The sequence below is a fragment of the Escherichia sp. WS2035 genome (assembly GCF_046487065.1).
Taxonomy (GTDB): domain Bacteria; phylum Pseudomonadota; class Gammaproteobacteria; order Enterobacterales; family Enterobacteriaceae; genus Escherichia; species Escherichia coli.
This window is the reverse complement of the sequence record NZ_JBJQKD010000005.1, coordinates 230,686-278,718: the sequence shown is the minus strand read 5'-3', so window position 1 is coordinate 278,718 and position 48,033 is coordinate 230,686. Positions and strand designations below refer to the sequence as shown.

47 protein-coding genes, 3 tRNA genes, 2 pseudogenes and 1 other annotated feature are annotated in these 48,033 nt (G+C 52.3%); of the genes and pseudogenes, 36 read left to right on the top strand and 16 right to left on the bottom strand.

Annotated features, from left to right (window positions below; genetic code table 11):
• From ACJHX4_RS11675 to bglJ, 3 genes and pseudogenes are all read left to right on the top strand, one after another.
• Positions 1-102, top strand: a pseudogene (locus tag ACJHX4_RS11675) (IS30 family transposase); the annotation flags it as partial.
• Positions 103-105: 3 nt separating this feature from the next.
• A pseudogene (locus ACJHX4_RS11670) lies at positions 106-615 on the top strand (helix-turn-helix domain-containing protein); the annotation flags it as partial.
• On the top strand, positions 573-1,250 hold the full coding sequence (gene bglJ, locus ACJHX4_RS11665) for a DNA-binding transcriptional activator BglJ (protein ID WP_001311355.1): 678 nt from the start codon (positions 573-575) through the stop codon (positions 1,248-1,250). The pseudogene ACJHX4_RS11670 and the gene bglJ, both read left to right, overlap by 43 nt.
• A gap of 37 nt (positions 1,251-1,287) precedes the next feature.
• Here the strand turns inward: bglJ and fhuF are convergent, their stop codons facing one another.
• Positions 1,288-2,076 (bottom strand): siderophore-iron reductase FhuF, encoded by a 789-nt coding sequence (gene fhuF, locus ACJHX4_RS11660; protein ID WP_001531310.1) that lies wholly within the window; start codon positions 2,074-2,076, stop codon positions 1,288-1,290.
• 140 nt (positions 2,077-2,216) lie between these two features.
• Here fhuF and ACJHX4_RS11655 point away from each other — a divergent pair, with 140 nt between their 5' ends.
• Positions 2,217-2,453, top strand: coding sequence for a DUF1435 domain-containing protein (locus tag ACJHX4_RS11655; RefSeq protein ID WP_001531311.1), 237 nt, complete (start codon positions 2,217-2,219; stop codon positions 2,451-2,453).
• Positions 2,454-2,491: 38 nt separating this feature from the next.
• On the opposite strand, the gene ACJHX4_RS11650 is transcribed toward ACJHX4_RS11655, so the two are convergent.
• The 4 genes from ACJHX4_RS11650 to rsmC form a co-directional block, all read right to left on the bottom strand.
• Positions 2,492-2,578: transfer RNA gene (locus ACJHX4_RS11650), tRNA-Leu, on the bottom strand.
• Positions 2,579-2,612: 34 nt separating this feature from the next.
• A tRNA-Leu gene (locus ACJHX4_RS11645) sits at positions 2,613-2,699 on the bottom strand.
• A 28-nt stretch (positions 2,700-2,727) separates the two neighbouring features.
• Positions 2,728-2,814 (bottom strand) — tRNA-Leu (locus ACJHX4_RS11640).
• Between the two features lie 199 nt (positions 2,815-3,013).
• Positions 3,014-4,045, bottom strand: a complete 1,032-nt coding sequence (gene rsmC, locus ACJHX4_RS11635) for a 16S rRNA (guanine(1207)-N(2))-methyltransferase RsmC (protein ID WP_001272297.1) — start codon at positions 4,043-4,045, stop codon at positions 3,014-3,016.
• A 102-nt stretch (positions 4,046-4,147) separates the two neighbouring features.
• Between rsmC and holD the strand changes: the two genes are divergently transcribed.
• From holD to ACJHX4_RS11595, 8 genes are all read left to right on the top strand, one after another.
• A complete protein-coding gene (gene holD, locus ACJHX4_RS11630) occupies positions 4,148-4,561 on the top strand; it encodes a DNA polymerase III subunit psi (protein WP_000204031.1) in 414 nt (137 codons plus the stop codon).
• The gene (gene rimI / locus ACJHX4_RS11625; protein WP_001092452.1) at positions 4,530-4,976 is read left to right on the top strand and encodes a ribosomal protein S18-alanine N-acetyltransferase; all 447 of its coding nucleotides are present in this window, start codon (positions 4,530-4,532) and stop codon (positions 4,974-4,976) included. Before holD ends, rimI begins: the two co-directional genes overlap by 32 nt.
• Before the next feature lie 14 nt (positions 4,977-4,990).
• Entirely contained in the window at positions 4,991-5,668 is a 678-nt protein-coding gene (yjjG, locus tag ACJHX4_RS11620) for a pyrimidine 5'-nucleotidase (protein ID WP_000870722.1), read from the top strand.
• Between the two features lie 90 nt (positions 5,669-5,758).
• A complete protein-coding gene (gene prfC, locus ACJHX4_RS11615; RefSeq protein ID WP_000175940.1) occupies positions 5,759-7,348 on the top strand; it encodes a peptide chain release factor 3 in 1,590 nt (529 codons plus the stop codon).
• Between the two features lie 392 nt (positions 7,349-7,740).
• Complete coding sequence (osmY, locus tag ACJHX4_RS11610; protein WP_001531357.1) at positions 7,741-8,346, top strand: molecular chaperone OsmY; 606 nt, start codon at positions 7,741-7,743, stop codon at positions 8,344-8,346.
• A gap of 126 nt (positions 8,347-8,472) precedes the next feature.
• Positions 8,473-8,634 (top strand): DUF1328 domain-containing protein, encoded by a 162-nt coding sequence (locus ACJHX4_RS11605; RefSeq protein ID WP_000490275.1) that lies wholly within the window; start codon positions 8,473-8,475, stop codon positions 8,632-8,634.
• Between the two features lie 121 nt (positions 8,635-8,755).
• On the top strand, positions 8,756-9,829 hold the full coding sequence (locus tag ACJHX4_RS11600; RefSeq protein WP_001298490.1) for a patatin family protein: 1,074 nt from the start codon (positions 8,756-8,758) through the stop codon (positions 9,827-9,829).
• Positions 9,826-10,605 carry a metal-dependent hydrolase gene (locus tag ACJHX4_RS11595; RefSeq protein ID WP_000563043.1) on the top strand — a complete coding sequence of 260 codons (780 nt, stop codon included), beginning with the start codon at positions 9,826-9,828 and terminating at the stop codon, positions 10,603-10,605. The genes ACJHX4_RS11600 and ACJHX4_RS11595 overlap by 4 nt, the downstream gene beginning before the upstream one ends.
• 234 nt (positions 10,606-10,839) lie before the next feature.
• Here ACJHX4_RS11595 and ACJHX4_RS11590 read toward each other — a convergent pair whose 3' ends face one another.
• Together ACJHX4_RS11590 and ACJHX4_RS11585 are read right to left on the bottom strand one after the other, a co-directional pair.
• Positions 10,840-11,703 (bottom strand): YjjW family glycine radical enzyme activase, encoded by an 864-nt coding sequence (locus tag ACJHX4_RS11590; protein ID WP_001088370.1) that lies wholly within the window; start codon positions 11,701-11,703, stop codon positions 10,840-10,842.
• The gene (locus tag ACJHX4_RS11585) at positions 11,675-13,225 is read right to left on the bottom strand and encodes a YjjI family glycine radical enzyme (RefSeq protein WP_001143221.1); all 1,551 of its coding nucleotides are present in this window, start codon (positions 13,223-13,225) and stop codon (positions 11,675-11,677) included. Before ACJHX4_RS11585 ends, ACJHX4_RS11590 begins: the two co-directional genes overlap by 29 nt.
• Before the next feature lie 257 nt (positions 13,226-13,482).
• On the opposite strand from ACJHX4_RS11585, the gene deoC reads away from it, so the two are divergent.
• From deoC to yjjJ, 5 genes are all read left to right on the top strand, one after another.
• Positions 13,483-14,262 (top strand): deoxyribose-phosphate aldolase, encoded by a 780-nt coding sequence (gene deoC, locus ACJHX4_RS11580; RefSeq protein WP_001295412.1) that lies wholly within the window; start codon positions 13,483-13,485, stop codon positions 14,260-14,262.
• Between the two features lie 77 nt (positions 14,263-14,339).
• Positions 14,340-15,662 carry a thymidine phosphorylase gene (gene deoA, locus ACJHX4_RS11575; protein WP_000477800.1) on the top strand — a complete coding sequence of 441 codons (1,323 nt, stop codon included), beginning with the start codon at positions 14,340-14,342 and terminating at the stop codon, positions 15,660-15,662.
• A gap of 51 nt (positions 15,663-15,713) precedes the next feature.
• A complete protein-coding gene (gene deoB / locus ACJHX4_RS11570; RefSeq protein ID WP_000816460.1) occupies positions 15,714-16,937 on the top strand; it encodes a phosphopentomutase in 1,224 nt (407 codons plus the stop codon).
• 56 nt (positions 16,938-16,993) lie between these two features.
• Positions 16,994-17,713 carry a purine-nucleoside phosphorylase gene (gene deoD, locus ACJHX4_RS11565; RefSeq protein ID WP_000224879.1) on the top strand — a complete coding sequence of 240 codons (720 nt, stop codon included), beginning with the start codon at positions 16,994-16,996 and terminating at the stop codon, positions 17,711-17,713.
• A 166-nt stretch (positions 17,714-17,879) separates the two neighbouring features.
• Positions 17,880-19,211 (top strand): type II toxin-antitoxin system HipA family toxin YjjJ, encoded by a 1,332-nt coding sequence (gene yjjJ, locus ACJHX4_RS11560; RefSeq protein WP_001293116.1) that lies wholly within the window; start codon positions 17,880-17,882, stop codon positions 19,209-19,211.
• Here yjjJ and lplA read toward each other — a convergent pair whose 3' ends face one another.
• Both lplA and ACJHX4_RS11550 read right to left on the bottom strand, forming a co-directional pair.
• A complete protein-coding gene (gene lplA / locus ACJHX4_RS11555) occupies positions 19,212-20,228 on the bottom strand; it encodes a lipoate--protein ligase LplA (RefSeq protein WP_000105853.1) in 1,017 nt (338 codons plus the stop codon). It lies immediately after the preceding gene.
• 27 nt (positions 20,229-20,255) lie between these two features.
• Entirely contained in the window at positions 20,256-20,900 is a 645-nt protein-coding gene (locus ACJHX4_RS11550) for a YtjB family periplasmic protein (protein ID WP_000124608.1), read from the bottom strand.
• 105 nt (positions 20,901-21,005) lie between these two features.
• Here ACJHX4_RS11550 and serB point away from each other — a divergent pair, with 105 nt between their 5' ends.
• Genes serB through nadR form a run of 3 tightly spaced genes read left to right on the top strand, consistent with a single transcriptional unit; the run spans position 21,006 to position 24,658 of the window.
• On the top strand, positions 21,006-21,974 hold the full coding sequence (gene serB, locus ACJHX4_RS11545) for a phosphoserine phosphatase (RefSeq protein WP_001132966.1): 969 nt from the start codon (positions 21,006-21,008) through the stop codon (positions 21,972-21,974).
• A gap of 48 nt (positions 21,975-22,022) precedes the next feature.
• Entirely contained in the window at positions 22,023-23,405 is a 1,383-nt protein-coding gene (radA, locus tag ACJHX4_RS11540) for a DNA repair protein RadA (RefSeq protein WP_001295751.1), read from the top strand.
• Positions 23,406-23,425: 20 nt separating this feature from the next.
• On the top strand, positions 23,426-24,658 hold the full coding sequence (nadR, locus tag ACJHX4_RS11535; protein ID WP_000093834.1) for a multifunctional transcriptional regulator/nicotinamide-nucleotide adenylyltransferase/ribosylnicotinamide kinase NadR: 1,233 nt from the start codon (positions 23,426-23,428) through the stop codon (positions 24,656-24,658).
• Positions 24,659-24,778: 120 nt separating this feature from the next.
• Here the strand turns inward: nadR and ettA are convergent, their stop codons facing one another.
• The gene (gene ettA / locus ACJHX4_RS11530; RefSeq protein WP_332279024.1) at positions 24,779-26,446 is read right to left on the bottom strand and encodes an energy-dependent translational throttle protein EttA; all 1,668 of its coding nucleotides are present in this window, start codon (positions 26,444-26,446) and stop codon (positions 24,779-24,781) included.
• Positions 26,447-26,652: 206 nt separating this feature from the next.
• On the opposite strand from ettA, the gene sltY reads away from it, so the two are divergent.
• Both sltY and trpR read left to right on the top strand, forming a co-directional pair.
• Positions 26,653-28,590: a murein transglycosylase gene (sltY, locus tag ACJHX4_RS11525; protein ID WP_000409419.1), complete on the top strand. Its 1,938-nt coding sequence runs from the start codon at positions 26,653-26,655 to the stop codon at positions 28,588-28,590.
• An 89-nt stretch (positions 28,591-28,679) separates the two neighbouring features.
• Positions 28,680-29,006: a trp operon repressor gene (gene trpR, locus ACJHX4_RS11520; RefSeq protein ID WP_000068677.1), complete on the top strand. Its 327-nt coding sequence runs from the start codon at positions 28,680-28,682 to the stop codon at positions 29,004-29,006.
• A gap of 78 nt (positions 29,007-29,084) precedes the next feature.
• Here the strand turns inward: trpR and yjjX are convergent, their stop codons facing one another.
• The gene (gene yjjX, locus ACJHX4_RS11515; RefSeq protein ID WP_001531361.1) at positions 29,085-29,612 is read right to left on the bottom strand and encodes an inosine/xanthosine triphosphatase; all 528 of its coding nucleotides are present in this window, start codon (positions 29,610-29,612) and stop codon (positions 29,085-29,087) included.
• A 51-nt stretch (positions 29,613-29,663) separates the two neighbouring features.
• On the opposite strand from yjjX, the gene gpmB reads away from it, so the two are divergent.
• A complete protein-coding gene (gene gpmB, locus ACJHX4_RS11510) occupies positions 29,664-30,311 on the top strand; it encodes a 2,3-diphosphoglycerate-dependent phosphoglycerate mutase GpmB (RefSeq protein ID WP_000942350.1) in 648 nt (215 codons plus the stop codon).
• Here gpmB and robA read toward each other — a convergent pair.
• Positions 30,308-31,177 carry an MDR efflux pump AcrAB transcriptional activator RobA gene (robA, locus tag ACJHX4_RS11505; RefSeq protein WP_000371666.1) on the bottom strand — a complete coding sequence of 290 codons (870 nt, stop codon included), beginning with the start codon at positions 31,175-31,177 and terminating at the stop codon, positions 30,308-30,310. The two genes, gpmB and robA, sit on opposite strands and share 4 nt — an antisense overlap.
• Positions 31,178-31,387: 210 nt before the next feature.
• On the opposite strand from robA, the gene creA reads away from it, so the two are divergent.
• The 4 genes from creA to creD are packed head-to-tail and all read left to right on the top strand — an operon-like array spanning position 31,388 to position 35,397.
• Positions 31,388-31,861 carry a protein CreA gene (gene creA, locus ACJHX4_RS11500; RefSeq protein ID WP_000875487.1) on the top strand — a complete coding sequence of 158 codons (474 nt, stop codon included), beginning with the start codon at positions 31,388-31,390 and terminating at the stop codon, positions 31,859-31,861.
• 12 nt (positions 31,862-31,873) lie between these two features.
• Positions 31,874-32,563 carry a two-component system response regulator CreB gene (gene creB, locus ACJHX4_RS11495; protein WP_001188689.1) on the top strand — a complete coding sequence of 230 codons (690 nt, stop codon included), beginning with the start codon at positions 31,874-31,876 and terminating at the stop codon, positions 32,561-32,563.
• Complete coding sequence (creC, locus tag ACJHX4_RS11490) at positions 32,563-33,987, top strand: two-component system sensor histidine kinase CreC (RefSeq protein ID WP_001219582.1); 1,425 nt, start codon at positions 32,563-32,565, stop codon at positions 33,985-33,987. Before creB ends, creC begins: the two co-directional genes overlap by 1 nt.
• A 57-nt stretch (positions 33,988-34,044) precedes the next feature.
• Positions 34,045-35,397 (top strand): cell envelope integrity protein CreD, encoded by a 1,353-nt coding sequence (gene creD, locus ACJHX4_RS11485; RefSeq protein ID WP_000920358.1) that lies wholly within the window; start codon positions 34,045-34,047, stop codon positions 35,395-35,397.
• Between the two features lie 59 nt (positions 35,398-35,456).
• Here the strand turns inward: creD and arcA are convergent, their stop codons facing one another.
• Entirely contained in the window at positions 35,457-36,173 is a 717-nt protein-coding gene (arcA, locus tag ACJHX4_RS11480) for a two-component system response regulator ArcA (RefSeq protein WP_001194358.1), read from the bottom strand.
• Positions 36,174-36,268: 95 nt separating this feature from the next.
• On the opposite strand from arcA, the gene yjjY reads away from it, so the two are divergent.
• The 7 genes from yjjY (at position 36,269) to ACJHX4_RS11445 (ending at position 43,049) form a co-directional block, all read left to right on the top strand.
• Positions 36,269-36,409 carry a protein YjjY gene (gene yjjY / locus ACJHX4_RS11475; protein WP_001295754.1) on the top strand — a complete coding sequence of 47 codons (141 nt, stop codon included), beginning with the start codon at positions 36,269-36,271 and terminating at the stop codon, positions 36,407-36,409.
• A gap of 399 nt (positions 36,410-36,808) precedes the next feature.
• Positions 36,809-37,495, top strand: coding sequence for a tRNA/rRNA methyltransferase (locus ACJHX4_RS11470; RefSeq protein WP_001223200.1), 687 nt, complete (start codon positions 36,809-36,811; stop codon positions 37,493-37,495).
• 213 nt (positions 37,496-37,708) lie between these two features.
• Complete coding sequence (gene thrL / locus ACJHX4_RS11465) at positions 37,709-37,774, top strand: thr operon leader peptide (RefSeq protein WP_001386572.1); 66 nt, start codon at positions 37,709-37,711, stop codon at positions 37,772-37,774.
• Positions 37,710-37,829, top strand: a sequence feature (Thr leader region). Its footprint overlaps the gene before it by 65 nt.
• Before the next feature lie 26 nt (positions 37,830-37,855).
• A complete protein-coding gene (gene thrA / locus ACJHX4_RS11460) occupies positions 37,856-40,318 on the top strand; it encodes a bifunctional aspartate kinase/homoserine dehydrogenase I (protein ID WP_001264707.1) in 2,463 nt (820 codons plus the stop codon).
• 1 nt (position 40,319) lies between these two features.
• The gene (gene thrB, locus ACJHX4_RS11455) at positions 40,320-41,252 is read left to right on the top strand and encodes a homoserine kinase (RefSeq protein ID WP_000241659.1); all 933 of its coding nucleotides are present in this window, start codon (positions 40,320-40,322) and stop codon (positions 41,250-41,252) included.
• Positions 41,253-42,539 carry a threonine synthase gene (gene thrC / locus ACJHX4_RS11450; RefSeq protein WP_000781072.1) on the top strand — a complete coding sequence of 429 codons (1,287 nt, stop codon included), beginning with the start codon at positions 41,253-41,255 and terminating at the stop codon, positions 42,537-42,539.
• Between the two features lie 213 nt (positions 42,540-42,752).
• A complete protein-coding gene (locus ACJHX4_RS11445) occupies positions 42,753-43,049 on the top strand; it encodes a DUF2502 domain-containing protein (protein ID WP_000738712.1) in 297 nt (98 codons plus the stop codon).
• Positions 43,050-43,088: 39 nt separating this feature from the next.
• Here the strand turns inward: ACJHX4_RS11445 and yaaA are convergent, their stop codons facing one another.
• Both yaaA and ACJHX4_RS11435 read right to left on the bottom strand, forming a co-directional pair.
• Complete coding sequence (gene yaaA / locus ACJHX4_RS11440) at positions 43,089-43,865, bottom strand: peroxide stress protein YaaA (RefSeq protein WP_000906193.1); 777 nt, start codon at positions 43,863-43,865, stop codon at positions 43,089-43,091.
• 69 nt (positions 43,866-43,934) lie between these two features.
• Positions 43,935-45,365, bottom strand: a complete 1,431-nt coding sequence (locus tag ACJHX4_RS11435) for an alanine/glycine:cation symporter family protein (RefSeq protein WP_001112568.1) — start codon at positions 45,363-45,365, stop codon at positions 43,935-43,937.
• Between the two features lie 278 nt (positions 45,366-45,643).
• Here ACJHX4_RS11435 and tal point away from each other — a divergent pair, with 278 nt between their 5' ends.
• Positions 45,644-46,597: a transaldolase gene (tal, locus tag ACJHX4_RS11430; protein WP_000130187.1), complete on the top strand. Its 954-nt coding sequence runs from the start codon at positions 45,644-45,646 to the stop codon at positions 46,595-46,597.
• 114 nt (positions 46,598-46,711) lie between these two features.
• Positions 46,712-47,299 (top strand): molybdopterin adenylyltransferase, encoded by a 588-nt coding sequence (gene mog / locus ACJHX4_RS11425; RefSeq protein WP_001094685.1) that lies wholly within the window; start codon positions 46,712-46,714, stop codon positions 47,297-47,299.
• 34 nt (positions 47,300-47,333) lie between these two features.
• Here the strand turns inward: mog and satP are convergent, their stop codons facing one another.
• Positions 47,334-47,900: an acetate uptake transporter gene (satP, locus tag ACJHX4_RS11420; protein ID WP_000528533.1), complete on the bottom strand. Its 567-nt coding sequence runs from the start codon at positions 47,898-47,900 to the stop codon at positions 47,334-47,336.
• Positions 47,901-48,033: the final 133 nt, after the last annotated feature.

Sequence of the window (48,033 nt, the reverse complement as noted above, 5' to 3'; positions counted from 1 at the left end):
ATTCAACAGGTGATCAATAAACTGAATTTACGACCACGTAAATGTTTAGGTTGGAAAACACCTTATGAAGTTTACTTCAAAAAATCGTTGCACTTGGTTTGACAATTCAAGTCTTTAATCTCACAATATCGGGAAATTCACTGGGTTTTCATGGTGTCACGCTCCTGGTATTCCCAGGCAGTAGAATTGCTCATGTGCCCTACGGCGACATTATTGTCTGATGTTGAACCCATTGAGAATCTGGTCAAGACCGTACGTTCCGGCAATACGCACTCAGAGCGTATCAGCGCCATGCTGACCTCTCCGGCAATGACTGAAACTCATAATTTTAGCTATCGCTCCGTCATTCTCACTCTTTCAGAGCGCAAGGTACTGCGGCTATTAGGTAAAGGATGGGGCATCAACCAGATAGCTTCATTGCTTAAGAAAAGTAATAAAACTATTAGCGCCCAAAAAAACAGTGCGATGCGTCGACTGGCAATTCACAGCAACGCTGAAATGTATGCATGGATAAATAGCGCGCAGGGTGCAAGAGAACTTAACTTGCCTTCTGTTTATGGAGATGCCGCAGAATGGAACACAGCCGAATTAAGAAGAGAAATGTCGCACTCATAGAAAAATGCGTCATGAGTCGTATCGGTATTGAGAGTTTATTCAGAAAGTTTGCGGGTAACCCTTATAAGCTCCATACCTATACCAGTCAGGAGTCATTTCAGGATGCCATGTCGCGGATCTCATTTGCGGCGGTCATTTTTTCTTTTTCTGCCATGAGAAGTGCGCGCAGAGAGGGATTATCCTGCCTGACTGAACTGGCGATTAAGTTTCCGCGTACCCGGCGTTTAGTTATTGCGGATGATGATATTGAAGCTCGGCTGATTGGTTCATTATCGCCATCACCGCTGGACGGTGTATTAAGTAAAGCGTCAACGCTGGAGATTTTTCATCAGGAACTCTTTTTGTCATTAAATGGTGTACGTCAGGCGACCGATCGACTGAACAATCAGTGGTACATTAACCAAAGCCGGACGCTAAGCCCGACGGAGAGAGAAATATTGCGCTTTATGTCGCGTGGCTACTCAATGACACAAATTGCCGAGCAGCTTAAACGCAATATCAAAACGATCCGTGCACATAAATTTAATGTGATGTCGAAACTGGGCGTCAGTTCTGATGCAGGGTTGTTGGAGGCCGCAGATATTCTGTTATGTATGCGGCATTGCGAAACAAGTAATGTGTTGCATCCTTATTAATCCGCATGATGCCGGGTTTACTTCCCCGGCAGTGTTTTCATTTCAGCGTACAATCGCCACATTGCTGCACATCCGGTAAGCGATAACGCTGGCAGCAAGTGCGGCGCACCAGCAGGCCGTCGCGTAGCACCACGGTACGCCAGAGTGGATTATCTTCACCGGTAGTAAGCGTTTTCTCAAAAAAGAGGGCATGGCGCAGCGATTCAACTGTCGCCTCGCCGAGCAGCTGTTTCATCTCAGTCAGATACCAGTTGATCAAATAACCGGTATTGCTCCAGATAAGTTTGCCGTTAATCTCTCCCGTTGCTTCTAGTGCCTGCACAACCGGAACAAGCGCCTGGCTGATTAACGTTTCCATTCGCTGCTGCGGCGAATGTAGTGTTGCGTTTTTATCTTCACACACATCGACCCAGAAACAGGCGGCGCGTCCGGTTTCGTGAAACTCAACGTGGACGTGTTCCGGCGACACATCTAATGCTTTTTCCTTAGTCAGCAGCGCCAGCATTAATGGTGGTACCATCAGGCCGATATACCATTGCGCCCACAGTGAGATCAGCGGTTTGTTTTCGCGGATCATCAAAGGTTGGTTGCGGTAGATATGATCGGAATAGACCGCGAGTAGAGAACTTAGCGCATTCGGTGATGACCATTGCGCCAGCGTCATGGCGTTAAGTGGGGCGGGTTCATCCAGGCGGATAAACTCCAGCAAATGTTCACGATGTTCGGCGATCGCCGCCCGCACGGCTTGTGCAAGCCCAGCATCCTGCGGCTGGAGATGCGTTCGCCAGATAACATCTTCATAGAGCGGTGCGGAACGATAGGCCATAATCGTGATAGTAATCTAAATGATAATGATTGCTAATCCTATCGATAGGTTTACCCGATAGCAAGGGATTTCTCTGGCTTGCAAATGATAAAAATTATCATATGATATTGGTTATCATTATCAATGAAAGAGATGAAACCATGTTGCAACGTACGCTGGGCAGTGGCTGGGGAGTGTTGCTGCCGGGATTGCTGATTACAGGGCTGATGTATGCGGATTTATCGCCGGATCAATGGCGGATTGTCATTCTGATGGGATTGGTATTGACGCCGGTGATGCTGTATCACAAACAGTTACGGCATTACGTTTTGCTACCATCGTGCCTGGCGCTTATTGCTGGCATCATGCTGATGATAATGAATTTGAATCAGGGGTGATAAAACAGTGAAGAGACAAGAAAAGAAGTAAAGATAATTGGTGCGAGGGGGGGGACTTGAACCCCCACGTCCGTAAGGACACTAACACCTGAAGCTAGCGCGTCTACCAATTCCGCCACCTTCGCACAGTCATCTTACTTTTTTTGATATTGCCTCGTTTGGTGCGAGGGGGGGGACTTGAACCCCCACGTCCGTAAGAACACTAACACCTGAAGCTAGCGCGTCTACCAATTCCGCCACCTTCGCCCAGTGCGAGCAATATCAACGTGGTTTTTGGTGCGAGGGGGGGGACTTGAACCCCCACGTCCGTAAGGACACTAACACCTGAAGCTAGCGCGTCTACCAATTCCGCCACCTTCGCATACCATCAATTCTTAAAAAGAATTGCTACCACGGAGGCGCATTCTAGTGGTTTTCAGCTTTTCGTCAATAGTTAATTATCGACAGAGGTGTAATTGCTGGAAAAATGTCCATCAGCGGATTGTGGATAATTCGTTTGTCGGTCAGATAAGGCGTGTACGCCGCATCCAACACGGTATGCGGCGACAGATATCAGATACTTAACCTTTCTTCGCCTGGCGGGTCATAATGGCGCGATACACCTTGAAGCGCCCGGTTTGCGCAATCACTTCGTGGAAACCAAATGTCTCATCCAGCACGTCCGGGTAAGGCAGGAAGGCGTTCGCTACAATTCGCAGCTCGCCGCCGCTATTAAGATGACGCACCGCGCCGCGAATCAGCGTTTGCGCCGCATCCAGGCTGGTTTGCATCCCATCGTGGAACGGCGGGTTGGAGATGATCATATCAAAACGACCTTTCACCTCGGAAAAGACGTTGCTGGCAAAGACTTCACCTTCAACACTGTTGGCAGCAAGTGTTGCGCGACTGGCTTCTACCGCTGGTGCAGAAACATCACACAGAGTGAGGCGGATCTTCGGTGAATGGCGCGCAAAAGCAACGGAAAGAACGCCTGCGCCGCAGCCGACATCCAGCACTTTACCTTTCGTGTGCGGGGTTAGCGTCGAGAGCAACAACTGACTGCCGACATCCAGACCGTCGCGGCTAAACACGCCCGGCAGCGTTTTGACCGTCAAGCCATCGACGCTGTATTCGCCCCAGAATTTATTGGCATCAAATACCGGCTGCTTTTCCAGACGACCAAAATAGAGGCCGCAGCGACGGGCGCTGTCTACCTTATTCAACGGCGCATAATCGGCCAGCATCTGCTCGGCGCTGCGCACGCCGCTGCGGTTCTCGCCAACGACAAAAATATCCGTGCCCACCGGAAGCAGAGAAAGTAAATTCATCAACTGGAACTGGGCTTCCGGTTTATTCTTCGGCCAGTAGTAAATCAAAGTATCGCAATCAGCGACATCATCCGCCGTGGCGACCAGGCTAAAACGGGCGTTATCCCCCATCTGGCGGTTTAACACCTGCCAGTGGTGGAATTGCTGGGTATGAGCACGGCTGGCCGCGGTATCTAAACGCGCGGGCAGGTCATCCTGTAAGTCTCCGGCAAACAGAATACGGCTTTGTTCGAAATCATCACTGTGACGCAGCAAGACTTCACTTGCCGGGGTAAATGCAGACATGGAATGCTCCTCAATTGATACTGGCGGCGATTATAGCCATATGTTGGCGCGGTATCGACGAATTTGCTATATTTGCGCCCCTGACAACAGGAGCGATTCGCTATGACATCCCGACGAGACTGGCAGTTACAGCAACTGGGCATTACCCAGTGGTCGCTGCGTCGCCCTGGCGCGTTGCAGGGGGAGATTGCCATTGCGATCCCGCCACACGTCCGTCTGGTGATGGTGGCAAACGATCTTCCCGCCCTGACCGATCCTCTGGTGAGCGATGTTCTGCGTGCGTTAACCGTCAGCCCCGATCAAGTGCTGCAACTGACGCCAGAAAAAATCGCGATGCTGCCGCAAGGCAGCCGCTGCAACAGCTGGCGGTTGGGTACTGACGAACCGCTATCACTGGAAGGCGCTCAGGTGACATCACCGGCGCTCACCGAATTACGGGCAAACCCAACGGCACGCGCCGCGTTATGGCAACAAATTTGCACATATGAACACGATTTCTTCCCTCGAAACGACTGATTTACCAGCGGCTTTCCACATTGAACAACGCGCCCACACCTTTCCGTGGAGTGAAAAAACCTTTGCCAGCAACCAGGGCGAGCGCTATCTCAACTTTCAGTTAACGCAAAACGGCAAAATGGCGGCGTTTGCGATTACGCAAGTGGTGCTGGATGAAGCTACATTGTTCAATATTGCGGTCGATCCTGACTATCAGCGTCAGGGACTGGGAAGGGCGCTGCTGGAACATCTGATCGACGAACTGGAAAAACGCGGCGTGGCGACGCTATGGCTGGAAGTCCGTGCCTCAAATGCTGCCGCCATTGCCCTGTACGAAAGTTTAGGCTTTAACGAGGCGACGATTCGCCGCAATTACTACCCCACCACGGACGGTCGCGAAGACGCCATCATCATGGCGTTACCAATCAGTATGTAAGACAAGGTGGAATAATGAAGTGGGACTGGATTTTCTTTGATGCCGATGAAACGCTGTTTACCTTTGACTCATTCACCGGCCTGCAGCGGATGTTTCTTGATTACAGCGTCACCTTTACCGCTGAAGATTTTCAGGACTATCAGGCCGTTAACAAGCCACTGTGGGTGGATTATCAAAACGGCGTGATCACTTCATTACAGCTTCAGCACGGGCGGTTTGAGAGCTGGGCCGAACGGCTGAACGTCGAACCGGGTAAACTCAACGAGGCCTTTATTAATGCGATGGCGGAAATCTGTACGCCGTTGCCGGGGGCGGTTTCCCTGCTTAACGCCATTCGTGGCAACGCCAAAATCGGCATCATCACCAACGGCTTTAGCGCCTTGCAACAGGTGCGTCTGGAACGCACGGGCCTGCGTGATTACTTCGATTTGCTGGTGATTTCCGAAGAAGTTGGCGTTGCCAAACCGAATAAGAAAATTTTCGATTATGCGCTGGAACAGGCGGGCAATCCTGACTGTTCACGCGTGCTGATGGTTGGCGACACTGCTGAGTCCGATATTCTCGGTGGCATCAACGCCGGGCTTGCGACCTGCTGGCTGAATGCGCACAATCGCGAGCAACCAGAAGGCATCGCGCCCACCTGGACCGTTTCTTCGTTGCACGAACTGGAGCAGCTCCTGTGTAAACACTGATTGCCTCCCCCCCGTTGATGGGTAAAATAGCCGCAATTTTTCGTTTTCAACAAGCGCGGCGCGATGCCGCTTACTCAAGAAGAAAGAATTATGACGTTGTCTCCTTATTTGCAAGAGGTGGCGAAGCGCCGCACTTTTGCCATTATTTCTCACCCGGATGCCGGTAAGACTACCATCACCGAGAAGGTGCTGCTGTTCGGACAGGCCATTCAGACCGCCGGTACAGTAAAAGGCCGTGGCTCTAACCAGCACGCTAAGTCGGACTGGATGGAGATGGAAAAGCAGCGTGGGATCTCCATCACTACGTCTGTGATGCAGTTTCCGTATCACGACTGCCTGGTTAACTTGCTCGATACCCCGGGGCACGAAGACTTCTCGGAAGATACCTATCGTACCCTGACGGCGGTGGACTGCTGTCTGATGGTTATCGACGCCGCAAAAGGTGTAGAAGATCGTACCCGTAAGCTGATGGAAGTTACCCGTCTGCGCGATACGCCGATCCTCACCTTTATGAACAAACTTGACCGTGATATCCGCGACCCGATGGAACTGCTCGATGAAGTTGAGAACGAGCTGAAAATCGGCTGCGCACCGATCACCTGGCCGATTGGCTGCGGCAAGCTGTTTAAAGGCGTTTACCACCTTTATAAAGATGAAACCTATCTCTATCAGAGCGGTAAAGGCCACACCATTCAGGAAGTCCGCATTGTTAAAGGGCTGAATAACCCGGATCTCGACGCTGCGGTTGGTGAAGATCTGGCACAGCAGCTGCGTGACGAACTGGAGCTGGTGAAAGGCGCGTCTAATGAGTTCGACAAAGAGCTGTTCCTTGCGGGCGAAATCACCCCGGTATTCTTTGGTACTGCGCTGGGTAACTTCGGCGTCGATCATATGCTGGATGGCCTGGTGGAGTGGGCGCCTGCGCCGATGCCGCGTCAGACCGATACCCGTACCGTAGAAGCGAGCGAAGATAAATTTACCGGCTTCGTATTTAAAATTCAGGCCAACATGGACCCGAAACACCGCGACCGCGTGGCGTTTATGCGCGTGGTATCCGGTAAATATGAAAAAGGCATGAAGCTGCGCCAGGTGCGCACCGCGAAAGATGTAGTGATCTCCGACGCGCTGACCTTTATGGCAGGCGATCGTTCGCACGTTGAAGAAGCGTATCCGGGCGATATTCTCGGCCTGCACAACCACGGCACCATTCAGATCGGCGATACCTTTACCCAGGGTGAGATGATGAAGTTCACCGGTATTCCGAACTTCGCGCCAGAACTGTTCCGTCGTATCCGCCTGAAAGATCCGCTGAAGCAAAAACAGCTGCTCAAAGGGCTGGTACAGCTTTCCGAAGAGGGCGCGGTGCAGGTGTTCCGTCCGATCTCCAACAACGATCTGATCGTTGGTGCGGTTGGTGTGCTGCAGTTTGATGTGGTGGTAGCGCGCCTGAAGAGCGAATACAACGTTGAAGCAGTGTATGAGTCAGTCAACGTTGCCACCGCCCGCTGGGTAGAATGTGCGGACGCGAAGAAATTCGAAGAGTTCAAGCGTAAGAACGAAAGCCAACTGGCGCTTGATGGTGGCGATAACCTCGCTTACATCGCTACCAGCATGGTCAATCTGCGCCTGGCGCAGGAACGTTATCCGGACGTTCAGTTCCACCAGACCCGCGAGCATTAATTCTAGCCTCCAGGGCGCGGTAGCCGCTGCGCCCTGTCAATTTCCCTTCCTTATTAGCCGCTTACGGAATGTTCTTAAAACATTCACTTTTGCTTATGTTTTAGCTGATATCCCGAGCGGTTTCAAAATTGTGATCTATATTTAACAAAGTAATGACATTTCTGACGGCGTTAAATACCGTTCAATGCGTAGATATCAGTATCTAAAGCCGTCGATTGTCATTCTACCGATATTAATAACTGATTCAGAGGCTGTAATGGTCGTTATTCATCACCCATCGCTTTTGTGATGGCGACCATTGACTTCTGTAGAGGGTGAAGTCTCTCCCTATTCAGCAATGCAACCTCGTGTTGCCAGGCTCAAATTACGAGCAAACATACAGGAATAAATCGATGACTATGACAAGACTGAAGATTTCGAAAACTCTGCTGGCTGTAATGTTGACTTCTGCCGTCGCGACCGGCTCTGCCTACGCAGAAAACAACGCGCAGACTACCAATGAAAGCGCAGGGCAAAAAGTCGATAGCTCTATGAATAAAGTCGGTAATTTCATGGATGACAGTGCCATCACCGCGAAAGTGAAGGCGGCCCTGGTGGATCATGACAACATCAAGAGCACCGATATCTCTGTCAAAACCGATCAAAAAGTCGTGACCCTGAGCGGTTTCGTTGAAAGCCAGGCTCAGGCCGAAGAGGCGGTGAAAGTGGCGAAAGGTGTTGAGGGCGTGACCTCTGTCAGCGACAAACTGCACGTTCGCGACGCTAAAGAAAGCTCTGTGAAAGGCTATGCGGGTGACACCGCCACCACCAGTGAAACCAAAGCCAAACTGCTGGCGGACGATATCGTCCCTTCCCGTCATGTGAAAGTTGAAACCACCGATGGCGTGGTTCAGCTCTCCGGTACCGTAGATTCTCAGGCACAGAGCGACCGTGCTGAAAGTATCGCCAAAGCGGTAGATGGTGTGAAAAGCGTTAAAAATGATCTGAAAACTAAGTAATTCGTCGTAATTCGACCTCCAGAACTTTGTCGGGAGGCGCGATGTGCACCACACTAAAAATATCGCATTGAGTGATTTTCACGCTCATATCAAGCGGTGACATTAACTATGGTAAAGGAGACGCTTATGTTTCGTTGGGGCATCATATTTCTGGTTATCGCGTTAATCGCCGCCGCACTTGGGTTTGGTGGTCTGGCCGGTACTGCTGCAGGCGCAGCTAAAATTGTCTTTGTCGTCGGGATTATTCTGTTCCTGGTGAGTTTGTTCATGGGCCGAAAACGCCCCTAGATTTCAGACCATTAAGAAAATTTTATCCAAAGCCAGTCCAGCGGACTGGCTTTTGCGGTTTTAGCGAATAATAAATTGCGTTACTTTGTCATTCTTTCACAACAAAAACAGGAAGGCAGAGGTGGGGCAGCGAATACCTGTAACGCTTGGTAATATTGCGCCGTTGTCGCTAAGGCCGTTCCAGCCTGGACGGATTGCTCTGGTGTGCGAAGGCGGCGGACAGCGTGGAATTTTCACGGCTGGCGTGCTGGATGAGTTTATGCGTGCGCAGTTTAATCCTTTCGATCTTTATCTCGGCACATCTGCCGGGGCGCAGAACCTCTCGGCGTATATCTGCAATCAGCCCGGTTACGCGCGCAAAGTCATCATGCGTTACACCACAAAACGCGAATTTTTCGATCCATTGCGCTTTGTCCGTGGAGGAAATCTTATCGATCTCGACTGGCTGGTGGAGGCCACCGCAAGCCAGATGCCGTTGCAAATGGACACCGCAGCGCGGTTATTTGACAGCGGCAAATCGTTTTATATGTGCGCCTGTCGTCAGGATGACTATGCGCCGAATTACTTTTTGCCAACTAAACAAAACTGGCTGGATGTGATTCGCGCCTCCAGTGCGATACCTGGCTTTTATCGTAGCGGAGTGTCGCTGGAAGGTATTAACTACCTGGATGGTGGGATCAGTGATGCGATCCCGGTTAAAGAGGCGGCAAGGCAGGGAGCAAAAACGTTGGTCGTCATCCGCACTGTGCCGTCACAAATGTACTACACGCCACAGTGGTTCAAACGCATGGAACGCTGGCTGGGTGACAGTAGCCTGCAGCCGCTGGTCAATCTGGTGCAGCATCATGAAACAAGCTATCGTGAGATTCAGCAATTTATTGAGAAACCACCGGGCCAGCTGCGGATATTCGAAATTTATCCGCCGAAGCCATTGCATAGTATTGCGCTCGGCAGTCGGATTCCGGCGCTGCGTGAAGACTATAAACTTGGGCGTTTATGTGGGCGTTATTTTCTGGCAACGGTCGGTAAATTATTGACTGAAAAAGCGCCGCTGAGCCGCCATCTGGTGCCGGTGGTGACGCCGGAGTCGATCGTTATTCCGCCAGCGCCAGTCGCCAACGATACGCTGGTTGCCGAAGTGAGCGACGCTCCGCAGGCGAACGACCCGACATTTAACAATGAGGATCTGGCTTGATTTGCCGTTTTATCGACACCCACTGCCATTTTGATTTCCCGCCGTTTAGTGGCGATGAAGAGGCCAGCCTGCAACGTGCGGCACAAGCGGGCGTAGGCAAGATCATTGTTCCGGCGACAGAGGCGGAAAATTTTGCCCGCGTGCAGGCGTTAGCGGAAAAATATCAACCGCTGTATGCCGCATTGGGCTTGCATCCTGGTATGTTGGAAAAACATAGCGATGTGTCTCTTGATCAGCTACAGCAGGCGCTGGAAAGGCATCCGGCGAAGGTGGTGGCGGTGGGGGAGATCGGTCTGGATCTCTTCGGAGACGATCCGCAATTTGAGAGGCAGCAGTGGTTACTCGACGAACAACTGAAACTGGCGAAACGCTACGATCTGCCGGTGATCCTGCATTCACGACGCACGCACGACAAACTGGCGATGCATCTTAAACGCCACGATTTACCGTGCACTGGCGTGGTTCATGGTTTTTCCGGCAGCCTGCAACAGGCCGAACGGTTTGTGCAACTGGGCTACAAAATTGGCGTAGGCGGGACTATTACCTATCCACGCGCCAGTAAAACCCGCGATGTCATCGCAAAATTACCGCTGGCATCGTTGTTGCTGGAAACCGACGCACCAGATATGCCGCTCAATGGTTTTCAGGGGCAGGCAAACCGCCCGGAACAGGCCGCGCGGGTGTTTGACGTGCTTTGCGAGTTACGCCGGGAACCGGCGGATGAGATTGCGCAAGCGTTGCTTAATAACACCTATACGTTGTTTAACGTGCCGTAGGCCGGACAAGGCGTTTACGCCGCATCCGGCAGCTGGCGCACAATGCCTGATGCGACGCTGACGCGTCTTATCATGCCTACAAGTCTGTGCCGAACCGTAGGCCGGATAAGGCGTTTACGCCGCATCCGGCAGCTGGCGCACAATGCCTGATGCGACGCTTGACGCGTCTTATCAGGCCTACAGGCCTGCGCCGAACCGTAGGCCGGATAAGGCGTTTACGCCGCATCCGGCATATCAAAGATACAGCGCCGGAAATATCAACCTGCTCACTCCGCGCTCCCGTAATGAATCAGCCAACCTCTCAACGTCTTCCGGCGTGGCGCTCGGCCAGCTTTGCGCCTCGCCATACACGCCGTGGGCATGAAACGCGTTCAGGCGTACCGGAACATCACCAAGTCCCTTGATTAACGCCGCCAGTTCTTCGATGTGTTGCAAATAATCCACCTGGCCAGGGATTACCAGCAAACGCAGTTCCGCCAGCTTACCGCGCTCTGCCAGCAAACAGATGCTGCGCTTGATCTGCTGATTATCGCGTCCGGTTAATTGCTGATGACATTCGCTCCCCCACGCTTTGAGATCGAGCATTGCGCCGTCACACGCCGGGAGCAATTTTTCCCAGCCGGTTTCGCTCAACATGCCGTTACTGTCCACGAGGCAGGTGAGATGGCACAGTTGCGGATCGTTTTTGATGGCAGTAAACAGCGCCACCACAAACGGCAACTGGGTCGTGGCTTCGCCGCCGCTTACCGTTATCCCTTCAATAAACAGAACCGCTTTGCGGACATGGTTAAGCACCTCGTCCACGCTCATGGATTGCGCCATTGGCGTAGCATGTTGCGGACACATCTTCAGGCAGGTATCACATTGCTCGCAGACAGCCGCGCTCCACGCCACTTTGCCGTCGACAATCTGCAACGCCTGATGCGGACACTGCGGCACGCACTCTCCGCAATCATTACAGCGCCCCATCGTCCACGGATTGTGACAGTTTTTGCAGCGCAGATTGCAGCCCTGCAAAAACAGAGCCAGACGACTGCCTGGCCCGTCAACGCAGGAGAAGGGGATAATCTTACTGACTAAAGCGCATCTGCTGTTCATGGCTTATCACGCGCGGCTGGCGTTCCAGAATACGAGTGTTGCGTGCGGCTTCTTCTCCCAGCCAGGTGGTGTTGGTGCGTGAACCTTCGGCGCGATATTTTTCTAAATCCGACAAACGCACCATATAACCGGTAACGCGAACCAGATCGTTACCGCTGACATTGGCGGTAAATTCACGCATTCCGGCTTTAAAGGCACCGAGGCAAAGCTGTACCAGCGCCTGCGGATTACGTTTGATGGTTTCGTCGAGCGTCAGAATGTCGCTGATGCCGGAATAATAATAAGCATGATGCGGGGCGACAGTTTGCAGATGGGTAATCGGATCTGGCTCATCACCATATGGCAAACGCGCGCCCGGCGTGGTGCCGATATCGGAACTGATCCCCGACTGTGCGTGTAACATGGCGCGTTTTTGCCAGCCATATTTCACGGGGGTATTGGCGACAAACTCCGCCAGTTGCGCGCTAATGCGATAACCCACTTCATTTGCGGCGGCCTCTTTACCGTAGCGTGCGGCAATCCCTTCTTTTTCACACAGCAAGTTAACCGCTTCCGCCAGCCCATACATGCCAAACATCGGCACAAAACGTTCAGGATCAATCAACCCTTCTTTCACCAGGAAGCTATTCTCAAAGAAGTGTGATTGTTGATAGAGGAATTCACACCGCGCATCGATGATGGCGATCTGCTGTTGGCAGTAGTGCGGTAGAGTGCGCGTAAAGAAGTCATCCAGCGATTCGCTGCGCTCGGCAATGGCTTTCAGGTTAAGGCGTACCAGCGTGCTGCCACCACCCGCCAGCGGCAGTGAGTTGTAACAGCTCACAATCCCGTAGCCCCCTTTTGTGAAAATTTTATCATGCACCGGACCGTTGGCGATGTGCGGTTTGCTACATTCACAGACGTTTTTCGCCACTTCCAGCAGCAGGTCATCAGGGGTGATATCAGGATCGTAGATAAAGGTCAGGTTCGGTGAAACCTGCTTCAGCTCTGCGTCTGCACGTAATATTGCACGGGTAATGGGCGAATCAGACGGACCGATATTGGCATGCATAAAGGCGTCTGGCAGGGTTCTGTCGAGGTAACGCCAGAAACGTTTTATTCGAATATCGATCTCGTCTTGTGTTAGAATTCTAACATACGGTTGCAACAACGCATCCAGTTGCCCCAGGTAGACCGGCATCGATGTGACCGACGGTACATGGTGGTAAAGAATGGTCAGCAGAGAGAGTGCGTCATCAAGGTCTTTCGCGCCTTCCAGCTCCAGCCATTCGGAACCGTGCGCCAGAAAACGAGCGTAATCGGGTAAGACATAGCGCGGTTTGTACGGCGCATGACCTTCAAACATATCGCAGATTACCCCCTCATCCAGCGCGCGGCGGGCTTCGGCAGGCAGCTGTGGGTAAGGCAGATTGTTTTCTGCTTCCAGTGCCAGAAAATGGCGCTTCTGCTCCGGGCTAAGTACCGGGCTGGTGACAATTTGCTGGCAACGTTGTTGCAGTGCATTTTCATGAGAAGTGGGCATCTTCTTTTCCTTTTATGCCGAAGGTGATGCGCCATTGTAAGAAGTTTCGTGATGTTCACTTTGATCCTGATGCGTTTGCCACCACTGACGCATTCATTTGAAAGTGAATTATTTGAACCAGATCGCATTACAGTGATGCAAACTTGTAAGTAGATTTCCTTAATTGTGATGTACATCGAAGTGTGTTGCGGAGTAGATGTTAGAATACTAACAAACTCGCAAGGTGAATTTTATTGGCGACAAGCCAGGAGAATGAAATGACTGATCTGAAAGCAAGCAGCCTGCGTGCACTGAAATTGATGGACCTGACCACCCTGAATGACGACGACACCGATGAGAAAGTGATCGCACTGTGTCATCAGGCCAAAACTCCGGTCGGCAATACCGCCGCTATCTGTATCTATCCTCGCTTTATCCCGATTGCTCGCAAAACTCTGAAAGAGCAGGGCACCCCGGAAATCCGTATCGCTACGGTAACTAACTTCCCACACGGTAACGACGACATCGAAATCGCGCTGGCAGAAACCCGTGCGGCAATCGCCTACGGTGCCGATGAAGTTGACGTGGTGTTCCCGTACCGCGCGCTGATGGCAGGTAACGAGCAGGTTGGTTTTGACCTGGTGAAAGCCTGTAAAGAGGCTTGCGCTGCGGCGAACGTACTGCTGAAAGTGATTATTGAAACCGGCGAACTGAAAGACGAAGCGCTGATCCGTAAAGCGTCTGAAATCTCCATCAAAGCGGGTGCTGACTTCATCAAAACCTCTACCGGTAAAGTGGCTGTGAATGCGACGCCGGAAAGCGCGCGCATCATGATGGAAGTGATCCGCGATATGGGCGTAGAAAAAACCGTTGGTTTCAAACCGGCAGGCGGCGTGCGTACTGCGGAAGATGCGCAGAAATATCTCGCCATTGCAGATGAACTGTTCGGTGCTGACTGGGCTGATGCGCGTCACTACCGCTTTGGTGCTTCCAGCTTGCTGGCAAGCCTGCTGAAAGCTCTGGGCCACGGCGACGGTAAGAGCGCCAGCAGCTACTAAGGCTTGATTTGCCGGATGATGCAGCGATGCTCATCCGGTTCCCCGATTACCTCGTCTCTTTTCCACGGGAGGTTACCTTGTTTCTCGCACAAGAAATTATTCGTAAAAAACGTGATGGTCATGCGCTGAGTGATGAAGAAATTCGTTTCTTTATCAACGGCATTCGCGACAACACTATCTCCGAAGGGCAGATTGCCGCCCTCGCGATGACCATTTTCTTCCACGATATGACAATGCCTGAGCGTGTCTCGCTGACCATGGCGATGCGAGATTCAGGAACCGTTCTCGACTGGAAAAGCCTGCATCTGAATGGCCCGATTGTTGATAAACACTCGACCGGCGGTGTCGGCGATGTGACTTCGCTGATGTTGGGGCCAATGGTCGCTGCCTGTGGCGGCTATATTCCGATGATCTCCGGTCGCGGCCTCGGTCATACTGGCGGTACGCTCGACAAACTGGAATCCATCCCTGGCTTCGACATTTTCCCGGATGACAACCGTTTCCGCGAAATTATTAAAGACGTCGGCGTGGCGATTATCGGCCAGACCAGCTCACTGGCTCCGGCGGATAAACGTTTCTACGCGACCCGCGATATTACCGCAACCGTGGATTCAATCCCGCTGATCACCGCCTCTATTCTGGCGAAGAAACTGGCGGAAGGTCTGGACGCGCTGGTGATGGACGTGAAAGTGGGTAGCGGCGCGTTTATGCCGACCTACGAACTCTCTGAAGCCCTTGCCGAAGCGATTGTTGGCGTGGCTAACGGCGCTGGCGTGCGCACCACCGCGCTGCTCACCGATATGAATCAGGTACTGGCCTCCAGTGCAGGTAACGCGGTTGAAGTTCGTGAAGCGGTGCAGTTCCTGACGGGTGAACATCGTAACCCGCGTCTGTTTGATGTCACGATGGCACTGTGCGTGGAGATGCTGATCTCCGGCAAACTGGCGAAAAATGACGCCGAAGCGCGCGCGAAATTGCAGGCGGTGCTGGACAACGGTAAAGCGGCAGAAGTCTTTGGTCGTATGGTCGCGGCACAAAAAGGCCCGACCGACTTCGTTGAGAACTACGCGAAGTATCTGCCGACAGCGATGCTGACGAAAGCAGTCTATGCTGATACCGAAGGGTTTGTCAGTGAAATGGATACCCGCGCACTGGGGATGGCAGTGGTTGCAATGGGCGGCGGACGCCGTCAGGCATCTGACACCATCGATTACAGCGTCGGCTTTACTGATATGGCGCGTCTGGGCGACCAGGTAGACGGTCAGCGTCCGCTGGCAGTTATCCACGCGAAAGACGAAAACAGCTGGCAGGAAGCGGCGAAAGCGGTGAAAGCGGCAATTAAACTTGCCGATAAAGCACCGGAAAGCACACCAACTGTCTATCGCCGCATCAGCGAATAACGGTATACTGATCCGATCATTTAAATTTGAAGCACTGAGTACGGAGAACATATGAAACGTGCATTTATTATGGTGCTGGACTCATTCGGCATCGGCGCTACAGAAGATGCAGAACGCTTTGGTGACGTCGGGGCTGACACCCTGGGTCATATCGCAGAAGCTTGTGCCAAAGGCGAAGCTGACCACGGTCGTAAAGGCCCGCTCAATCTGCCAAATCTGACCCGTCTTGGGCTGGCGAAAGCACACGAAGGTTCTACCGGTTTCATTCCGGCGGGAATGGATGGCAACGCTGAAGTTATCGGCGCGTACGCATGGGCGCACGAAATGTCATCCGGTAAAGACACCCCGTCTGGTCACTGGGAAATTGCTGGTGTGCCGGTTCTGTTTGAGTGGGGATACTTCTCCGATCACGAAAACAGCTTCCCGCAAGAGTTGCTGGATAAACTGGTCGAACGCGCTAATCTGCCGGGTTACCTCGGTAACTGCCACTCTTCCGGTACGGTCATTCTGGATCAACTGGGCGAAGAGCATATGAAAACCGGCAAGCCGATTTTCTATACCTCCGCTGACTCCGTGTTCCAGATTGCCTGCCATGAAGAAACCTTTGGCCTGGATAAACTCTACGAGCTGTGCGAAATCGCCCGTGAAGAGCTGACCAACGGCGGCTACAACATCGGTCGTGTTATCGCTCGTCCGTTTATCGGCGACAAAGCCGGTAACTTCCAGCGTACTGGTAACCGTCACGACCTGGCTGTTGAGCCGCCAGCACCGACCGTGCTGCAGAAACTGGTTGATGAAAAACACGGCCAGGTGGTTTCGGTCGGTAAAATTGCAGACATCTATGCCAACTGCGGTATCACCAAAAAAGTGAAAGCGACCGGGCTGGACGCGCTGTTTGACGCCACCATCAAAGAGATGAAAGAAGCGGGTGATAACACCATCGTCTTCACCAACTTCGTTGACTTCGACTCTTCCTGGGGCCACCGCCGCGACGTCGCCGGTTATGCTGCGGGTCTGGAACTGTTCGACCGCCGTCTGCCGGAGCTGATGTCTTTGCTGCGCGATGACGATATTCTGATTCTCACTGCTGACCACGGTTGTGACCCGACCTGGACCGGTACTGACCACACGCGTGAACACATTCCGGTACTGGTTTACGGCCCGAAAGTGAAACCAGGTTCGCTGGGTCATCGTGAAACCTTCGCGGATATCGGCCAGACTCTGGCAAAATATTTTGGTACTTCTGATATGGAATATGGCAAAGCCATGTTCTGATGGATTTGGGCGGAGCAGTGACTCCGCCTTTAATATGTCACAAAAAGGATAAAACGATGGCTACTCCACACATTAATGCAGAAATGGGCGATTTTGCTGACGTAGTTTTGATGCCAGGCGACCCGCTGCGTGCGAAGTATATTGCTGAAACTTTCCTTGAAGATGCCCGTGAAGTGAACAACGTTCGCGGTATGCTGGGCTTCACTGGTACTTACAAAGGCCGCAAAATTTCCGTAATGGGCCACGGTATGGGTATCCCGTCCTGCTCCATCTACACCAAAGAACTGATCACTGATTTCGGCGTGAAGAAAATTATCCGCGTGGGTTCCTGTGGCGCTGTTCTGCCGCACGTAAAACTGCGCGACGTCGTTATCGGTATGGGTGCCTGCACCGATTCCAAAGTTAACCGCATCCGTTTTAAAGACCATGACTTTGCCGCTATCGCTGACTTCGACATGGTGCGTAACGCGGTAGACGCGGCAAAAGCACTGGGCGTTGATGCTCGCGTTGGTAACCTGTTCTCCGCTGACCTGTTCTACTCTCCGGACGGCGAAATGTTCGACGTGATGGAAAAATACGGCATCCTCGGCGTGGAAATGGAAGCGGCGGGTATCTACGGCGTCGCTGCAGAATTTGGCGCGAAAGCCCTGACCATCTGCACCGTGTCTGACCACATCCGCACTCACGAGCAGACCACTGCCGCTGAGCGTCAGACCACCTTCAACGACATGATCAAAATCGCGCTGGAATCCGTTCTGCTGGGCGATAAAGAGTAATTGTGTTTTGCTGAAAGGCGATTGTCGTGTGAAGCCGGAGTGGGAGACTGCTCCGGCTTTTTAGTATTTATTCATTTATCTCTCCAGCTTGAATATTTTCGCTATACTTTTCAGTGAAATATGTTAATAAATCTATTCAAGTATCTATTCACGAATCTATTCATTAATGAGCGAACTGACCGATCTTTTACTGCAAGGGCCGCGTTCTGCCCCGGAATTGCGCCAGCGTCTGGCAATCAGTCAGGCGACGTTCTCACGCCTTGTTGCCAGAGAAAATCGGGTGATTCGCTTTGGTAAAGCACGGGCAACGCGATATGTACTGCTGCGTCCTTATCGCGGAATTGAGCGTATTCCCGTCTGGCGGGTGGACGATGCCGGAAAGGCGCATAAATTCGCCGACATCCGGTTGTGCTGGCCACAGGGAAGTTGTCTGGTAACAGGCGCAGATGGCGACGAACAGTGGTTTGATGGTTTGCCCTGGTATTTGACCGATCTCCGACCGCAGGGCTTTTTAGGGCGCGCGTGGGGCAGAAAGTTAGCCGCGCAACTGAATCTGACTGATGATATACGTCTCTGGCAGGAAGAAGATGTGCTCTACGCCCTGACCGTATTTAACGGTGAATATACTGGCGGTTGGTTGGTCGGGGAGGGGAATTATCAGCGATGGATTACTGCACAACGCCCTGCGGAAATTCCTTTGGATCAAAAACTCACCCGTTACGAACAGTTGGCAAGCGATGCTCTGGCTGGAGAAATTGTGGGTTCTTCTGCGGGCGGCGAGCAGCCAAAATTTACCTGCTATGCACAAACGCCGTCAGGCAATAAACATGTGTTGGTGAAATTCACCGTGCCACAGCAAACCGCAGTCAGCCAACGTTGGGGGGACCTGCTAATTGCTGAATCTATTGCCGCGCAAATCCTGCGTGACGGCGGGATCCACGCCATCGAGTCAACGGTGCTTGTAACAAGTAACAGGCAGGTATTCCTGGAAGCGGAACGCTTTGACTGCAAAGGTAACGATGGTCGCTTGCCCATTGTGTCGCTGGAGGCGGTGCAAAGTGAGTTTATCTCTTCTCCGGGATCGTGGCCGGAGGCAATGCGGCATTTGTGTGAGCAACAACTTGTCACTCACCAGAGCGTGGCGCAAACAGAAGTGATCTGGGCGTTTGGGCGACTTATCGCCAACAGCGATATGCACGCAGGCAATTTATCATTTTATTTATCTGAACCACCATTTGCGCTGACACCCGTCTACGACATGCTGCCGATGGCCTATGCGCCAAACAGCGCCGGAATGCTGCGTGATGCTGCCATTGAGGTGAAGTTTGATCTTAACATCAGTAAAAGCGCATGGTTAACGGCGATCCCGCTGGCGCAGCAGTTCTGGCAAACGGTCGCCAGAGATCCGCGTATCAGCGAGGCGTTTCGCCACATTGCGCAAGAAATGCCGGAAAAAATCCGGCAAATCGAAGAGAAAGTTACCCGCATGGGTGGGTAACTACCGCACCGCCCCTGCCATCCATGCCGACAACTCCCGTAGCTCTTTTTCCTGTTCCTGGAAGTCAACCAGCAGCGCTTCGCACTCCTGTTGCAGCATATCCGCGCGGTACAGACAGCCTTGCAGTCGCCCGGCGAGGGCTTCCAGCGGCGCGGGGTTGAGACTGTCGGTAAACACCTGGGCGCGGGTGATATGGCCTTTTTCAACGTCGAAATGCAGTTCCACGCCGCCCCAGGTAAAGCGTTCATCCAGCAGATGCGAGAATGCCGGAGCCTGACCGAAGTTCCATTCCCAGCTACTCTGGCGGGCAAAGGTTTCGGCGAAGTTTGGCAAGTCTGGCGTTTTGTCCGGGGAGATGATTTCCGCTTCCACGCGCTCGCCATAATGGGCGAAAAAGGCCTCGGTTATGGCCTCGCAAACCTGCTCATGGGTGATCCCCGGTAGCAATTCGGTCAGATTGGTCACGCGGGAACGCACTGAGGTAATGCCTTTCGCCGCCAGTTTCTTTTTATCCGGATTGAGATAGTTTGCCAGGCGGCTAAGGTCGGCATTGAGCAGCAAAGTGCCGTGGTGGAAGCCACGATCTTTGGTTTCGCGATAGGCCGAGCCTGAGACTTTGCGGTCGCCTTCGGCGGTTTTCACCACCAGATCGTTACGCCCGGAAGCTTCGGCGCTGACGCCAAGCGCGTTCAGCGCATTGAGCACAATCGACGTGGAGATAGTTTTATCGTACTCCGGCTTGCCAGCCATAAAGGTAAAACAGGTATTGCCGAGATCGTGGAACACCGCGCCGCCACCGCTACTGCGCCGCGCCAGGCGGACGTTATCTTCTTCCATCCGCCGGGTATTACACTCTTTCCACGGGTTCTGCGCACGACCAATCACTACCGTGTCGGCATTGCGCCAGAGAAACAGAACGCGCTGCGTGGCGGGCATCTGGCGAAAAATACACTCCTCTACCGCCAGGTTAAACCACGGGTCGTAAGAGTCAGAGATGAGCAGGCGTAATGTGGACATAACGATTTCCTTTCTTGTAGTAATGGGTCACTCTTTTTTCTCGCTTTCTTCCTCTTCCGGCACCGGTTTGCTGGCGGTTAACAGGAAGGGCGATTGCTGCCAGCGGGTGCGTTTACCCTGTAGCAGCGTGCGGGTCAGCACTACGCCGATTGCCAGCGAGAGCAGCAACATCAGGCGTAAAATGTTAGTGGTGTTATCCACCTGTTGGGCTTCGGTGGCGAGCGTATGGGTGTCGAGCGTCAGGCGCAGATAGCCGAGCGGTCCGTTTTTACCCGCAATGGGTTCGACAATCTGCTGATTAAAATAGCCGCCCGCTTTTTTGCCGTCGAGCGCCAGCCGGTCGCGCACGTCGACGCTTTCGCCAGAACGGGCGATAAGATCGCCTTGTTCATCATATACGCCTGCGTCGAGAATGCGGCTTTCATCCGTTAACTGATCGAGGATCGCCTGAATGCGTTTTTCATCCGGTGAGTCGGTACGCATCAGCGGTGCAACGTTTAGCGTCACCTGCCGCGCCAGGGTGCGGGCCAGTTCTTCCAGTTGCGGATTACGCTGTCGCTGGTGGTTTTGACTAAACCATGACGCCCCCTGCATCAGCGCCACTAACAAGGCAAGACAGAACAGGACAATCACTGCCCGATGCAGCCGGAATTTCAGTTTTGTGCGAGCCATCTTCCACCCTTTGAAAATTTGAGACTTAATGTTGCCAGAAGCAATGGATACAAGGTAGCCTCATGCGTTATTTTCCCTGCTTCGAACGATTTTACAGGAGCCTTAATGCCTAACATTACCTGGTGCGACTTGCCTGAAGATGTCTCTTTATGGCCTGGTCTGCCTCTTTCATTAAGTGGTGATGAAGTGATGCCACTGGATTACCACGCAGGTCGTAGCGGCTGGCTGCTGTATGGTCGTGGGCTGGATAAACAACGTCTGACCCAATACCAGAGCAAACTGGGCGCGGCTATGGTGATTGTTGCCGCCTGGTGCGTGGAAGATTATCAGGTGATTCGTCTGGCAGGTTCACTCACTGCGCGGGCTACGCGCCTGGCCCATGAAGCGCAACTGGATGTCGCACCGCTGGGGAAAATCCCACACCTGCGCACGCCGGGTTTGCTGGTGATGGACATGGATTCCACCGCCATCCAGATTGAATGTATTGATGAAATTGCCAAACTGGCCGGAACGGGCGAGAGGGTGGCGGAGGTAACCGAACGGGCGATGCGCGGCGAACTCGATTTTACCGCCAGCCTGCGCAGCCGCGTGGCGACGCTGAAAGGCGCTGACGCCAATATTCTGCAACAGGTGCGTGAAAATCTGCCGCTGATGTCAGGCTTAACGCAGCTGGTACTCAAGCTGGAAACGCTGGGCTGGAAAGTGGCGATTGCCTCCGGCGGCTTTACTTTCTTTGCTGAATACCTGCGCGACAAGCTGCGCCTGACAGCCGTGGTAGCCAATGAACTGGAGATCATGGACGGTAAATTTACCGGCAATGTGATCGGCGACATCGTTGACGCGCAATATAAAGCGAAAACCCTGACCCGCCTCGCGCAGGAGTATGAAATCCCGCTGGCGCAGACCGTGGCGATTGGCGATGGAGCCAATGACCTGCCGATGATCAAAGCGGCAGGGCTGGGGATTGCCTACCATGCCAAGCCAAAAGTGAATGAAAAGACGGAAGTCACCATCCGTCACGCTGACCTGATGGGGGTATTCTGCATCCTCTCTGGCAGCCTGAATCAGAAGTAATTGTCCGCCCGTCATCCTGCGGGCGGCACAGCATTAACGAGGTACATCGTGGCAAAAGCTCCAAAACGCGCCTTTGTTTGTAATGAATGCGGGGCCGATTATCCGCGCTGGCAGGGGCAGTGCAGTGCCTGTCATGCCTGGAACACCATCACCGAGGTGCGTCTTGCAGCGTCGCCAACGGTGGCGCGTAACGAGCGTCTCAGTGGCTATGCCGGTAGCGCCGGAGTGGCAAAAGTCCAGAAACTTTCCGACATCAGCCTTGAAGAGCTGCCGCGTTTTTCCACCGGATTTAAAGAGTTCGACCGCGTATTAGGCGGCGGCGTGGTGCCGGGAAGCGCCATTCTGATTGGCGGTAACCCTGGTGCGGGGAAATCCACGCTGTTGCTGCAAACGCTGTGCAAACTGGCGCAGCAGATGAAAACGCTGTATGTCACCGGCGAAGAGTCGCTGCAACAGGTGGCAATGCGCGCTCATCGCCTTGGCCTGCCGACTGACAATCTTAATATGCTGTCGGAAACCAGCATCGAGCAGATCTGCCTGATTGCCGAAGAAGAGCAACCGAAGCTGATGGTAATTGACTCCATCCAGGTGATGCATATGGCGGATGTACAATCATCGCCTGGCAGCGTGGCACAGGTGCGTGAAACGGCGGCTTATCTGACGCGCTTCGCCAAAACGCGCGGTGTGGCGATTGTCATGGTTGGGCACGTAACCAAAGATGGCTCGCTGGCTGGCCCTAAAGTGCTGGAACACTGTATCGACTGTTCGGTGCTTTTGGATGGCGATGCCGACTCCCGTTTTCGCACCTTACGCAGCCATAAAAACCGCTTCGGCGCGGTGAATGAGCTGGGTGTCTTTGCAATGACCGAGCAGGGGCTGCGTGAAGTCAGCAACCCTTCGGCAATTTTCTTAAGTCGCGGCGATGAAGTGACCTCCGGTAGCTCAGTGATGGTAGTGTGGGAAGGAACGCGTCCGCTGCTGGTGGAGATTCAGGCGCTCGTCGATCACTCGATGATGGCGAATCCACGCCGCGTGGCAGTCGGGCTGGAGCAAAACCGTCTGGCAATCCTGCTGGCGGTGCTTCACCGTCACGGTGGTCTACAAATGGCCGATCAGGATGTGTTTGTTAACGTGGTCGGTGGCGTGAAGGTGACGGAAACCAGTGCCGATTTAGCGTTACTGCTGGCGATGGTTTCCAGCCTGCGTGACAGACCGCTACCGCAGGATCTGGTGGTGTTTGGTGAAGTCGGGCTGGCAGGGGAGATCCGCCCGGTGCCCAGCGGCCAGGAACGAATCTCAGAAGCGGCGAAACACGGTTTTCGCCGGGCGATTGTTCCGGCGGCTAACGTGCCGAAAAAAACGCCGGAAGGGATGCAGATTTTTGGCGTTAAAAAACTCTCCGACGCGCTTAGCGTGTTCGACGACTTATAATGAGAGATACGGAGGGAGATATGTCGTCATTTGATTACCTGAAAACTGCCATCAAGCAACAGGGCTGCACGCTACAGCAGGTAGCTGATGCCAGCGGTATGACCAAAGGGTATTTAAGCCAGTTACTGAATGCCAAAATTAAAAGCCCCAGCGCACAAAAGCTGGAGGCATTGCACCGTTATTTGGGACTTGAATTTCCCCGGCAGAAGAAAACGATCGGTGTCGTATTCGGTAAGTTTTACCCGCTGCATACCGGACATATCTACCTTATCCAGCGCGCCTGTAGCCAGGTTGACGAGCTGCATATCATTATGGGTTTTGACGATACCCGCGACCGCGCATTGTTCGAAGACAGCGCCATGTCGCAGCAGCCCACGGTGCCGGATCGTCTGCGCTGGCTATTGCAAACCTTTAAATATCAGAAAAATATCCGTATTCATGCTTTCAATGAAGAGGGCATGGAGCCATATCCACACGGCTGGGATGTATGGAGCAACGGCATCAAAAAGTTTATGGCTGAAAAAGGGATTCAGCCGGACCTGATCTACACCTCGGAAGAAGCCGATGCGCCACAGTATATGGAACATCTGGGGATCGAGACGGTGCTGGTCGATCCGAAGCGTACCTTTATGAGTATCAGCGGTGCGCAGATCCGCGAAAACCCGTTCCGCTACTGGGAATATATTCCTACGGAAGTGAAGCCATTCTTTGTGCGTACCGTGGCGATCCTCGGTGGTGAATCGAGCGGTAAATCCACCCTGGTAAACAAACTTGCCAATATCTTCAACACTACCAGTGCGTGGGAATATGGTCGTGATTATGTCTTTTCGCACCTCGGTGGCGATGAGATCGCGTTGCAGTATTCCGACTACGATAAAATCGCGCTGGGACATGCGCAATATATTGATTTTGCAGTGAAATATGCCAATAAAGTGGCGTTTATCGACACCGATTTTGTCACTACCCAGGCGTTCTGCAAAAAGTACGAAGGGCGTGAGCATCCGTTTGTGCAGGCGTTGATTGATGAATACCGTTTCGATCTGGTGATCCTGCTGGAGAACAACACGCCGTGGGTGGCGGATGGTTTACGCAGCCTCGGCAGTTCGGTGGATCGCAAAGAGTTCCAGAACTTGCTGGTGGAGATGCTGGAAGAGAACAATATCGAATTCGTGCGGGTTGAAGAGGACGATTACGACAGCCGTTTTCTGCGCTGCGTGGAGCTGGTGCGGGAGATGATGGGGGAGCAGAGGTAAGAACCAATGCCTGATGCGACGCTTACCGCGTCTTATCAGGCCTGGAGATTCACAACGTATTGAAATTGCTTGGTTTGTAGGCCGGATAAGGCGTTTACGCCGCATCCGGCATTTTACGCATTACTTCGCAATACGCTTGTACTTGATACGCTTCGGCTCCAGCGCGTCTGCGCCCAGCGTGCGTTTCTTGTACTCTTCGTACTCGGTAAAGTTACCTTCGAAGAACTCAACTTTACCTTCATCCTGGTAATCCAGAATGTGCGTGGCGATACGGTCGAGGAACCAACGGTCGTGCGAGATAACCATCGCGCAGCCCGGGAACTCCAGCAGGGCGTTTTCCAGCGCGCACAGGGTTTCGATATCCAGGTCGTTGGTTGGTTCGTCGAGCAGCAGCATGTTGCCGCCAACCTGCAGCAGCTTCGCCAGATGCAGACGACCGCGCTCACCGCCGGAGAGTTCGCCAACGCGTTTACCCTGATCAACCCCTTTAAAGTTAAAGCGGCCAACGTAGGCGCGGCTCGGCATCTCGGTGTTGCCGATCTTCATGATATCCAGCCCGCCGGAAACTTCTTCCCAAACGGTTTTGCTGTTATCCATTGAGTCACGGAACTGATCAACCGACGCCAGTTTCACTGTTTCACCCAAAGTGATGGTGCCGCTGTCCGGCTGTTCCTGACCAGAGATCATACGGAACAGCGTCGATTTACCCGCACCGTTCGGACCGATGATCCCGACGATCGCTCCTTTCGGGATCGAGAAGCTCAGGGAGTCAATCAGCAGACGATCACCATAGGATTTACGCAGGTTGCTGACTTCCAGCACTTTATCGCCCAGACGCGGTCCAGGTGGAATAAACAGTTCGTTGGTTTCGTTACGTTTCTGATATTCGGTGCTGTTGAGTTCTTCAAAGCGCGCCAGACGTGCTTTACCTTTTGACTGACGGCCTTTAGTTCCCTGACGTACCCACTCCAGCTCTTTCTCGATCGACTTACGACGCGCCGCTTCTTGTGAAGCTTCCTGCGCCAGACGCTGATCTTTCTGCTCCAGCCAGGAGGAGTAGTTACCTTCCCACGGAATACCTTCACCGCGGTCAAGTTCGAGGATCCAGCCCGCAACGTTATCGAGGAAGTAACGGTCGTGGGTAATCGCCACCACGGTGCCTTCGAAGTCGTGCAGGAAGCGCTCCAGCCACGCTACGGATTCCGCATCCAGGTGGTTGGTCGGTTCGTCGAGCAGCAGCATGTCTGGTTTTTCCAGCAGCAGGCGGCACAACGCCACGCGACGACGCTCACCACCGGAAAGGTTAGCGATTTTCGCATCCCAGTCCGGCAGACGCAGCGCATCCGCCGCACGCTCCAGCTGAACGTTCAGGTTGTGACCGTCGTGAGCCTGAATGATCTCTTCCAGACGGCCTTGTTCAGCGGCCAGCTTGTCAAAATCGGCATCCGGATCGGCATACAGCGCATACACTTCATCCAGGCGTTTCAGGGCGTTAACCACTTCAGAAACCGCTTCTTCAATGGACTCACGAACGGTGTGTTCCGGGTTCAGCTGCGGTTCCTGCGGCAGATAACCAATCTTGATGTCTGGCTGCGGACGCGCTTCACCTTCGATGTCTTTATCAATGCCCGCCATAATGCGCAGCAGGGTGGACTTACCCGCGCCGTTCAGACCCAGGACACCAATTTTTGCCCCAGGGAAGAAACTCAGAGAGATGTTTTTCAAAATATGACGTTTCGGCGGAACAACTTTGCCGACACGATGCATGGTATAAACGAATTGAGCCACGTTGGACTTCGCCTCTATGTTTATCGTGATGATGAGTTTTCAAAGGCGAAGTGTAGCCTGTTTCCCTGTCTAATCCCAGCCAGTCGATCACCCCGTAAAAGTAAAAAAGTGTCCGTAACGTGGCGTAAACGGCAATGACTGGTTAGCATAAATCTATTACGCGGCATGACGCTGCATTGATGTATTTACACTTAGAGGATGCGCTTGTGGAAAAAGCCAAACACGTTACCTGGCGGCTGTTGGCTGCCGGTGTCTGTCTGCTGACGGTCAGCAGCGTGGCGCGAGCCGACTCACTGGATGAGCAGCGTAGCCGTTACGCGCAAATTAAGCAGGCCTGGGATAATCGACAAATGGATGTGGTCGAACAAATGATGCCTGGACTGAAAGATTACCCACTTTATCCCTACCTGGAATACCGCCAGATCACTGATGACCTGATGAATCAACCGGCGGTGACGGTCACTAACTTTGTTCGCGCTAACCCCACGCTTCCTCCCGCTCGCACGCTGCAATCTCGTTTCGTCAATGAACTGGCGCGGCGTGAAGACTGGCGTGGCTTGTTAGCCTTTAGCCCGGAAAAGCCCGGAACTACCGAAGCGCAATGTAATTACTACTATGCGAAATGGAACACCGGGCAGAGTGAAGAAGCCTGGCAAGGGGCGAAAGAGCTGTGGCTAACCGGCAAGAGCCAGCCTAACGCCTGTGACAAGTTATTTAGCGTCTGGCGTGCGTCAGGTAAACAAGATCCGCTGGCGTATTTAGAGCGTATCCGTCTGGCGATGAAAGCGGGTAACACCGGCCTGGTAACAGTGCTGGCAGGGCAGATGCCTGCCGATTACCAGACTATCGCTTCGGCAATCATTTCACTGGCGAACAACCCTAATACGGTACTGACCTTCGCGCGTACAACCGGCGCGACCGATTTTACCCGTCAAATGGCGGCGGTGGCGTTTGCCAGTGTGGCGCGGCAGGATGCTGAAAATGCACGGCTGATGATCCCGTCGCTTGCTCAGGCACAGCAGCTTAATGAAGATCAGATTCAGGAGCTGCGCGATATTGTCGCCTGGCGTTTGATGGGCAACGATGTCACCGACGAGCAGGCGAAATGGCGCGATGACGCGATTATGCGCTCGCAATCTACTTCGCTTATTGAACGCCGTGTGCGAATGGCGCTTGGCACCGGCGATCGTCGCGGCCTGAATACCTGGCTGGCGCGTCTGCCTATGGAAGCGAAAGAGAAAGATGAATGGCGTTACTGGCAGGCGGATTTACTGCTGGAACGCGGACGTGAAGCTGAAGCAAAAGAGATTTTGCATCAACTCATGCAACAGCGTGGTTTCTACCCGATGGTTGCTGCACAACGCATCGGCGAAGAGTATGAGCTGAAGATTGATAAAGCGCCGCAGAATGTTGACAGCGCCCTGACTCAGGGGCCGGAGATGGCGCGCGTGCGCGAGTTGATGTACTGGAATCTCGATAACACCGCGCGTAGCGAGTGGGCCAATCTGGTGAAGAGCAAGTCAAAAACAGAGCAGGCTCAACTGGCTCGGTATGCTTTCAATAACCAATGGTGGGATCTTAGCGTTCAGGCAACGATCGCCGGGAAGCTGTGGGATCATCTGGAAGAGCGATTCCCGCTGGCTTACAACGATCTTTTCAAACGCTACACCAGTGGTAAGGAGATCCCGCAAAGCTATGCGATGGCGATTGCTCGTCAGGAGAGTGCCTGGAATCCGAAAGTGAAATCACCGGTAGGGGCCAGCGGCCTGATGCAGATTATGCCTGGTACCGCGACCCATACGGTGAAGATGTTCTCTATTCCCGGTTATAGCAGCCCTGGGCAATTGCTGGATCCGGAAACGAACATCAACATTGGCACCAGTTACCTGCAATATGTTTATCAGCAGTTTGGCAATAACCGTATTTTCTCCTCAGCAGCTTATAACGCCGGACCAGGGCGGGTGCGGACCTGGCTTGGCAACAGCGCAGGGCGTATCGACGCAGTGGCATTTGTCGAGAGTATTCCATTCTCCGAGACGCGCGGTTATGTGAAAAACGTGCTGGCTTATGACGCTTACTACCGCTATTTCATGGGGGATAAACCGACGTTGATGAGCGCCACGGAATGGGGACGTCGTTACTGATCCACACGTTTATGATATGCTATCGTACTCTTTAGCGAGTACAACCGGGGGAGGCATTTTGCTTCCCCCGCTAACAATGGCGACATACTATGGCCCAACAATCACCCTATTCAGCAGCGATGGCAGAACAGCGTCACCAGGAGTGGTTACGTTTTGTCGACCTGCTTAAGAATGCCTACCAAAACGATCTCCATTTACCGTTGTTAAACCTGATGCTGACGCCAGATGAGCGCGAAGCGTTGGGGACTCGCGTGCGTATTGTCGAAGAGCTGTTGCGCGGCGAAATGAGCCAGCGTGAGTTAAAAAATGAACTCGGCGCGGGCATCGCGACGATTACGCGTGGATCTAATAGTCTGAAAGCCGCGCCCGTCGAGCTGCGCCAGTGGCTGGAAGACGTGTTGCTGAAAAGCGATTGATTTTGTAGGCCTGATAAGATGCGTCAGCGTCGCATCAGGCATCGTGCACCGAATGCCGGATGCGGCGTGAACGCCTAATCAGGCCTGCAATGGCTGATACACGGCATTATGAAACGGACTCAGCGCCAGGATCACCGCCTGGTGATAGACGCTGGTGCGAGTGAGTTTCCCGGCGGTAAACACGCCGATCGCCCCTTCCTTACGACCAATCTCATCAATACCGGTATAACGCGACATCACGGGACCAAGCGCCTCACCTTCACGCACTTTTTCCAGAATCACCGCAGGCAACGGCAAAGTAGCCGAACGCGCCTCGCCGCGCTGGCTGGCGTTTTCAATCACCACCCAACTGAAAGTGCTGTCACCATCGATGCCAGCTTCAATCGCCACCCAAAAATCAGCCTCAGGAAGTAAACGGCGGGCATTGGCTACCCTATTTCGTGCGCCAGCGCGCGTTTCCTCACTGCCAAAGGGCTGTTCCGGTACACCGCTCTCGACGGCAACGGATGCAATATGGCAGGATCCTTCGCCGAAGATCTCGTGAAATGCCTGCAGAATGGCCTGAATTTTAGCGGGATTGGTGGTCGCACAGACAACTTGGTGCATAATCAGCATTACTCAGAAAATTAACGTTACAGCAGTATACGGAAAAAAAGCATGTTACAGGTATACCTAGTCCGCCACGGTGAAACGCAGTGGAACGCCGAGCGACGTATTCAGGGCCAGTCTGACAGCCCGCTGACCGCCAAAGGTGAGCAACAGGCGATGCAGGTGGCAACCCGTGCCAAAGAGCTTGGCATTACGCATATCATCAGTAGCGATTTAGGACGCACCCGGCGCACGGCGGAAATCATCGCCCAGGCCTGCGGCTGTGACATCATATTTGATTCTCGCCTGCGTGAATTAAATATGGGTGTACTGGAAACAAGAAATATCGATTCACTCACCGAAGAAGAAGAGAACTGGCGTCGGCAACTGGTCAATGGCACCGTTGACGGGCGTATTCCTGAAGGCGAGTCAATGCAGGAGCTCAGCGATCGCGTTAATGCGGCACTGGAATCTTGCCGGGACTTACCGCAGGGAAGCCGACCGCTACTGGTGAGCCATGGTATTGCACTGGGATGCCTGGTGAGTACGATTCTCGGATTACCAGCATGGGCAGAGCGCCGCTTACGTCTGCGTAACTGTTCTATTTCGCGCGTGGATTATCAGGAAAGCCTGTGGCTGGCGTCTGGCTGGGTGGTTGAAACCGCAGGGGACATCTCGCATCTGGACGCCCCTGCATTAGATGAGCTGCAGCGTTAACGACGGATCGGAATCAGCAGTTCACAGCGCAGATTAATTGGGCGATCTCCCGCTTTGGCATCTTCTGCCGGGTAGTATCGCTCAATATCCTGACCTTTACGGCGCGTCAGGTTGAGCATTGGCATGCATGTTCCATATACCGTCAGGATAAACTCCTGCACGCCGGTTCCCAGACCTTCATAGGTAAACATCACATATTCGCCGCCCTGCAGCATCACCGGATGCCCCGTCAGTACATAGCCATCTGCCTGATCCTGGGCTAACGCGGTGGTATAGAATACCTCTTGTTCATCGTCTTTATCCTGACTCGGACGCGTTTCATTCAGGCCGTAGAGCACCGGCGGAATGGTCGGCGCGTTGCCGAGAAAATCGTGCCAGAACTGGTAGCGCATTTCATGGCGGAAATCAGAGATTTGCTCCAGCGAACAGGAGTAGCTCTGGGTAACACCAATCAGCGGCGTATCTTCCAGGGTGACAAATTTGTGCTCTGGCATAGTGAATTCACCCAGACGCAGCGGCGGGCGAATACCAAAGGCGCTCCATTCAGGAGAACGGCGGTAAAGTGCAGGAGTCTGGGCAAACTGCTTCTTGAATGCGCGGGTAAATGTCTGTTGAGAGTCGAAGCGGTATTGCAGCGCGATGTCCAGAATCGGACGCGCAGTCAGGCGTAGTGCGACCGCCGATTTCGACAAACGACGAGCACGAATATACGCGCCAATAGCATGGCCAGTGACATCTTTAAACATTCTCTGTAAGTGCCACTTGGAATAACCTGCTTTCGCCGCTACATTGTCGAGCGACAGGGGCTGATCCAGATGACCTTCCAGCCAGATTAAAAGGTCGCGAATAATGCCGGCCTGATCCATAAAATATCCTCATCCTTTCAACAACGAGCACCTGACATCAGGTAATTGGATAATAGCATTTTTTGCTGTTTTAGCATTCAGTGTTTTTTTCTTAGTCGAGTATGTTTTAGGGCTTGACGGAAATAAAAGTATTGAGATTTTGTTCTTAATCAATATGTTATTTACCGTGACGAACTAATTGCTCGTGTAATAGATAAAAATGGTAACAATATGAAATACAAGCATTTAATCCTTTCTTTAAGCCTGATAATGCTGGGGCCATTGGCTCATGCAGAAGAGATTGGTTCGGTCGACACCGTATTTAAAATGATCGGCCCGGATCACAAAATTGTTGTTGAAGCCTTTGACGATCCCGATGTGAAAAATGTCACCTGTTATGTGAGCCGGGCGAAAACCGGTGGTATTAAAGGGGGATTGGGCCTGGCAGAAGATACCTCCGATGCGGCCATTTCTTGTCAACAAGTCGGGCCGATTGAACTGTCGGATCGTATTAAAAACGGCAAAGCTCAGGGCGAGGTAGTATTCAAAAAACGCACGTCCCTGGTCTTTAAGTCGTTACAGGTCGTGCGCTTTTATGACGCTAAACGCAACGCGCTCGCTTATCTGGCTTACTCCGACAAAGTTGTAGAAGGTTCGCCGAAAAACGCGATTAGCGCGGTTCCTGTCATGCCGTGGCGGCAATAACAGAGGCGATTTATGCAACGGGAAACGGTCTGGTTAGTAGAAGACGAGCAAGGGATAGCCGATACGCTGGTCTACATGTTGCAACAGGAAGGTTTTGGCGTCGAGGTCTTTGAGCGAGGCTTGCCAGTGCTGGATAAAGCTCGCCAGCAGGTTCCCGATGTCATGATTCTCGATGTTGGTTTGCCTGATATCAGCGGCTTTGAATTGTGCCGCCAGTTACTGGCGCTCCATCCGGCGTTACCTGTACTGTTCCTGACGGCCCGAAGTGAAGAGGTCGATCGCCTGCTTGGGCTGGAAATTGGCGCTGACGACTACGTGGCTAAACCGTTTTCACCTCGCGAAGTGTGCGCCAGAGTGCGCACCTTACTGCGTCGGGTGAAGAAGTTCTCGACGCCGTCTCCCGTTATCCGTATTGGTCATTTTGAATTGAATGAACCTGCGGCGCAGATCAGCTGGTTTGACACGCCATTAACGCTGACGCGGTATGAGTTTTTATTGCTGAAGACGTTACTCAAGTCGCCGGGCCGCGTCTGGTCCCGCCAGCAACTAATGGATAGCGTGTGGGAAGATGCGCAGGACACCTACGATCGCACCGTCGATACCCACATTAAAACGCTGCGTGCCAAGCTGCGCGCCATCAACCCCGATCTTTCACCGATTAATACTCATCGCGGCATGGGATATAGCCTGAGGGGCCTGTAATGCGTATCGGCATGCGGTTGTTGCTGGGCTATTTTTTACTGGTGGCGGTGGCGGCCTGGTTCGTACTGGCTATTTTTGTCAAAGAAGTTAAACCGGGCGTGCGAAGAGCAACCGAGGGGACGTTAATCGACACCGCAACGTTGCTGGCGGAGCTGGCGCGTCCCGATTTGCTCTCTGGGGACCCAACGCATGGGCAACTGGCGCAGGCGTTTAATCAGCTACAACATCGCCCGTTTCGCGCCAATATCGGTGGCATTAACAAAGTGCGCAACGAATATCATGTCTATATGACCGATGCGCAGGGCAAAGTATTGTTTGATTCGGCAAATAAAGCCGTTGGACAGGATTATTCGCGCTGGAATGACGTCTGGCTAACGTTGCGTGGTCAGTATGGTGCGCGCAGCACGTTGCAAAATCCTGCCGATCCCGAAAGTTCTGTGATGTATGTTGCCGCGCCGATTATGGACGGCTCGCGGCTTATTGGCGTTTTGAGCGTAGGCAAACCGAACGCGGCGATGGCCCCGGTCATTAAGCGTAGCGAGCGGCGAATTTTATGGGCCAGCGCCATTTTGTTGGGGATTGCACTGGTGATTGGCGCAGGCATGGTTTGGTGGATCAACCGCTCTATTGCCCGGCTCACTCGCTATGCTGATTCCGTCACTGACAATAAGCCCGTTCCTCTCCCCGATCTCGGTAGTAGCGAGCTGCGTAAACTCGCGCAGGCGCTGGAAAGTATGCGCGTGAAGCTGGAAGGGAAAAACTATATTGAGCAGTATGTTTATGCGTTAACTCATGAGCTAAAAAGCCCACTGGCGGCGATTCGTGGCGCGGCGGAAATTTTACGCGAAGGTCCGCCGCCGGAAGTGGTGGCTCGTTTTACCGACAACATTCTGACGCAAAATGCGCGAATGCAGGCACTGGTGGAAACGTTACTACGCCAGGCAAGACTGGAGAATCGTCAGGAAGTCGTTCTGACTGCTGTTGATGTGGCGGCATTATTTCGCCGCGTCAGCGAAGCGCGCACCGTGCAGTTGGCAGAAAAAAACATCACTTTGCATGTTATGCCTACTGAGATTAACGTTGCTGCTGAACCGGCGTTACTGGAGCAGGCGCTGGGGAATTTACTGGATAACGCCATCGATTTTACTCCCGAGAGCGGTCGCATAACGCTAAGCGCCGAAGTGGATCAGGAATACGTCACCCTTAAGGTGCTGGATACCGGTAGTGGGATTCCTGACTACGCGCTGTCACGTATTTTTGAACGCTTTTACTCTTTGCCGCGTGCAAATGGGCAAAAAAGCAGCGGTCTGGGGTTGGCGTTTGTCAGTGAGGTCGCCCGTTTGTTTAACGGCGAAGTCACGCTGCGCAACGTGCAGGAAGGTGGCGTGCTGGCCTCGCTTCGACTTCACCGTCACTTCACATAGCTTCAAATTCTTCCCACATAGCCTTCGTATCCTGCTGTCATTGCAAAGGAGAAGACTATGTTGAAATCCCCCCTGTTCTGGAAAATGACCACCTTGTTTGGTGCAGTATTGCTGTTGTTGATTCCGATAATGCTGATTCGGCAGGTGATTGTCGAACGTGCCGATTACCGTAGCGATGTGGAAGATGTGATTCGCCAAAGTACCAGCGGGCCGCAAAAACTCGTTGGGCCGCTCATCGCTATTCCTGTGACCGAGCTTTATACGGTGCAGGAAGACGATAAAACCGTGGAGCGGAAACGAAGTTTTATTCATTTTTGGTTACCTGAGTCATTGATGGTTGATGGCAATCAGAATGTGGAAGAACGCAAGATAGGCATCTATACCGGTCAGGTCTGGCACAGTGATTTAACGCTAAAAGCCGATTTCGATGTTTCGCGTCTTAGCGAACTCGACGCGCCAAATATCACCTTAGGCAAGCCATTTATTGTGATTAGCGTCGGGGATGCGCGTGGTATTGGTGTGGTGAAAGCGCCTGAAGTTAACGGTACGGCGCTGACCATTGAACCCGGCACCGGGTTAGAGCAAGGCGGGCAGGGCGTGCATATCCCTTTACCCGAAGGGGACTTGCGCAAGCAGAACCTGAAGCTGAATGTGGCGCTGAATTTAAGCGGTACCGGCGATCTTTCTGTGGTGCCTGGCGGGCGTAATAGCGAAATGACCTTAACCAGCAACTGGCCGCATCCCAGTTTTTTAGGTGATTTTCTACCAGCCAAACGGGAAGTTAGCGAGTCAGGTTTTCAAGCGCAATGGCAAAGTAGCTGGTTTGCTAATAATCTCGGTGAGCGTTTTGCTTCAGGCAATGATACCGGCTGGGAAAACTTCCCCGCGTTTAGCGTCGCAGTGACGACGCCAGCCGATCAATACCAATTAACGGACCGGGCGACTAAGTACGCCATTCTGCTGATTGCGCTGACTTTTATGGCATTCTTTGTTTTTGAAACGCTCACCGCGCAACGTTTACACCCAATGCAATATTTGCTGGTGGGGCTTTCATTGGTGATGTTTTATTTGCTCTTGCTGGCGCTTTCTGAACATACCGGTTTTACTGTGGCATGGATAATCGCCAGTCTGATTGGGGCGTTAATGAACGGTATTTATTTGCAGGCGGTATTGAAAGGCTGGCGTAATAGCATGTTGTTTACCCTCGTGCTGTTGTTGCTGGATGGTGTGATGTGGGGACTGCTCAACTCTGCCGATAGCGCGCTGTTGTTGGGAACCAGTGTGCTGGTGGTGGCGCTGGCCGGCATGATGTTTGTGACCCGTAATATCGACTGGTATGCGTTTTCACTGCCGAAAATGAAAGCCAGTAAAGAAGTTACCATGGACGATGAGTTACGTATCTGGAAATAATGTTGAAAAATAAAAACGGCGCTAAAAAGCGCCGTTTTTTTTGACGGTGGTAAAGCCGATTAATCTTCCAGATCACCGCAGAAGCGATAACCTTCACCGTGAATGGTGGCGATGATTTCCGGCGTATCCGGCGTAGATTCGAAATGTTTACGAATACGGCGGATCGTCACGTCTACAGTACGGTCGTGCGGTTTCAGCTCACGGCCGGTCATTTTCTTCAGCAGTTCAGCACGGGACTGAATTTTACCTGGGTTTTCACAGAAGTGAAGCATGGCGCGGAACTCGCTGCGCGGCAGCTTGTACTGCTCGCCATCAGGGCCGATCAACGAACGGCTGTTGATGTCCAGTTCCCAACCATTGAACTTGTAGCTTTCAACGCTACGACGTTCTTCGCTGACAGTACCCAGATTCATGGTACGGGACAGCAGGTTGCGTGCACGAATAGTCAGTTCACGCGGGTTGAACGGTTTGGTGATGTAGTCATCTGCACCGATTTCGAGGCCGAGAATTTTATCGACTTCGTTGTCACGGCCAGTCAGGAACATCAACGCAACATTCGCCTGCTCGCGCAGTTCACGCGCTAACAGAAGACCGTTCTTACCCGGCAGATTGATATCCATGATCACCAGGTTGATGTCATATTCAGAGAGGATCTGATGCATTTCCGCGCCATCTGTCGCTTCGAAAACATCATAGCCTTCCGCTTCGAAAATACTTTTCAACGTGTTGCGTGTTACCAACTCGTCTTCAACGATAAGAATGTGCGGGGTCTGCATGTTTGCTACCTAAATTGCCAACTAAATCGAAACAGGAAGTACAAAAGTCCCTGACCTGCCTGATGCATGCTGCAAATTAACATGATCGGCGTAACATGACTAAAGTACGTAATTGCGTTCTTGATGCACTTTCCATCAACGTCAACAACATCATTAGCTTGGTCGTGGGTACTTTCCCTCAGGACCCGACAGTGTCAAAAACGGCTGTCATCCTAACCATTTTAACAGCAATATAACAGGCTAAGAGGGGCAGGACACCCAATAAAACTACGCTTCGTTGACATATATCAAGTTCAATTGTAGCACGTTAACAGTTTGATGAAATGATCGTATCTAAATGCTAGCTTTCGTCACATTATTTTAATAATCCAACTAGTTGCATCATACAACTAATAAACGTGGTGAATCCAATTATCGAGATTTATTTTTTATAAAATTATCCTAAGTAAACAGAAGGATATGTAGCATTTTTTAACAATTCAATCGTTAGTACAGTCAGGAAATAGTTTAGCCTTTTTTAAGCTAAGTAAAGGGCTTTTTCTGCGACTTACGTTAAGAATTTGTAAATTCTCACCGCGTAATAAGTTGACGGTGATCACCCTGTTCGCGGTTATTTGGTCAAGAAGAGTGGCAATATGCGTATAACGATTATTCTGGTTGCACCCGCCAGAGCAGAAAATATTGGGGCAGCGGCGCGGGCAATGAAAACGATGGGTTTTAGCGAACTGCGGATTGTCGATAGTCAGGCGTACCTGGAGCCAGCCGCCCGTTGGGTCGCACATGGATCTGGTGATATTATTGATAATATTAAAGTTTTCAAGACACTAGCTGAATCGTTACACGATGTCGATTTCACTGTCGCCACCACTGCGCGCAGTCGGGCGAAATATCATTACTACGCTACGCCAGTAGAACTGGTGCCGCTGTTAGAGGAAAAATCTTCATGGATGAGCCATGCCGCTCTGGTGTTTGGTCGCGAAGATTCCGGGCTGACTAACGAAGAGTTAGCGTTGGCTGACGTTCTTACTGGTGTGCCGATGGTGGCGGATTATCCTTCGCTCAATCTGGGGCAGGCGGTGATGGTCTATTGCTATCAATTAGCAACATTAATACAACAACCGGCGAAAAGTGACACAACGGCAGACCAACATCAACTGCAAGCTTTACGCGAACGAGCCATGACATTGCTGACGACTCTGGCAGTGGCAGATGACATAAAACTGGTCGACTGGTTACAACAACGCCTGGGGCTTTTAGAGCAACGAGACACGGCAATGTTGCACCGTTTGCTGCATGATATTGAAAAAAATATCACCAAATAAAAAACGCCTTAGTAAGTGATTTTCAGCTTTTCATTCTGACTGCAACGGGCAATATGTCTCTGTGTGGATTAAAAAAAGAGTGTCTGATAGCAGCTTCTGAACTGGTTACCTGCCGTGATCAAATTAAAATTTTATTGACTTAGGTCACTAAATACTTTAACCAATATAGGCATAGCGCACAGACAGATAAAAATTACAGAGTACACAACATCCATGAAACGCATTAGCACCACCATTACCACCACCATCACCATTACCACAGGTAACGGTGCGGGCTGACGCGTACAGGAAACACAGAAAAAAGCCCGCACCTGACAGTGCGGGCTTTTTTTTTCGACCAAAGGTAACGAGGTAACAACCATGCGAGTGTTGAAGTTCGGCGGTACATCAGTGGCAAATGCAGAACGTTTTCTGCGGGTTGCCGATATTCTGGAAAGCAATGCCAGGCAGGGGCAGGTGGCGACCGTCCTCTCTGCCCCCGCCAAAATTACCAACCATCTGGTAGCGATGATTGAAAAAACTATTAGCGGCCAGGATGCTTTACCCAATATCAGCGATGCCGAACGTATTTTTGCCGAACTTCTGACGGGACTCGCCGCCGCCCAGCCGGGATTTCCGCTGGCACAATTGAAAACTTTCGTCGACCAGGAATTTGCCCAAATAAAACATGTCCTGCATGGCATCAGTTTGTTGGGGCAGTGCCCGGATAGCATCAACGCTGCGCTGATTTGCCGTGGCGAGAAAATGTCGATCGCCATTATGGCCGGCGTGTTAGAAGCGCGTGGTCACAACGTTACCGTTATCGATCCGGTCGAAAAACTGCTGGCAGTGGGTCATTACCTCGAATCTACCGTTGATATTGCTGAATCCACCCGCCGTATTGCGGCAAGCCGCATTCCGGCTGACCACATGGTGCTGATGGCTGGTTTCACTGCCGGTAATGAAAAAGGCGAGCTGGTGGTTCTGGGACGCAACGGTTCCGACTACTCCGCTGCGGTGCTGGCGGCCTGTTTACGCGCCGATTGTTGCGAGATCTGGACGGATGTTGACGGTGTTTATACCTGCGATCCGCGTCAGGTGCCCGATGCGAGGTTGTTGAAGTCGATGTCCTATCAGGAAGCGATGGAGCTTTCTTACTTCGGCGCTAAAGTTCTTCACCCCCGCACCATTACCCCCATCGCCCAGTTCCAGATCCCTTGCCTGATTAAAAATACCGGAAATCCTCAAGCACCAGGTACGCTCATTGGTGCCAGCCGTGATGAAGACGAATTACCGGTCAAGGGCATTTCCAATCTGAATAACATGGCAATGTTCAGCGTTTCCGGCCCGGGGATGAAAGGGATGGTTGGCATGGCGGCGCGCGTCTTTGCAGCGATGTCACGCGCCCGTATTTCCGTGGTGCTGATTACGCAATCATCTTCCGAATACAGTATCAGTTTCTGCGTTCCGCAAAGCGACTGTGTGCGAGCTGAACGGGCAATGCAGGAAGAGTTCTACCTGGAACTGAAAGAAGGCTTACTGGAGCCGTTGGCGGTGACGGAACGGCTGGCCATTATCTCGGTGGTAGGTGATGGTATGCGCACCTTACGTGGGATCTCGGCGAAATTCTTTGCCGCGCTGGCCCGCGCCAACATCAATATTGTCGCCATTGCTCAGGGATCTTCTGAACGCTCAATCTCTGTCGTGGTCAATAACGATGATGCGACCACTGGCGTGCGCGTTACTCATCAGATGCTGTTCAATACCGATCAGGTTATCGAAGTGTTTGTGATTGGCGTCGGTGGCGTTGGCGGTGCGCTGCTGGAGCAACTGAAGCGTCAGCAAAGCTGGTTGAAGAATAAACATATCGACTTACGTGTCTGCGGTGTTGCTAACTCGAAGGCACTGCTCACCAATGTACATGGCCTTAATCTGGAAAACTGGCAGGAAGAACTGGCGCAAGCCAAAGAGCCGTTTAATCTCGGGCGCTTAATTCGCCTCGTGAAAGAATATCATCTGCTGAACCCGGTCATTGTTGACTGTACTTCCAGCCAGGCTGTGGCAGATCAATATGCCGACTTCCTGCGCGAAGGTTTCCACGTTGTTACGCCGAACAAAAAGGCCAACACCTCGTCGATGGATTACTACCATCAGTTGCGTTATGCGGCGGAAAAATCGCGGCGTAAATTCCTCTATGACACCAACGTTGGGGCTGGATTACCGGTTATTGAGAACCTGCAAAATCTGCTCAATGCTGGTGATGAATTGATGAAGTTCTCCGGCATTCTTTCAGGTTCGCTTTCTTATATCTTCGGCAAGTTAGACGAAGGCATGAGTTTCTCCGAGGCGACCACACTGGCGCGGGAAATGGGTTATACCGAACCGGACCCGCGAGATGATCTTTCTGGTATGGATGTGGCGCGTAAACTATTGATTCTCGCTCGTGAAACGGGACGTGAACTGGAGTTGGCGGATATTGAAATTGAACCTGTGCTGCCCGCAGAGTTTAACGCCGAGGGTGATGTTGCCGCTTTTATGGCGAATCTGTCACAGCTCGACGATCTCTTTGCCGCGCGTGTGGCGAAGGCTCGTGATGAAGGAAAAGTTTTGCGCTATGTTGGCAATATTGATGAAGATGGCGTCTGCCGCGTGAAGATTGCCGAAGTGGATGGTAATGATCCGCTGTTCAAAGTGAAAAATGGCGAAAACGCCCTGGCCTTCTATAGCCACTATTATCAGCCGCTGCCGTTGGTACTGCGCGGATATGGTGCGGGCAATGACGTTACAGCTGCCGGTGTCTTTGCTGATCTGCTACGTACCCTCTCATGGAAGTTAGGAGTCTGACATGGTTAAAGTTTATGCCCCGGCTTCCAGTGCCAATATGAGCGTCGGGTTTGATGTGCTCGGGGCGGCGGTGACACCTGTTGATGGTGCATTGCTCGGAGATGTAGTCACGGTTGAGGCAGCAGAGACATTCAGTCTCAACAACCTCGGACGCTTTGCCGATAAGCTGCCGTCAGAGCCACGGGAAAATATCGTTTATCAGTGCTGGGAGCGTTTTTGCCAGGAGCTTGGCAAGCAAATTCCAGTGGCGATGACTCTGGAAAAGAATATGCCGATCGGTTCGGGCTTAGGCTCCAGCGCCTGTTCAGTGGTCGCGGCGCTGATGGCGATGAATGAACACTGCGGCAAGCCGCTTAATGACACTCGTTTGCTGGCTTTGATGGGCGAGTTGGAAGGGCGTATCTCCGGCAGCATTCATTACGACAACGTGGCACCGTGTTTTCTTGGTGGTATGCAGTTGATGATTGAAGAAAACGACATCATCAGTCAGCAAGTGCCAGGGTTTGATGAGTGGCTGTGGGTGCTGGCGTATCCGGGGATTAAAGTCTCGACGGCAGAAGCCCGGGCTATTTTACCGGCGCAGTATCGCCGCCAGGATTGCATTGCGCACGGGCGACATTTGGCAGGATTCATTCACGCCTGCTATTCCCGTCAGCCTGAGCTTGCCGCGAAGCTGATGAAAGATGTTATCGCTGAACCCTACCGTGAACGGTTATTGCCTGGCTTCCGGCAGGCGCGGCAGGCGGTTGCGGAAATCGGCGCGGTTGCGAGCGGTATCTCCGGCTCCGGCCCGACCTTGTTCGCTCTGTGTGACAAGCCGGATACCGCTCAGCGCGTTGCCGACTGGTTGGGTAAGAACTACCTGCAAAATCAGGAAGGTTTTGTTCATATTTGCCAGCTGGATACGGCGGGCGCACGAGTACTGGAAAACTAAATGAAACTCTACAATCTGAAAGATCACAATGAGCAGGTCAGCTTTGCGCAAGCCGTAACCCAGGGGTTAGGCAAAAATCAGGGGCTGTTTTTTCCGCACGACCTGCCGGAATTCAGCCTGACTGAAATTGATGAGATGCTGAAGCTGGATTTTGTCACCCGCAGTGCGAAGATCCTCTCGGCGTTTATTGGTGATGAAATCCCGCAGGAAATCCTGGAAGAGCGCGTACGTGCGGCGTTTGCCTTCCCGGCTCCGGTCGCCAATGTTGAAAGCGATGTCGGTTGTCTGGAATTGTTCCACGGGCCAACGCTGGCATTTAAAGATTTCGGCGGTCGCTTTATGGCACAAATGCTGACCCATATTGCGGGCGATAAGCCAGTGACCATTCTGACCGCGACATCCGGTGATACTGGAGCGGCAGTGGCTCATGCTTTCTACGGTTTACCGAATGTGAAAGTGGTTATCCTCTATCCACGAGGCAAAATCAGTCCACTGCAAGAAAAACTGTTCTGTACATTGGGCGGCAATATCGAAACTGTTGCCATCGACGGCGATTTCGATGCCTGTCAGGCGCTGGTGAAGCAGGCGTTTGATGATGAAGAGCTGAAAGTGGCGCTGGGGCTAAACTCTGCTAACTCCATTAACATCAGCCGTTTGCTGGCGCAGATTTGCTACTACTTTGAAGCCGTGGCGCAGTTGCCGCAGGAAGCGCGCAACCAGCTGGTTGTCTCGGTGCCGAGCGGTAACTTCGGCGATTTGACAGCGGGCCTGCTGGCGAAATCTCTTGGCCTGCCGGTGAAGCGTTTTATTGCTGCGACCAACGTGAATGATACCGTGCCACGTTTCCTGCACGGCGGTCAGTGGTCACCCAAAGCGACTCAGGCGACGTTATCCAATGCGATGGATGTTAGCCAGCCAAACAACTGGCCGCGTGTGGAAGAGTTGTTCCGCCGCAAAATCTGGCAACTGAAAGAGCTGGGGTATGCAGCCGTGGATGATGAAACCACGCAACAGACAATGCGTGAGTTAAAAGAACTGGGCTATACCTCGGAGCCGCACGCTGCCGTAGCTTATCGTGCGCTGCGTGACCAGTTGAATCCAGGCGAATATGGCTTGTTCCTCGGCACCGCGCATCCGGCAAAATTTAAAGAGAGCGTGGAAGCGATTCTCGGTGAAACGTTGGATCTGCCAAAAGAGCTGGCAGAACGTGCTGATTTACCCTTGCTTTCGCATAACCTGCCCGCCGATTTTGCTGCGTTGCGTAAATTGATGATGAATCATCAGTAACATCTATTCATTATCTCAATCAGGCCGGGTTTGCTTTTATGCAGCCCGGCTTTTTTATGAAGAAAATATGGAGAAAAACGACAGGGAAAAAGGAGAAATTCTCAATAAATGCGGTAACTTAGAGATTAGGATTGCGGAGAATAACAACTGCCGTTCTCATCGCGTAATCTCCGGATATCGACCCATAACGGGCAATGATAAAAGGAGTAACCTGTGAAAAAGATGCAATCTATCGTACTCGCACTTTCCCTGGTTCTGTTCGCTCCCATGGCAGCGCAGGCTGCGGAAATTACGCTAGTCCCGTCAGTAAAATTACAGATAGGCGATCGTGATAATCGTGGCTATTACTGGGATGGCGGTCACTGGCGCGACCACGGCTGGTGGAAACAACATTATGAATGGCGAGGCAATCGCTGGCACCCATATGGACCGCCGCCATCGCCGCGCCATAACAAGCACAATGATCATCGTGGCGATCATCGTCCGGGGCCTGACAAACATCATCGCTAAATATCAATGCCGGATTGCCATCCGGCATTGACTACAAACTTAACGCTGCTCGTAGCGTTTAAACACCAGTTCGCCATTGCTGGAGGAAGCTTCATCAAAGAAGTAACCTTCGCTATTAAAACCAGTTAGTTGCTCTGGTTTGGTCAGCCGATTTTCAATAATGAAACGACTCATCAGACCGCGTGCTTTCTTAGCGTAGAAGCTGATTATCTTAAATTTGCCGTTCTTCTCATCGAGGAACACTGGCTTGATAATCTCGGCATTCAATTTCTTCGGCTTCACCGATTTAAAATACTCATCTGACGCCAGATTTATCACTACATTATCGCCTTGTGCTGCGAGCGCCTCGTTCAGCTTGTTGGTGATGATATCTCCCCAGAATTGATACAGATCTTTCCCTCGGGCATTCTCAAGACGTATCCCCATTTCCAGACGATAAGGCTGCATTAAATCGAGCGGGCGCAGTACGCCATACAAGCCGGAAAGCATTCGCAAATGCTGTTGGGCAAAATCGAAATCGTCTTCGCTGAAGGTTTCGGCCTGCAAGCCAGTGTAGACATCACCTTTAAACGCCAGAATTGCCTGGCGGGCATTTTCCGGTGTGAAATCTGGCTGCCAGTCATGAAAGCGAGCGGCGTTGATACCCGCCAGTTTATCGCTGATGCGCATCAGGGAGCTAATCTGCGGGGGCGTCAGTTTCCGCGCTTCATGGATCAGCTGCTGGGAGTTGTCTAACAGCTCCGGCAGCGTATAGCGCGTGGTGGTCAACGGGCTTTGGTAATCAAGCGTTTTCGCAGGTGAAATAAGAATCAGCATATCCAGTCCTTGCAGGAAATTTATGCCGACTTTAGCAAAAAAAGAGAATGAGTTGATCGATAGTTGTGATTACTCCTGCGAAACATCATCCCACGCGTCCGGAGAAAGCTGGCGACCGATCTCCGGATAACGCAACGGATCAAACACCGGGCGCACGCCGAGTTTACGCTGGCGTAGATAATCACTGGCAATGGTATGAACCACAGGCGAGAGCAGTAATATGGCGGTCAAATTGGTAATAGCCATGCAGGCCATAATGATATCTGCCAGTTGCCACATCAGCGGAAGACTTAGCAAGGTGCCGCCGATGACCGTTGCGAAGGTGCAGATCCGCAGACACCAGATCGCTTTAGGGGTGTTCAGGCGTAAAAAGAAGAGATTGTTTTCGGCATAAATGTAGTTGGCAACGATGGAGCTGAAGGCAAACAGAATAACCACGAGGGTAACAAACTCCGCACCCCAGGAACCCATTAGCACCCGCATCGCCTTCTGGATAAGCTGAATACCTTCCAGCGGCATGTAGGTTGTGCCGTTACCCGCCAGTAATATCAGCATGGCGCTTGCCGTACAGATGACCAGGGTGTCGATAAAAATGCCAATCATCTGGACAATTCCTTGCGCTGCCGGATGCGGAGGCCAGGACGCAGCTGCCGCTGCCGCGTTTGGCGTCGACCCCATTCCCGCCTCATTGGAAAACATACTGCGCTGAAAACCGTTAGTAATCGCCTGGCTTAAGGTATATCCCGCCGCGCCGCCTGCCGCTTCCTGCCAGCCAAAAGCACTCTCAAAAATAGACCAAATGACGTGGGGAAGTTGCCCGATATTCATTACGCAAATCACCAGGCTGGTCAGTACCCAGATTATCGCCATCAACGGGACAAACCCCTGCATGAGCCGGGCGACGCCATGAAGACCGCGAGTGATCGCCAGCATAGCAAAGACAGCGAGAATAATACCTGTCACCAGCGGGGGAAAATCAAAAGAAAAACTCAGGGCTCGCGCAACGGCGTTCGCCTGAACTCCGCTGAAAATTATGCCGTAGGCGATGAGCAAAAAGACGGCGAACAGAACGCCCATCCAGCGCATCCCCAGCCCGCGCGCCATATACCATGCCGGTCCGCCACGAAACTGCCCATTGGCATCACGTTCTTTATAAAGCTGTGCGAGGGAACATTCGGCAAACGAGGTCGCCATGCCGATAAATGCGGCAACCCACATCCAGAAGACGGCTCCAGGTCCACCGGCGGTAATTGCCAGCGCAACGCCGGCCAGGTTGCCGCTACCCACGCGCGCTGCAAGACTGGTACACAATGACTGAAATGAGGTTAAACCGCCTGGCTGTGGATGAATGCTATTTTTAAGACTTTTGCCAAACTGGCGGATGTAGCGAAACTGCACAAATCCGGTGCGAAAAGTGAACCAACAACCTGCGCCGAAGAGCAGGTAAATCATTACCGAACCCCAAAGGACGCTGTTAATAAAGGAGAAAAAATCTGGCATGCATATCCCTCTTATTGCCGGTCGCGATGACTTTCCTGTGTAAACGTTACCAATTGTTTAAGAAGTATATACGCTACGAGGTACTTGATAACTTCTGCGTAGCATACATGAGGTTTTGTATAAAAATGGCGGGCGATATCAACGCAGTGTCAGAAATCCGAAACAGTCTCGCCTGGCGATAACCGTCTTGTCGGCGGTTGCGCTGACGTTGCGTCGTGATATCATCAGGGCAGACCGGTTACATCCCCCTAACAAGCTGTTTAAAGAGAAATACTATCATGACGGACAAATTGACCTCCCTTCGTCAGTACACCACCGTAGTGGCCGACACTGGGGACATCGCGGCAATGAAGCTGTATCAACCGCAGGATGCCACAACCAACCCTTCTCTCATTCTTAACGCAGCGCAGATTCCGGAATACCGTAAGTTGATTGATGATGCTGTCGCCTGGGCGAAACAGCAGAGCAACGATCGCGCGCAGCAGATCGTGGACGCGACCGACAAACTGGCCGTAAATATTGGTCTGGAAATCCTGAAACTGGTTCCGGGCCGTATCTCAACTGAAGTTGATGCGCGTCTTTCCTATGACACCGAAGCGTCAATTGCGAAAGCAAAACGCCTGATCAAACTCTACAACGATGCAGGTATTAGCAACGATCGTATTCTGATCAAACTGGCTTCTACCTGGCAGGGTATCCGTGCTGCGGAACAGCTGGAAAAAGAAGGCATCAACTGTAACCTGACCCTGCTGTTCTCCTTCGCTCAGGCTCGTGCTTGTGCGGAAGCGGGCGTGTTCCTGATCTCGCCGTTTGTTGGCCGTATTCTTGACTGGTACAAAGCGAATACCGATAAGAAAGAGTACGCTCCGGCAGAAGATCCAGGCGTGGTTTCTGTATCTGAAATCTACCAGTACTACAAAGAGCACGGTTATGAAACCGTGGTTATGGGCGCAAGCTTCCGTAACATCGGCGAAATTCTGGAACTGGCAGGCTGCGACCGTCTGACCATCGCACCGGCACTGCTGAAAGAGCTGGCGGAGAGCGAAGGGGCTATCGAACGTAAACTGTCTTACACTGGTGAAGTGAAAGCGCGTCCGGCGCGTATCACTGAGTCCGAGTTCCTGTGGCAGCACAACCAGGATCCAATGGCAGTAGATAAACTGGCGGAAGGTATCCGTAAGTTTGCTGTTGACCAGGAAAAACTGGAAAAAATGATCGGCGATCTGCTGTAATCATTCTTAGCGTGACCGGGAAGTCGGTCACGCTACCTCTTCTGAAACCTGTCTGTCACTCCCTTCGCAGTGTATCATTCTGTTTAACGAGACTGTTTAAACGGAAAAATCTTGATGAATACTTTACGTATTGGCTTAGTTTCCATCTCTGATCGCGCATCCAGCGGCGTTTATCAGGATAAAGGCATCCCTGCGCTGGAAGAATGGCTGACATCGGCGCTAACCACGCCGTTTGAACTGGAAACCCGCTTAATTCCCGATGAGCAGGCGATCATCGAGCAAACGTTGTGTGAGCTGGTGGATGAAATGAGTTGCCATCTGGTGCTTACCACGGGCGGAACTGGCCCGGCGCGTCGTGACGTAACGCCCGATGCGACGCTGGCAGTAGCGGACCGCGAGATGCCAGGCTTTGGTGAACAGATGCGCCAGATCAGCCTGCATTTTGTACCAACTGCGATCCTTTCGCGTCAGGTGGGGGTGATTCGCAAACAGGCGCTGATCCTTAACTTACCCGGTCAACCGAAGTCTATTAAAGAGACGCTGGAAGGTGTGAAGGACGCTGAGGGTAACGTTGTGGTGCACGGTATTTTTGCCAGCGTACCGTACTGCATTCAGTTGCTGGAAGGGCCATACGTTGAAACGGCACCGGAAGTGGTTGCAGCATTCAGACCGAAGAGTGCAAGACGCGAAGTTAGCGAATAAAAAAATCCCCCCGAGCGGGGGGATCTCAAAACAATTAGTGGGATTCACCAATCGGCAGAACGGTGCGACCAAACTGCTCGTTCAGCACTTCACCCATCGCCAGATAGATTGCGCTGGCACCGCAGATAAGACCAATCCAGCCGGCAAAGTGGATGATCGCGGCGTTACCGGCAATGTTACCGATCGCCAGCAGGGCAAACAGCACGGTCAGGCTAAAGAAAACGAATTGCAGAACGCGTGCGCCTTTCAGCGTGCCGAAGAACATAAACAGCGTAAATATGCCCCACAGACCCAGGTAGACACCAAGGAACTGTGCATTTGGCGCATCGGTCAGCCCCAGTTTCGGCATCAGCAGAATTGCAACCAGCGTCAGCCAGAAAGAACCGTAAGAGGTGAATGCGGTTAAACCGAAAGTGTTGCCTTTTTTGTACTCCAGCAGACCGGCAAAAATTTGCGCGATGCCGCCGTAGAAAATGCCCATGGCAAGAATAATACCGTCCAGAGCAAAATAACCCACGTTGTGCAGGTTAAGCAGAATGGTGGTCATGCCGAAGCCCATCAGGCCCAGCGGTGCCGGATTAGCCAACTTAGTGTTGCCCATAATTCCTCAAAAATCATCATCGAATGAATGGTGAAATAATTTCCCTGAATAACTGTAGTGTTTTCAGGGCGCGGCATAATAATCAGCCAGTGGGGCAGTGTCTACGATCTTTTGAGGGGAAAATGAAAATTTT

What these genes read in the sequence shown, in the direction of transcription:
- bglJ (WP_001311355.1), top strand. Translation starts at nt 573, where the DNA reads ATGGAACACAGCCGAATTAAGAAGAGAAATGTCGCACTCATAGAAAAA.
- fhuF (WP_001531310.1), bottom strand. Translation starts at nt 2,076, where the DNA reads ATGGCCTATCGTTCCGCACCGCTCTATGAAGATGTTATCTGGCGAACG.
- ACJHX4_RS11655 (WP_001531311.1), top strand. Translation starts at nt 2,217, where the DNA reads ATGTTGCAACGTACGCTGGGCAGTGGCTGGGGAGTGTTGCTGCCGGGA.
- rsmC (WP_001272297.1), bottom strand. Translation starts at nt 4,045, where the DNA reads ATGTCTGCATTTACCCCGGCAAGTGAAGTCTTGCTGCGTCACAGTGAT.
- holD (WP_000204031.1), top strand. Translation starts at nt 4,148, where the DNA reads ATGACATCCCGACGAGACTGGCAGTTACAGCAACTGGGCATTACCCAG.
- rimI (WP_001092452.1), top strand. Translation starts at nt 4,530, where the DNA reads ATGAACACGATTTCTTCCCTCGAAACGACTGATTTACCAGCGGCTTTC.
- yjjG (WP_000870722.1), top strand. Translation starts at nt 4,991, where the DNA reads ATGAAGTGGGACTGGATTTTCTTTGATGCCGATGAAACGCTGTTTACC.
- prfC (WP_000175940.1), top strand. Translation starts at nt 5,759, where the DNA reads ATGACGTTGTCTCCTTATTTGCAAGAGGTGGCGAAGCGCCGCACTTTT.
- osmY (WP_001531357.1), top strand. Translation starts at nt 7,741, where the DNA reads ATGACTATGACAAGACTGAAGATTTCGAAAACTCTGCTGGCTGTAATG.
- ACJHX4_RS11605 (WP_000490275.1), top strand. Translation starts at nt 8,473, where the DNA reads ATGTTTCGTTGGGGCATCATATTTCTGGTTATCGCGTTAATCGCCGCC.
- ACJHX4_RS11590 (WP_001088370.1), bottom strand. Translation starts at nt 11,703, where the DNA reads ATGAACAGCAGATGCGCTTTAGTCAGTAAGATTATCCCCTTCTCCTGC.
- ACJHX4_RS11585 (WP_001143221.1), bottom strand. Translation starts at nt 13,225, where the DNA reads ATGCCCACTTCTCATGAAAATGCACTGCAACAACGTTGCCAGCAAATT.
- deoC (WP_001295412.1), top strand. Translation starts at nt 13,483, where the DNA reads ATGACTGATCTGAAAGCAAGCAGCCTGCGTGCACTGAAATTGATGGAC.
- deoB (WP_000816460.1), top strand. Translation starts at nt 15,714, where the DNA reads ATGAAACGTGCATTTATTATGGTGCTGGACTCATTCGGCATCGGCGCT.
- deoD (WP_000224879.1), top strand. Translation starts at nt 16,994, where the DNA reads ATGGCTACTCCACACATTAATGCAGAAATGGGCGATTTTGCTGACGTA.
- yjjJ (WP_001293116.1), top strand. Translation starts at nt 17,880, where the DNA reads ATGAGCGAACTGACCGATCTTTTACTGCAAGGGCCGCGTTCTGCCCCG.
- lplA (WP_000105853.1), bottom strand. Translation starts at nt 20,228, where the DNA reads ATGTCCACATTACGCCTGCTCATCTCTGACTCTTACGACCCGTGGTTT.
- ACJHX4_RS11550 (WP_000124608.1), bottom strand. Translation starts at nt 20,900, where the DNA reads ATGGCTCGCACAAAACTGAAATTCCGGCTGCATCGGGCAGTGATTGTC.
- serB (WP_001132966.1), top strand. Translation starts at nt 21,006, where the DNA reads ATGCCTAACATTACCTGGTGCGACTTGCCTGAAGATGTCTCTTTATGG.
- nadR (WP_000093834.1), top strand. Translation starts at nt 23,426, where the DNA reads ATGTCGTCATTTGATTACCTGAAAACTGCCATCAAGCAACAGGGCTGC.
- trpR (WP_000068677.1), top strand. Translation starts at nt 28,680, where the DNA reads ATGGCCCAACAATCACCCTATTCAGCAGCGATGGCAGAACAGCGTCAC.
- yjjX (WP_001531361.1), bottom strand. Translation starts at nt 29,612, where the DNA reads ATGCACCAAGTTGTCTGTGCGACCACCAATCCCGCTAAAATTCAGGCC.
- gpmB (WP_000942350.1), top strand. Translation starts at nt 29,664, where the DNA reads ATGTTACAGGTATACCTAGTCCGCCACGGTGAAACGCAGTGGAACGCC.
- robA (WP_000371666.1), bottom strand. Translation starts at nt 31,177, where the DNA reads ATGGATCAGGCCGGCATTATTCGCGACCTTTTAATCTGGCTGGAAGGT.
- creA (WP_000875487.1), top strand. Translation starts at nt 31,388, where the DNA reads ATGAAATACAAGCATTTAATCCTTTCTTTAAGCCTGATAATGCTGGGG.
- creB (WP_001188689.1), top strand. Translation starts at nt 31,874, where the DNA reads ATGCAACGGGAAACGGTCTGGTTAGTAGAAGACGAGCAAGGGATAGCC.
- creC (WP_001219582.1), top strand. Translation starts at nt 32,563, where the DNA reads ATGCGTATCGGCATGCGGTTGTTGCTGGGCTATTTTTTACTGGTGGCG.
- creD (WP_000920358.1), top strand. Translation starts at nt 34,045, where the DNA reads ATGTTGAAATCCCCCCTGTTCTGGAAAATGACCACCTTGTTTGGTGCA.
- arcA (WP_001194358.1), bottom strand. Translation starts at nt 36,173, where the DNA reads ATGCAGACCCCGCACATTCTTATCGTTGAAGACGAGTTGGTAACACGC.
- yjjY (WP_001295754.1), top strand. Translation starts at nt 36,269, where the DNA reads ATGACTAAAGTACGTAATTGCGTTCTTGATGCACTTTCCATCAACGTC.
- ACJHX4_RS11470 (WP_001223200.1), top strand. Translation starts at nt 36,809, where the DNA reads ATGCGTATAACGATTATTCTGGTTGCACCCGCCAGAGCAGAAAATATT.
- thrA (WP_001264707.1), top strand. Translation starts at nt 37,856, where the DNA reads ATGCGAGTGTTGAAGTTCGGCGGTACATCAGTGGCAAATGCAGAACGT.
- thrB (WP_000241659.1), top strand. Translation starts at nt 40,320, where the DNA reads ATGGTTAAAGTTTATGCCCCGGCTTCCAGTGCCAATATGAGCGTCGGG.
- thrC (WP_000781072.1), top strand. Translation starts at nt 41,253, where the DNA reads ATGAAACTCTACAATCTGAAAGATCACAATGAGCAGGTCAGCTTTGCG.
- yaaA (WP_000906193.1), bottom strand. Translation starts at nt 43,865, where the DNA reads ATGCTGATTCTTATTTCACCTGCGAAAACGCTTGATTACCAAAGCCCG.
- ACJHX4_RS11435 (WP_001112568.1), bottom strand. Translation starts at nt 45,365, where the DNA reads ATGCCAGATTTTTTCTCCTTTATTAACAGCGTCCTTTGGGGTTCGGTA.
- tal (WP_000130187.1), top strand. Translation starts at nt 45,644, where the DNA reads ATGACGGACAAATTGACCTCCCTTCGTCAGTACACCACCGTAGTGGCC.
- mog (WP_001094685.1), top strand. Translation starts at nt 46,712, where the DNA reads ATGAATACTTTACGTATTGGCTTAGTTTCCATCTCTGATCGCGCATCC.
- satP (WP_000528533.1), bottom strand. Translation starts at nt 47,900, where the DNA reads ATGGGCAACACTAAGTTGGCTAATCCGGCACCGCTGGGCCTGATGGGC.